41 protein-coding genes and 1 pseudogene are annotated in these 52,513 nt (G+C 44.1%); 21 read left to right on the top strand and 21 right to left on the bottom strand.

What is annotated here, in order from left to right:
• Nucleotides 1-195: 195 nt before the first annotated feature.
• The 5 genes from thrB to Q0386_RS03045 all read right to left on the bottom strand — a co-directional run bounded on the left by thrB (nucleotide 196) and on the right by Q0386_RS03045 (nucleotide 4,760).
• Nucleotides 196-1,080: a homoserine kinase gene (gene thrB / locus Q0386_RS03065; protein WP_299026916.1), complete on the bottom strand. Its 885-nt coding sequence runs from the start codon at nucleotides 1,078-1,080 to the stop codon at nucleotides 196-198.
• An 8-nt stretch (nucleotides 1,081-1,088) separates the two neighbouring features.
• Nucleotides 1,089-1,457 (bottom strand): glycoprotease, encoded by a 369-nt coding sequence (locus tag Q0386_RS03060; RefSeq protein WP_367272383.1) that lies wholly within the window; start codon nucleotides 1,455-1,457, stop codon nucleotides 1,089-1,091.
• Between the two features lie 83 nt (nucleotides 1,458-1,540).
• Nucleotides 1,541-2,425, bottom strand: coding sequence for a UDP-3-O-acyl-N-acetylglucosamine deacetylase (gene lpxC, locus Q0386_RS03055; RefSeq protein ID WP_299026910.1), 885 nt, complete (start codon nucleotides 2,423-2,425; stop codon nucleotides 1,541-1,543).
• A 63-nt stretch (nucleotides 2,426-2,488) separates the two neighbouring features.
• Nucleotides 2,489-3,856 carry a peptidoglycan DD-metalloendopeptidase family protein gene (locus tag Q0386_RS03050; protein WP_299026907.1) on the bottom strand — a complete coding sequence of 456 codons (1,368 nt, stop codon included), beginning with the start codon at nucleotides 3,854-3,856 and terminating at the stop codon, nucleotides 2,489-2,491.
• Nucleotides 3,857-3,929: 73 nt separating this feature from the next.
• Entirely contained in the window at nucleotides 3,930-4,760 is an 831-nt protein-coding gene (locus Q0386_RS03045) for a prephenate dehydrogenase (protein WP_299026905.1), read from the bottom strand.
• A gap of 80 nt (nucleotides 4,761-4,840) precedes the next feature.
• Between Q0386_RS03045 and bamA the strand changes: the two genes are divergently transcribed.
• A complete protein-coding gene (bamA, locus tag Q0386_RS03040; RefSeq protein ID WP_299026902.1) occupies nucleotides 4,841-7,111 on the top strand; it encodes an outer membrane protein assembly factor BamA in 2,271 nt (756 codons plus the stop codon).
• A 200-nt stretch (nucleotides 7,112-7,311) separates the two neighbouring features.
• On the opposite strand, the pseudogene Q0386_RS03035 reads toward bamA, so the two are convergent.
• From Q0386_RS03035 to Q0386_RS03025, 3 genes and pseudogenes are all read right to left on the bottom strand, one after another.
• Nucleotides 7,312-7,707: pseudogene (locus tag Q0386_RS03035) on the bottom strand (DUF3137 domain-containing protein); the annotation flags it as partial.
• Between the two features lie 12 nt (nucleotides 7,708-7,719).
• Nucleotides 7,720-8,280 carry a hypothetical protein gene (locus tag Q0386_RS03030; protein ID WP_299026899.1) on the bottom strand — a complete coding sequence of 187 codons (561 nt, stop codon included), beginning with the start codon at nucleotides 8,278-8,280 and terminating at the stop codon, nucleotides 7,720-7,722.
• A gap of 177 nt (nucleotides 8,281-8,457) precedes the next feature.
• The gene (locus tag Q0386_RS03025; RefSeq protein ID WP_298790031.1) at nucleotides 8,458-9,294 is read right to left on the bottom strand and encodes a peptidylprolyl isomerase; all 837 of its coding nucleotides are present in this window, start codon (nucleotides 9,292-9,294) and stop codon (nucleotides 8,458-8,460) included.
• A gap of 87 nt (nucleotides 9,295-9,381) precedes the next feature.
• Here Q0386_RS03025 and gltX point away from each other — a divergent pair, with 87 nt between their 5' ends.
• The 5 genes from gltX to Q0386_RS03000 all read left to right on the top strand — a co-directional run bounded on the left by gltX (nucleotide 9,382) and on the right by Q0386_RS03000 (nucleotide 13,669).
• Entirely contained in the window at nucleotides 9,382-10,773 is a 1,392-nt protein-coding gene (gene gltX / locus Q0386_RS03020) for a glutamate--tRNA ligase (RefSeq protein ID WP_299026895.1), read from the top strand.
• Nucleotides 10,770-12,023, top strand: a complete 1,254-nt coding sequence (locus Q0386_RS03015) for a malic enzyme-like NAD(P)-binding protein (protein WP_299026892.1) — start codon at nucleotides 10,770-10,772, stop codon at nucleotides 12,021-12,023. Before gltX ends, Q0386_RS03015 begins: the two co-directional genes overlap by 4 nt.
• Nucleotides 12,024-12,650, top strand: coding sequence for a uracil phosphoribosyltransferase (gene upp / locus Q0386_RS03010; RefSeq protein ID WP_299026888.1), 627 nt, complete (start codon nucleotides 12,024-12,026; stop codon nucleotides 12,648-12,650).
• Nucleotides 12,651-12,875: 225 nt separating this feature from the next.
• Nucleotides 12,876-13,406 (top strand): ribonuclease domain-containing protein, encoded by a 531-nt coding sequence (locus tag Q0386_RS03005; protein ID WP_299026885.1) that lies wholly within the window; start codon nucleotides 12,876-12,878, stop codon nucleotides 13,404-13,406.
• Nucleotides 13,403-13,669, top strand: coding sequence for a barstar family protein (locus tag Q0386_RS03000; RefSeq protein ID WP_298946483.1), 267 nt, complete (start codon nucleotides 13,403-13,405; stop codon nucleotides 13,667-13,669). Before Q0386_RS03005 ends, Q0386_RS03000 begins: the two co-directional genes overlap by 4 nt.
• A 1,132-nt stretch (nucleotides 13,670-14,801) precedes the next feature.
• Here the strand turns inward: Q0386_RS03000 and Q0386_RS02995 are convergent.
• The 9 genes from Q0386_RS02995 to Q0386_RS02955 all read right to left on the bottom strand — a co-directional run bounded on the left by Q0386_RS02995 (nucleotide 14,802) and on the right by Q0386_RS02955 (nucleotide 21,394).
• Nucleotides 14,802-16,133, bottom strand: a complete 1,332-nt coding sequence (locus tag Q0386_RS02995; RefSeq protein WP_299026882.1) for an acetyl-CoA carboxylase biotin carboxylase subunit — start codon at nucleotides 16,131-16,133, stop codon at nucleotides 14,802-14,804.
• Nucleotides 16,133-16,585: an acetyl-CoA carboxylase biotin carboxyl carrier protein gene (gene accB, locus Q0386_RS02990; protein WP_002948918.1), complete on the bottom strand. Its 453-nt coding sequence runs from the start codon at nucleotides 16,583-16,585 to the stop codon at nucleotides 16,133-16,135. The genes Q0386_RS02995 and accB overlap by 1 nt, the downstream gene beginning before the upstream one ends.
• Nucleotides 16,586-16,741: 156 nt before the next feature.
• Nucleotides 16,742-17,401 (bottom strand): molybdenum ABC transporter permease, encoded by a 660-nt coding sequence (locus Q0386_RS02985; RefSeq protein ID WP_299026879.1) that lies wholly within the window; start codon nucleotides 17,399-17,401, stop codon nucleotides 16,742-16,744.
• A gap of 110 nt (nucleotides 17,402-17,511) precedes the next feature.
• Nucleotides 17,512-18,213 carry a molybdate ABC transporter substrate-binding protein gene (gene modA, locus Q0386_RS02980; RefSeq protein WP_299026876.1) on the bottom strand — a complete coding sequence of 234 codons (702 nt, stop codon included), beginning with the start codon at nucleotides 18,211-18,213 and terminating at the stop codon, nucleotides 17,512-17,514.
• A 109-nt stretch (nucleotides 18,214-18,322) separates the two neighbouring features.
• Nucleotides 18,323-18,973: an energy-coupling factor ABC transporter ATP-binding protein gene (locus tag Q0386_RS02975; RefSeq protein ID WP_299026873.1), complete on the bottom strand. Its 651-nt coding sequence runs from the start codon at nucleotides 18,971-18,973 to the stop codon at nucleotides 18,323-18,325.
• Entirely contained in the window at nucleotides 18,970-19,617 is a 648-nt protein-coding gene (locus tag Q0386_RS02970) for a cobalt ABC transporter permease (RefSeq protein ID WP_299026870.1), read from the bottom strand. The genes Q0386_RS02975 and Q0386_RS02970 overlap by 4 nt, the downstream gene beginning before the upstream one ends.
• Nucleotides 19,614-20,066, bottom strand: coding sequence for a hypothetical protein (locus Q0386_RS02965; protein ID WP_299026867.1), 453 nt, complete (start codon nucleotides 20,064-20,066; stop codon nucleotides 19,614-19,616). The genes Q0386_RS02970 and Q0386_RS02965 overlap by 4 nt, the downstream gene beginning before the upstream one ends.
• Nucleotides 20,060-20,647, bottom strand: a complete 588-nt coding sequence (gene cbiM, locus Q0386_RS02960) for a cobalt transporter CbiM (RefSeq protein WP_299026864.1) — start codon at nucleotides 20,645-20,647, stop codon at nucleotides 20,060-20,062. The genes Q0386_RS02965 and cbiM overlap by 7 nt, the downstream gene beginning before the upstream one ends.
• Entirely contained in the window at nucleotides 20,648-21,394 is a 747-nt protein-coding gene (locus Q0386_RS02955; protein ID WP_299026860.1) for a DUF4198 domain-containing protein, read from the bottom strand.
• 364 nt (nucleotides 21,395-21,758) lie between these two features.
• Between Q0386_RS02955 and Q0386_RS02950 the strand changes: the two genes are divergently transcribed.
• Entirely contained in the window at nucleotides 21,759-22,274 is a 516-nt protein-coding gene (locus Q0386_RS02950) for a tetratricopeptide repeat protein (protein ID WP_299026857.1), read from the top strand.
• Between the two features lie 302 nt (nucleotides 22,275-22,576).
• Here the strand turns inward: Q0386_RS02950 and Q0386_RS02945 are convergent, their stop codons facing one another.
• On the bottom strand, nucleotides 22,577-25,885 hold the full coding sequence (locus Q0386_RS02945) for a S8 family serine peptidase (RefSeq protein WP_299026853.1): 3,309 nt from the start codon (nucleotides 25,883-25,885) through the stop codon (nucleotides 22,577-22,579).
• Nucleotides 25,886-26,078: 193 nt separating this feature from the next.
• Between Q0386_RS02945 and dcd the strand changes: the two genes are divergently transcribed.
• The 14 genes from dcd to Q0386_RS02875 all read left to right on the top strand — a co-directional run bounded on the left by dcd (nucleotide 26,079) and on the right by Q0386_RS02875 (nucleotide 42,066).
• The gene (gene dcd, locus Q0386_RS02940) at nucleotides 26,079-26,639 is read left to right on the top strand and encodes a dCTP deaminase (RefSeq protein WP_002948812.1); all 561 of its coding nucleotides are present in this window, start codon (nucleotides 26,079-26,081) and stop codon (nucleotides 26,637-26,639) included.
• Between the two features lie 176 nt (nucleotides 26,640-26,815).
• A complete protein-coding gene (pseB, locus tag Q0386_RS02935) occupies nucleotides 26,816-27,814 on the top strand; it encodes a UDP-N-acetylglucosamine 4,6-dehydratase (inverting) (protein ID WP_299026850.1) in 999 nt (332 codons plus the stop codon).
• A gap of 202 nt (nucleotides 27,815-28,016) precedes the next feature.
• The gene (gene pseC / locus Q0386_RS02930; protein WP_299026847.1) at nucleotides 28,017-29,147 is read left to right on the top strand and encodes a UDP-4-amino-4,6-dideoxy-N-acetyl-beta-L-altrosamine transaminase; all 1,131 of its coding nucleotides are present in this window, start codon (nucleotides 28,017-28,019) and stop codon (nucleotides 29,145-29,147) included.
• 13 nt (nucleotides 29,148-29,160) lie between these two features.
• Nucleotides 29,161-29,856, top strand: coding sequence for a pseudaminic acid cytidylyltransferase (gene pseF, locus Q0386_RS02925; protein ID WP_299026844.1), 696 nt, complete (start codon nucleotides 29,161-29,163; stop codon nucleotides 29,854-29,856).
• Nucleotides 29,857-29,862: 6 nt separating this feature from the next.
• The gene (locus Q0386_RS02920) at nucleotides 29,863-30,087 is read left to right on the top strand and encodes a hypothetical protein (protein ID WP_299026841.1); all 225 of its coding nucleotides are present in this window, start codon (nucleotides 29,863-29,865) and stop codon (nucleotides 30,085-30,087) included.
• Complete coding sequence (pseG, locus tag Q0386_RS02915) at nucleotides 30,077-30,937, top strand: UDP-2,4-diacetamido-2,4,6-trideoxy-beta-L-altropyranose hydrolase (protein ID WP_299026838.1); 861 nt, start codon at nucleotides 30,077-30,079, stop codon at nucleotides 30,935-30,937. Before Q0386_RS02920 ends, pseG begins: the two co-directional genes overlap by 11 nt.
• Nucleotides 30,922-31,398 carry a UDP-4-amino-4,6-dideoxy-N-acetyl-beta-L-altrosamine N-acetyltransferase gene (gene pseH / locus Q0386_RS02910; protein WP_299026835.1) on the top strand — a complete coding sequence of 159 codons (477 nt, stop codon included), beginning with the start codon at nucleotides 30,922-30,924 and terminating at the stop codon, nucleotides 31,396-31,398. Before pseG ends, pseH begins: the two co-directional genes overlap by 16 nt.
• An 8-nt stretch (nucleotides 31,399-31,406) precedes the next feature.
• Nucleotides 31,407-32,435, top strand: coding sequence for a pseudaminic acid synthase (gene pseI / locus Q0386_RS02905; RefSeq protein WP_299026832.1), 1,029 nt, complete (start codon nucleotides 31,407-31,409; stop codon nucleotides 32,433-32,435).
• Entirely contained in the window at nucleotides 32,435-34,504 is a 2,070-nt protein-coding gene (locus tag Q0386_RS02900; protein ID WP_299026829.1) for a 6-hydroxymethylpterin diphosphokinase MptE-like protein, read from the top strand. The genes pseI and Q0386_RS02900 overlap by 1 nt, the downstream gene beginning before the upstream one ends.
• Before the next feature lie 71 nt (nucleotides 34,505-34,575).
• Nucleotides 34,576-35,361 carry an ABC transporter permease gene (locus Q0386_RS02895; protein ID WP_299026827.1) on the top strand — a complete coding sequence of 262 codons (786 nt, stop codon included), beginning with the start codon at nucleotides 34,576-34,578 and terminating at the stop codon, nucleotides 35,359-35,361.
• Nucleotides 35,358-36,590, top strand: a complete 1,233-nt coding sequence (locus Q0386_RS02890) for an ABC transporter ATP-binding protein (RefSeq protein ID WP_299026824.1) — start codon at nucleotides 35,358-35,360, stop codon at nucleotides 36,588-36,590. The genes Q0386_RS02895 and Q0386_RS02890 overlap by 4 nt, the downstream gene beginning before the upstream one ends.
• Nucleotides 36,583-40,188, top strand: coding sequence for a glycosyltransferase (locus Q0386_RS02885; protein WP_299026822.1), 3,606 nt, complete (start codon nucleotides 36,583-36,585; stop codon nucleotides 40,186-40,188). Before Q0386_RS02890 ends, Q0386_RS02885 begins: the two co-directional genes overlap by 8 nt.
• Complete coding sequence (gene gmd, locus Q0386_RS02880; protein ID WP_299026820.1) at nucleotides 40,188-41,219, top strand: GDP-mannose 4,6-dehydratase; 1,032 nt, start codon at nucleotides 40,188-40,190, stop codon at nucleotides 41,217-41,219. Before Q0386_RS02885 ends, gmd begins: the two co-directional genes overlap by 1 nt.
• Nucleotides 41,209-42,066, top strand: coding sequence for an NAD-dependent epimerase/dehydratase family protein (locus Q0386_RS02875; RefSeq protein WP_299026817.1), 858 nt, complete (start codon nucleotides 41,209-41,211; stop codon nucleotides 42,064-42,066). Before gmd ends, Q0386_RS02875 begins: the two co-directional genes overlap by 11 nt.
• A 319-nt stretch (nucleotides 42,067-42,385) precedes the next feature.
• Here the strand turns inward: Q0386_RS02875 and Q0386_RS02870 are convergent, their stop codons facing one another.
• The 3 genes from Q0386_RS02870 to Q0386_RS02860 form a co-directional block, all read right to left on the bottom strand.
• Nucleotides 42,386-46,099, bottom strand: coding sequence for a surface layer protein SapB11 (locus Q0386_RS02870; protein ID WP_299026814.1), 3,714 nt, complete (start codon nucleotides 46,097-46,099; stop codon nucleotides 42,386-42,388).
• A 199-nt stretch (nucleotides 46,100-46,298) separates the two neighbouring features.
• Nucleotides 46,299-50,138, bottom strand: a complete 3,840-nt coding sequence (locus Q0386_RS02865; protein WP_299026811.1) for a hypothetical protein — start codon at nucleotides 50,136-50,138, stop codon at nucleotides 46,299-46,301.
• Nucleotides 50,139-50,354: 216 nt separating this feature from the next.
• Nucleotides 50,355-52,513: hypothetical protein (locus Q0386_RS02860; RefSeq protein WP_299026808.1), on the bottom strand; the 2,159-nt coding region annotated here is incomplete at its 5' end.

The raw sequence follows: 52,513 nt of genomic DNA, 5'->3' as shown, positions 1-52,513 counted from the left end.
AAAATTTTCTCGTCTTTTTTTAGACATTCCTCGCAAAGATAAAAGCTGCGTCCGTTTCCGTTTCCGAAAAATAGCGAGGAATTTATCAGTCTGTATCTACGCAAAATTTGCTGTTCAAAGCGCTTTTTGCAGACCACGCATGTCCTGATAGGAATAAATTTTTGAGCCATTATTATAACTTCTTTTAGCTTTTTTTTAGCTTTGTAGGATTTTTATCCCGTCGTTGTCGAAATTAAAAATTTCAACTCGAAAGCTCTTAAATTTATCTTGCAGTTTTTGTTTTAAATTTGCCGCATCGTCCGCGTAAACAATGTTTAAAAAGCTCGATCCGCTGCCTGAAAGCGTACTCAAAAGAGCGCCGTTTTCGTAGGCTATCTTGCGCACTTCAAAGAGCTCCGGCAGGTTTTGCATGCGGATTTGTTCGTGCATGCCGTCTTTTGCCGCGGTTCTCAAAAGCTCGTAATTTTCGCTAAAAAAGCAAGCCGTGAGAAATGCGGCATGAGAGAGGTTGCTAACGCACTCGCCCATCGTGAAATTTTTAGGTAGCTTGGCGCGAGATTCGTTCGTGCTCATCGGCTTATCCGGGATCACGACGACGGCTTTTATATCGGCGCTTAAAGGTTTTTTTAGAGATTTTACTTTGCCGTTTTCAACAACGGAGCTCACAAAACCGCCAAGCGTTGCCGGAGCGATGTTATCCGGGTGATTTTCGTAAACTAGAGCTTGGTTTAAAATCGCACTTTTATCCGCTTTAAATCCCGCTGCCGCGTAGGCTGCCGCGATGGCTGAAGTGATAACCGCAGAGGAGCTACCAAGGCCGCGAGAGAACGGAATTTGATTTGTAAAAATCATACGAAAAGTATCTTTTTTGCCTGTTAGTTTGACATAAATTTCATTGAAAATAGATAAAAAAATATTGTTTTTCTTAAGAAGCGCGTTGTCTTTGCCTTCGCCCAAAATGCTCACGGAGGCGAAATTTGCCCTTGTTATCTCGACTGTATTATGTAGCTCTAAGGCAAGACCCAAGGCGTCAAAACCCGGACCGATGTTTGCGCTAGTGGCGGGAACTAAAATTTGCAAAAAATCTCCTAAACGGCTTGAATAACGTAATTTGGTAGAGTATCTAAATTTAGATTTAAAACGGCTAAATTTTGCGGCAAGCCAAATTCGCCCGCTTGCGCTTTTTGTAGCTTGACGCCATCAGGAGTATTTACGAAGCTTAAATTTTTATTCGCCCGTATCGGTGCGCCGCCGTTTAGCTCAAAGCCGCTAACTGCGTAAAATTCGCATTCTTTTACTATACTAATCGTCTTTAAAACGACGTATGCGACCTTGACGCCCATGAAGCTACCAGGACCGTTTGCGTAGATGATTTTTTGTAGGTTAAATTTGCCGCTGTTTAAAATCTCGTCTATTATTTTTACGAGGGAGACGTCGGATTTTTCTTCGCTAGAAATTTGCTCTATAAGCTCGCCGTTTTCGTCATAAATGCCAACGATTAGCGGCGAGCTAAGAGCGATAACTAAAATTTGGATATTTTTTATGCAAATACCTTTTGGTACTCGCGCGCAAAATCGCCTTTTAGCGTGACGATTTCGTAGTTTTTATCGTCGCTTAGGATAGCTAGCGTTAGCTCGTGGTTTAGCTCGTGACTGCCCGCAAAGCTCGTATAATCAGCCATCAATGGCGCGCCCATCAGGCTTAGATCGCCGATCGCGTCTAAAATTTTATGACGAACGAATTCGTTTTCAAAGCGCAGACCTTCAGGATTTAAAATTTTATTATCATCGATGACTACGGCGTTATCTAGGCTACCGCCGAGGGCTAAATTTTGCGCTCTTAGCATCTGGACGTCTTTTAAAAATCCAAACGTCCTGGCGCGTGCGATCTCTTCGATGTAGGCTTGTTTACTAAACTCAAACACGTAGTTTTGCTCGCCGATTATCGGGTGGGCAAATTTGATCGTAAAGTTGAATTTCGGGTTATTTGACGGCGTTACTCTGGCGAATTTTCCATTTTTGTTTACTTCTACCGGGCGTTTGATTACGATTACTTTTTTATCCGCGTCAAGCTCCGCCGTGCCCGCTTCATCCAGCATCATGCAGTAGCTTATCGCCGAGCCGTCCATTACAGGCACCTCGTTGGCATCTAGGACTATGCGGATATTGTCAATGCCGTAGCCGTTTATCGCGCTAAGGAGGTGCTCGATCGTTGAGATGTAGCCCTCTTTGCCGCCGATAACGGTAGCCATTTGGGTGTTTATCACGTTTTTTGGCTCCGCTTTAAAGCTCACTCCGAGGTCTTTTCTATAAAATATTATTCCCGAATTTGCCCCGAGCGGTTCAAGCGTGATTTTTATCGGTTCGCCCTTATGAAGCCCGATACCTACGCCTTCTACGGTTGATTTTATGGTTGTTTGTTTCAAAATTTCGCCCTTATTTTTCTTATTCTTGCCATTATACAACAAATTTACAACAAAACGGCAAATTTATTCGACCATTTTTTTAGCCGCGCTTAAAACGCCCGTGACGTTATCCTTCATCCAGCCGTTATCCATCCACTCCTCCGGACGCACTTCTATGCCTTGAACTAGCATGCCAAAGTGCAAGTGATCGCCCATCGCTAGACCCGTAACGCCCGTGTTTGCGATGACGTCGCCCGCCTTGACCGAGTCGCCCGCTTTGACGTTTAGCGAGCTGCAGTGTCCGTAGAGCGAAAATAGCCCGAATCCGTGGTTTATCAGGATATTGCGCCCATAGATGCCGTTATCTGCTGCAAATTCGACCGTGCCGTCGTTGTTAGCGACGATGTCGGCTTTTTGCGTCGAGGCTAGGTCGATGCCCATGTGCCAGCTTTCGCTGACGTCTTTATCCTCAAAGGTATAATATCTGTGGTCGCCAAAGCTCGCTACCGCTTTACCGTTTTTTAGCGGATAAAATTTATTTATGCTAAAGTTTTCCGCAGCGTCTATCTCGACTTTTGCGGCGATTTGCGAGATTATTTTCTCATTTGCCTCGCGTAGATTTTCATTTACGAATTTCATCTTTTCCAGATTGCTCATGGCGTCGTAGTTTTTGGCGTATTGCTGCGCTAGTTCCGGGATTTTTTCGTTTAAAAATCTGTTTTGGCCGTCTAGTTTTATCTTTGAAGTGCGGTATTTTTTGTCTTGGTAGAAAAATCTTATCTTGCTTTTGGTTATATTTCCCGCCGCATCAAGCGCCACGACGTCGGCGCTAAACGAGCCTTGCTGCGCTGGCCAGGCGACTAAAGAAGCGTAGTAGCCGTCTTTTACGAATTTGCTCGGTATAAATTTCTTGCCGTAGTTCGTCTCGATATAGACCTCTTTTAGCATTTCATCAGTCGCCTTAAACACGACCGTCGCGCTACCGCCTTTAGTGATGGCGTATGAGTGGTTTAGGATGTTTACGTCGGGCTTTTTATTATCGACGGTGATTTTGACCTCTTTTTTTTGCGTGTTGCCGAGGAAAAATCCCCATTTGCTAGTATCGGTGGCCTCGATCACGATGTTGTAGATATCTTTTTGTGCGCCAAATCCGGTTTTGGGAAAGGTCAAATTTAAATCTACGATTTCAGACGGAGCTTCAAATTTTTGAGTTAGCAAATTTACGCTGCCTTTTTCGTCTACGAGTGAAATTTTAACTGATTTCACGCCGCCTTCGTCGGTGATTTTGATCGGTAGAGGCGAGGTTAGGTTCCAGTAAATTTGATCCGAGATGGCGATGTTCGGCGATTCGCGTTCAAATATTTTTGATGTAAATAAAAAAGCTATCGCCGCAACTAAAAGTAAAATAATAACGCCGAAAAATATCAAATTCGGATTGCCGCGTCTTCTCATAAAAATCTCCTAAATCTTAAAGAGACCGATTTTACTAAAAAGCGATAAATTTAAGGTAAATTTACCCTCGAATTTATAAAATTTCGCGTATTTTTCTAGCTTCTCCCATCCATTCTCGCAGCTCGTCCCACTTCTCGTTTTTGATTAAATTTTCGCATTCGTCAAGTTCTTTTTTGAAAAGGTCTATCGAATTTATCAAATTTTGCTTATTTTGTTTAAAGATATCCGTCCACATCACTGGCGAGCTTTTGGCGATCCTGATCATGCCGTTAAATCCCGTGCCGCTTAGCGCGATGATATTTTTTTTGTTTTCCTTTTTTAGTACGCTGCTAGCTAGCGAAAAGCTGATAGCGTGGGGTAGGTGAGAGATGACGCTGGCGTGGTGGTCGTGCTCTGCTGCGCTCATGAAGATAATCTTCATGCCCAGGTGCGAAAAGAGCTCGACTGAGCGCTTGACGTGCATCTCGCCGCTTTCTTTAAAGTCACAAATGGCTACTACGGCGTCTTTAAAAAGTCCGGAAAATGCGGCGGTCGGACCCGAGTACTCGGTACCCGCCATCGGGTGAGCTGGGATGAAATTTTGCCTGATGCTCTCGGGCACGGCTTCGATTATTTTTTGCTTGGTGCTACCAAGATCGACGATAGTCGTGTTTTCGCCGATGCCTTCAAATTCTTTGACGATTTTTATGATGCCTTCGACTGGGATGGCTAGAAATATCATATCGCACTTTTGCTTCATCTGCTCAAGAGTTAAAATTTCATGCACGAGACCGAGCTCAATCGCCTGTTTTTCGTGTTCTTTACTTAGATCCATGCCGCTAACGCAGCTGATTAGTTTTTCGTTTTTTAGGCTAAGACCTAGCGAGCCGCCGATGAGTCCTAGGCCTACGATACCGATTTTCATAAATTCGCCTTTTAAATTTATATTGTTTAAAAATAAAATGTGCTATTATACAGCCTTATCATCACTTTTAGGTTAAATCAATGAAAAAAAGCGTTTTTCTACTACTTTTGGGCGCAGTTTTGGCAAATGCCGAGCAGATAACTTCCATAAATTTTAAAGGTCTCGTGCATCTGTCTCCAGAAACTGCAAAGGAGATAATGGGGCTAAAAGTCGGAGACGAGCTAAGCGGCGATAGCACTGATAGGGCGATCGCAAAGCTGTTTAGACAGGGCTATTTCGACGATATCTACATCGAAAACAAGGGCGGCGACGTGACCGTAACGGTAAAAGAAAAACCTAGTATCGCTCGTATCGACATCAAAGGCGTAGTTACTAACGATAAAACCGCCATCGACGGACTAATCAACATCAAACAAGGCAATATGTACGACGAGTTAGCCATCGAGCGCGCGAAAGAGCGCATTAGGCAGTACTACGAGTCAAAAGGCTACTTCGACACGGTCATAGACGTAACTAAAGAGCCGGTGGCGGGCAATGAAAGCAGTCTTTTTGTCACGATGAACATAAACCGCGGCGAAAATATCATAATAGAAAACGTAAATTTAGTCGGCGCGAAGCTTTTTGATTATGGCGACGTAGAGCCTGTGGTGGCGAACAAAGAGCGCGAATTTATGGGCTGGATGTGGGGCAGAAACGACGGCAAGGTTAAGCTTTTTGAGCTACCAAACGATCCTGCGAGAATCCAAGATAAATACTACCAAAAAGGCTACCTAGACGCGACGGTTTCAAACCCGTATCTAAACGCCTACATGGATAACTACACGGCAGATCTCACCTACTACGTAACCGAGGGCGAGCAGTATAGGGTATCTAGCGTAGATATCGAGGCACCTGAGTTTTTAGAGCTTGATAAAGAGAAAATTTTAAAAGACTTTAGGCTAGAAAGCGGTGACGTGATGAACTCTGCTCGCCTAAGACAAGACATGAAAAAGCTCGACGATATGGTAGCGGATAAGGGTTATGCGTTTGTAAGGATAAATCCAAAAACCGAGAAAAACGTAGAAGACAAGACTGTGAGTATCGTCTACGAGGTTGTGCCTGACGAAAAAGTATATATAAGAAACGTTCAAATTTCAGGTAACGATAGAACCGTAGATAGAGTCGTTAGACGCGAACTATACCTCACGGAGGGAAATTTATATAGCAGAACCGACCTGCAAGACAGCAAGGACGCTCTAAAGCGAACGAGCTACTTTGATGAGGTTGAGATCGAGGAGCAGCGCGTCGGGGCAAACCAAGTCGATCTGCTCGTAAAAGTAAAAGAGGCCTCCACGGGCTCGATCAGCGGCGGTATCGGCTACGGTAGCTCGGACGGTTTGCTACTTAACGCGAGCGTGTCTGATACGAACGTATTTGGTAGCGGCTTGAAAGGCGTCATAAGCGTAGATAGGAGCGACAACGAGCTCTCCGGGCAGATAGGTCTAACCAACCCGCGCCTTTTTGACTCAGAGTACAGCCTTGGCGGTACTCTTTATGCTAACGACTATAGCTGGAATAACTACGACGAGAAATCATACGGTCTAAACGTCGTCGTAGGTAGAAAACTAACTAGAAATCTAAGCGCGTCTTTGGGTTACATCATAGAGCAAAGCCGTATCAGCGGGCTTAGCGATGTGCTAAAAACCGTCGGATACAAAGACGGCAAGAGCTTAAAAAGCTCGCTCATACCGTCTATCACCTATAACAGCACGGATGATTATTACCTGCCTCGCACGGGCATCATCGCAAGCACTAGCCTAGAGTTTGCGGGCGTGGGCGGCGATGAGAAATTTTTAAAGAGCAGAACGAATTTTAACTGGTATCAAGGTATCAGAGAGTGGGTGGATTACGACCTTATTTTCAGGTTTAAATCAAGCTTCGGCAAAATTTGGGATCGCGGCTGGGTGCCTATTAATGAGAGACTATATCTAGGTGGCATAAGAAATCTGCGCGGATTTGAGAGTAGAACCGTCTCGCCTAAAGTCAAAGTCGCCAGCGGCAGCTGGTACGAGACGGGCGGCGATACGTCGTTTAACAGCTCGGCAGAACTTAGCTTCCCGCTAATAGAACGCGTAAAGATGCGCGGATTGCTGTTTGTTGACTACGGTGTCATTCGCGGCAGGATCGCAAACGTAACGGCGCCGGGCATCGTGGATTATGTCGACGGACGTATCAGCAGATATAGTGCGGGCGCAGGTATCGAGTGGGTAACGCCTATGGGGCCGCTACAGCTAATCTTTGCCAAGCCGCTCAAAAAGCAAGACGGCGACGATACGAGTACGTTTGAATTTACTATCGGACAACGTTTCTAATATTACAATAAAACGGCGTTTTGTGTGGCAAGACGCCGTTTTTAACTTTCTATCCTATAAATACAGCCTTCGTTTTGATATAAATTTTCATCTAAATTTGCTAATAAAATTTTCAAATTTGAGCTTAATATAAATTTGCCGTACGGATTAAATTTGCCTGCAAAATCCCCAACCCCCTCCCTAAACCATAAAATTTACCTTTACTTAAAAATATCAAGGCGTAAATTTAACTCGTCTATTATGGGTAGAAGCTCCGAAATTTCCTTTTTTATCTGGACGGCGTCCTTGAGGCTAAGCGGTAGCGAAAAGAGCGTCGTCTCAAATTTGTTTTCCGCTCCGTTTAAAAATAGGTAAAATTTATCGTCCATAAACGCAGCGCTCACTCCCATGTCTCCTGCAAATTTTTTCTTTAGCTCGTACAAACGTCTCATAAAAGTAGGCGTCAAAAGATATCTCGCCTCGACCTTGTCGTCCGTAAAAACTCTAAATTCATCGTTAAAAAGAGTATCGTCCATCCACTCTTTTTCGCCTATAAATTTGGTATTTAGCGTGCGGCTCGCGACTATCGTTTGACTGCTAAATTTCTTGTAAAACTCGCAGACTAAAACCTAGCCGCTAAAGGCTTGGGCATTGCTATAGATTGTATAGAAAGCTGTAGCGACAAAAAGGACTGAGGCTATTTCCGGAGAGCAGCCGGTGCCGGCGACGATAGTTCCGCCCGGTATCCTTGTTGCTTCGCTTAAGCTAAATTTGACGCCATTATAAATACCGCTGATTTGATCTTCGGCGCGGAATTTATTTTGCGCATATATGCCTATCTTTTTAAATTCCTCACGGCTAATCCCTGCCGACGGTTCATAACTAAAAGCCTGGTTTATATCCGAAATAATGGTACGAATATAAACGTCTTTGTAAAATTCCTCGTAAACGCTTAATGGTTCAATTACATTAGACCAAGTTGTCACCCATGAGACGATAAAAATTGGAATATAACCGATGATGATAAATATTACGCCTAATTCGCTTCTAAAAATTTTTTCCGCTACGAAAATCCCGCTAAGCGGCAATATGGCTATAAAAAAGATCCCCAAAAATAGATACTTTACAAACGCACGTCTGCACTCTTTTTGCTTTTTGGCGGTTGCCTCTATCGCTTCATTTATGTTCAAATTTTGCCTCTTTTAAGGATTTTACGTTTGGAGCGAATTTTAGCGAAATTTACGCCGTGAAGGTGCGGGTTTGGGCGGGCGAGCAACTAAATTTAAAGAAAAATCGGTCAAATTTGACCGAAAATAAAAGAATTTAAGCCGAATCAAATCGGCTTAAATTTGCGCTCAAATTTGAGTTTATCGTAGATATTTGACGTTAGCTTTGGCGCGGAGTTTATTGAAGTATTCGCCGATGACGCGGTCTTGCTCGAGTTTATAAAGCGCGTTCATCGCTTCGTCTCTGACCTCGTCGAATTCAGGCATCGTTTGCCCCTTTTTAGACGCTACGTAAAACATCTCAAAGCCCTCGGGAGTCTGGAAAATCTGCGTGAAAGTGCCGTCCGGGGTCTGTTGAAATATCGTTCGTAGTTGAGGCGGAATCTGCTCGCTTTTTAGATCTAGCACGTCCATGTGCACGCTGTGGTTGGTGTTCATCGGAGAGCTGTGTCTAGCGGCCTCTAAAAGCTGCATCGAAGGTGCCACGTATCTAGTCACGCTCACGTCGGTAAAGTGCGCGAAAAGGTCGCGATTTTGCTCGAAATACGCCCTCGCGGCATTTTCAGAGATGTTAATTTTAGCATCGGCAAATATGCTTTGATATAGCTTTTCTTGTTTTATGCTTTTTGCGACGTCGTCTTTAAACTGCGCGTAGTCTCCGCCCTTTGATAGCACGGCCGAGCGCAGATCGGAGGCGCTCATACCGCTCTCGCTTGCGATCTTTTGCAACCTTTGATTTAGCTCGTAGTCGCTAGCTTCGATTTTTAGGTTTTTGATCTGCGCGGTTTCGAGCCTATCGCGGATCAGTAAATTTAGCGCGTTAGCTTCGCTTGTTTGCAGCTGCGCGGCGGCTTTGCGCACTTCGTTTACGGTGATGGGTTCGTTTTCGATGATGACGGCTATGCCGTTTGAGATCTGGCTCGCGTTAGCCATACAAAAACTGAGAAAAAACGCGGCGAATGAGATCTTTTTTAACATATAAAACCTTTGTTTAAGTCTAAAGTAAATATAATTTGAGCATTATAACATTTTAAATTTAAGCGCAAGCTATAAAGGTAAAATTTAATGCAAAATTCACAAATAGTAACTAGATTTGCCCCCTCTCCGACCGGATATTTGCATATCGGCGGACTAAGAACCGCGCTATACAACTATCTCTACGCGCGCAAAAACGGCGGGAAATTTCTGCTGCGCATCGAAGATACCGACCTAAAACGCAACTCCGAAGAAGCAACGCAAGCGATAAAAGAGGCCTTTGCCTGGTGCGGGCTAGATCACGACGGCGAGGTGACGTATCAGTCGCGTAGATTTGACGTGTATAAAGAGTACGTACAAAAACTGCTAGCCGAAGGCAAAGCCTATAAATGCTACATGAGCAAGGACGAGCTAGACGCTCTGCGTGCCGAACAAGAAGCGAGAAAAGAGAGGCCCAAATACGACAATCGCTACCGCGAATTTACAGGCACTCCGCCTGCGGGGGTCGAGCCTGTTATCCGTATCAAAGCGCCTCTAAGCGGCGAGATCGTGATCGACGACGGCATCAAAGGCGAGGTTAAATTTAGAGTTGAGGATATCCTGGATGATTTTATCATCGCGCGCTCCGACGGCACTCCGACGTATAACTTCACAGTCGTGATAGATGATGCGCTAATGGGCGTAACCGACGTCATCCGCGGCGACGATCATCTATCAAATACCCCAAAGCAAATCGTACTCTACGATGCGCTGGGCTTTAAAGCGCCGAAATTTTACCACGTCGCGATGATAAACGGCGAGGACGGCAGCAAACTGAGCAAACGCCATGGCGCGACCGACGTGATGGAGTATAAACGCATGGGCTATCTGCCTGAGGCTCTTTTAAATTTCCTCGTGCGCCTAGGCTGGAGCCACGGAAACGACGAAATTTTCGGCATGGATGATATGCTAAAGTACTTCGATCCGCACGATATAAACAAAAGCTCAAGCACCTATAACGCAAGCAAGCTAGAGTGGCTAAACGCCCACTACATCAAGACTTTGCCGTACGAGAGGCTAGCAAAAGAGATGCTTAGCTTTGACATAGATTTTAAGGCGATGCCAAAGGGCGAGGTGCTGTTAAATTCATTGCGCGAACGCTCAAAAACGCTAGTTGAAATGAGCCAGAGCGCAAGAACGATAATAAACGCTCCAAGCGCATACGACGAGAAAGCCTACGCTAAATTTATCACGCCCCAAAGCAGGGAAAATTTGGCTAAATTTGCCGAAATTTTGGATGGAAATTTGGACGCCAAGGGCTACGAGGAGACGACGGGTAAATTTTTAGAAGCAAACGGCTTAAAGCTAAAAGACCTAGCTCAGGCGCTTCGCGTCGCGCTAACTGGAAATAGCGTAAGCCCGGGGATATTTGAGGTGCTCGAGGTTTTGGGCGCGGACGAGACGAAAAAACGAATAAAAAATATTTTAAAGGAGAACAAATGACACACGTAACTAACGAAGAGGCGCTCGCGTATCACGAGGGCGGCAAGATAGAGATAAAAGTAAAAACCCCATGCGCGACGGCTAGAGACCTATCTATGGCGTATACGCCGGGCGTTGCGGTGCCTTGTAAAGAGATCGAGGCCGACAACGAACTAGCCTACAAATACACAAACAAAGCAAATTTAGTAGCCGTCATCACCGACGGTACGGCTGTGCTTGGTCTAGGCGACATCGGCGCGGTAGCGGGCAAGCCCGTGATGGAGGGTAAGGCGGTTTTGTTTAAAAAATTCGCAAACGTAGACGCCTTTGACATCGAGCTAGACGAGCATGATCCAGATAAGATTGTAGAGATCTGCAAAGCCTTAGCTCCGACTTTCGGCGGTATAAATTTAGAAGATATCCGCGCTCCGAAGTGCTTTGAGATCGAGCGCAAACTACAAGAAGCAGTCGATATCCCGGTCATGCACGACGATCAGCACGGCACGGCGATGATAACAAGCGCAGGCATAATAAACGCGATGGAGATTTCAGGCAAAGACATCTCAAAAATCAAAATCGTAGTTAGCGGCGCGGGCGCGGCTGGCATCGCATGCGCGAAGATGTACAAGGCTCTTGGCGCAAAACACATCGTGATGGTAGATAGCAAAGGCGTGATCCACAAAGGCCGCACCGATCTAACTCCGGAAAAGATCGAATTCGCCCTAGAAACCGCAGATAGAACGCTAGCTGACGCGATGAAGGGCGCTGATATGTTCCTAGGCCTTAGCAAGCCTGGCGTCGTAACCAAAGAAATGGTCGCGTCGATGAACGACGAGCCGATTATTTTTGCGCTTGCTAACCCGACTCCGGAAATCTTCCCTGAAGACGTCGCTAGCGTGCGAAACGACGTGATGATGGGTACCGGCCGTAGCGACTATCCAAACCAAGTAAATAACGTTCTTGGCTTTCCGTTTATATTCCGCGGCGCGCTAGACGTCAGGGCTAAAAAAATCACCGAAAATATGAAGATGGCTGCGGCGCGCGCGCTTGCAAATTTGGCTAAAGAGCCCGTGCCTGCGGAGGTTTGCGAGGCGTTTGGCGTAAAAGAGCTAAAATTCGGCAAAGACTACATCATACCAAAACCGTTTGACAATCGCGTGCTTTTAGCCGTGGCTCCTGCGGTCGCGCAGGCTGCGGTCGACGACGGCGTAGCTAGGGTGAAGGATTTTGATGTAAAAGCCTATACCGAAAAGCTAGCGAAGGGTCTGTAAATGAAAAACGTCAGGCTCATCTCTCACCCGCTCATCGAGCACAAACTAGCGATTTTAAGGGATAAAAACACCGAGCCGTTTCAGTTTAGGATGCTCGTGGACGAGATCAGCCACCTGATGATATTTGAGGCGACTAGGGATCTGGCGCTGCGCGACGTGAGCGTGCAGACTCCGGTCGCCCAGGCCCAGGCTAAAAAGCTCGCGACAAAGGTGATGATTTGCCCTATTTTGCGAGCGGCTCTAGGTATGCTTGATAGCGTATTTACGATCATTCCCGATGCTAGCGTGGGCTTTTTGGGTTTTCAGCGAAACGAAAAGACCGCGGAGGCGGAGTTTTTCTACGCTAAGCTACCTCGCGACGCCAAAAACCGTCTAGCCATCATCATCGATCCGATGTTTGCTACCGGCGGTACGGCTATCGACGCAGTTAAATTTTTACGCGAAAACGGTATAAAACAGATCAAATTTATCTCCATCATCGCCGCTCCAGAAGGGCTAAAGCGCTTTAGCGAAGTTTACCCCGATGTCGAGGTTTATACCGCCGCGATCGACGAGCGACTAAACGAGAAAAACTACATCATGCCGGGTCTTGGCGACGCGGGCGATAGGGTGTTTAATACGCTTTAAATTTGACGAACTCGGACGGCAAATTTAGCTTAATTGTGCCGTAAATTTGACCTAATTTGACTGCGATCTATGCGGTTAGATTCGGCTTTTGCCTAGTCAAATTTGACGCAAATTTACTCTCGTCTTTACGTCGCTAAGTTATCAAATTTGGATTTTGTCCGTACAAATTTGGCGTCAAATTTACCGCCGAAGCAAGCGCTTTAAATTTATTCCAAAAGGTCTTTTTTGAACAAACAACTACTTAGAAACGTCATCTTACCGCTGGCTGTTTTGCTGCTCACGGCGCTGTTTAAATTTGTCATTCCGGATAATTCGGCCGCCCCGAAACAAAATCAGCCGCAAAGCGAGTTTAGAGGCGGCGGCGCAGGCAAAAACATAGCTGCCACTCCTTCCGCAAATATCGTAAAAGACGGCATCTACACCTCAAAAGACGAGGTTGCGGCGTATATTTATAAATTCGGCGAGCTGCCGCGAAATTTCATCACCAAAAAAGAGGCGATCGCGCTCGGATGGGACGCTAAAAGCGGCAACCTATGGCAAGTCACGGACAAAAAAAGTATCGGCGGCGACCGCTTTTCAAACAGAGAAAAAAGGTTACCCGAAGCTAGCGGGCGCAAGTGGTTTGAGTGCGATATCGGATACCGCGGAGGGCGACGCGGAGCCGAGCGTATCGTGTTTTCTAGCGACGGGCTGATCTACTACACGCCCGATCATTATGAGAACTTTTATCTACTTTATGAGCGGAGACAGCAGTGAAAACTATAACTCTAAACGGAGCGAAAATGCGCGAGAAAACGGCGGCCTTTGAGTATCTAGCGCGAAAATTCGGCCTTGATCCCGATGTAAAAAACCTTGACGCGCTTTACGACGCTCTGGGCGAGATAAACGAACCAACGCAGATAAATCTAAAAAATCGCGCCGCTCTTAGCGCACTTGGCGACTACGCAGACGATCTAATCGCCGTTTTTACCGACCTTGCGGAGGAAAACGAGCGGGTAAAATTTGAGATTTTATCTTGATTTGGTTGCCGCTCGTGATACCGTAGCTGTGGATAAAATTTGATTTTAAACTCGTTTTTGTCCCTTAAGTAAAATCACCAAAAAATCAAGCCGAATTTTATCATCCCAAATTCGGCTTCAAATCCAAAAATTAGAGCTAAATTTTGATAACTAACGCGACTTTAAAAGCCATATCTAACGCCACCGCACACATTACCTTATTTGTTTGATGAGTAGATTTTGCCACGAAGGGTTGCGTGGATCTTATGCTCGGATGCTCTGCTGAGCCGACCCGCAGCCAATACCAAACCATTACGCGGTGCGATAAAAATAGCCAAAGAGAGAAAACCGTCGCCTAATGCCGATAAAACCATCTAGCGCCGAGCCTCGTCGCACCTTGTGTGCGCAGAAATACTGCGTGCATACAAAAAGCTCTTTAGGCAAGCGCGTGACGCTACACGGTTTAACAGTTAAGAAATCTGTATTTCAGCTGGCTATATTGGCATAGCAGGCGCACAAATGACCATGATGCAAAAAAGCGTGACAAAGTGCAGAGAAAATCAAAAAAGCGAGGCTAAATTTAAAAATGCGCCTTGGTTTAGACAAAAAGGCGCTAATTTTTATAGACCAAAATAGAAAGCCGGCGCTGTTTTCGTCGAGCAACAAGCAAAGTGCAAGGGCTTTTTGGGAGCGAAATTTACACTTGGTAACCCAAGCCCGCATAGCATCGTAGCGTAGCGAATTTTAAAATATATATCCGACGAATTCGATTTTAAATTTACGTTATTTTTAACCACGAAAAACTTATCCGCATTACTCGCCTAAAATCCAAAATACATTTCAAAAATCGACCATTTATGCCAATTTGAATATCACAAGCAAAGACGCAAGATTTGCGCGGTTTAAATGCGCAAATTTAAAAGATACTACCGCAAGCGAGGCAAACAAATGTAGTAATTTTATCGGAAGCAAACAAAACTTACGGACAAGTTTTAAAATGACACAAAAGACAAATGCCGCGGCTACTAATAAAATCACTCGTCAAAAAGCTTTGAGTAAAATTTTATCGCCATAGTAATAAATTTAAAGTTAGATCGCCTTGCTTACGGCCGATTAAAAGCCACAAGCAAGGCAAAAACGCCGCGCCGCAAATTTAGCGGCGGGAGAGGTAGTTGGTATCGTAGTTGTTGTCGATGAAGTCTTGGTTTTCCATCATCGCGATGTGAAAATCGCGCGTGGTCTTGATGCCGCCGATGATGAGCTGCTCAAGCGTGACCTTCATCTTTCGTATCGCGCGGTTGCGGTCGGTATCCCAGACGATGAGCTTGCCGATCATGCTGTCGTAGTACGGCGGGATCGAGTAGTCCTGATAGATGTGGCTATCCATGCGCACGTTTCGGCCGCCCGGGCAGACGTATTTGGTTATCTTGCCGGGACTTGGCGTAAATGTATTTGGATCCTCGGCCGTGATGCGGCACTCGATGGCGTGGCCTTTTAGCGTGATACTTTCTTGCGGCGGTAGCGCCTCGCCCTGGGCTACTTTCATCATTAGCTCGATGATGTCTAGGCCGCTCACCATCTCGCTCACGCAGTGTTCGACCTGCAGGCGCGTGTTCATCTCGATGAAGTAAAAATCCAAATTTTTATCGACCAAAAACTCAAACGTTCCTGCACCCTCGTAGCCGATCGCTTTTGCCGCGCGGATCGCCGTTTCGTGTAGTCTGGCACGCGTGTCGTCGTCTAGCAGGATCGCAGGGCTCTCCTCAATCAGTTTTTGGTGGCGACGCTGCATAGAGCAGTCGCGCTCGCCGATATGCAGGACGTTGCCGTGGCTGTCGCCGATGATCTGAACCTCGATGTGGCGCGGGTTTAGGATGTATTTTTCCATGTACATCGTTCCGTCGCCAAACGCGCTCATCGCCTCGCTCTCGGCCGACCAAAACGCCTTTTCGATATCCTCTTCGCGCTCGACCACGCGCATGCCGCGTCCGCCGCCGCCGGCTGCTGCTTTTAGGATGACCGGATAGCCGATTTTTTTAGCTAGCTCTTTGGCCGCTTTGGTGTCGGCTACCGCGCCGTCAGAGCCAGGGATCACGGGAACGCCCGCGCGCTGCATCACTTGCTTTGCTTTGCTTTTATCGCTCATCAGCGCCATCGCGGCCACGCTAGGACCGATAAATTTTAGCTTGTGGTGCGAGCAAATTTCGACAAAATTTTGATTTTCGCTGAGAAATCCGTAGCCCGGAAATATCGCGTCGGCTTCGCTGATCTCGGCCGCGCTGATGATAGCCGGGATATTTAGGTAGCTGTCGCTTGAGCGCTCCTTGCCGATGCAGATCGCCACGTCGGCGTATTTGACGTAGAGCGCGTCTTTATCGGCCGTGGAGTAGACCACGACGGCTTCTTTGCCCATTTCCTTTATCGTTCGCAAGGCTCGCAGCGCGATTTCGCCGCGATTTGCGATTAAAATTCTTTTTATTTCCATCAAATTTTCTCCACGCCAAATAGCGGCAAGCCAAACTCGACCGGCTGGCCGTCGGAAACGAGTAGCTCGGTGATCTGACAGTCAAATTCGGCCTCGATCTCGTTCATTATCTTCATAGCTTCTATGATGCCCACGACGTCGCCTTTTCTCACGCGTTGACCTACTTTGACAAACGGCGCCGCGCCAGGGCTTGGAGCAGCGTAGAAAGTACCGACCATAGGCGATTTTATGCTGTCTTTTGGAGAATTAGCAGGAGCTTTGACCTCCGAGCTTACCACGACGTTTACCGGAGTCGGAGTCGGGACGGGAGCCTGGATGACGGGCTTTGGCAGCTCGCAGCAGTCGGCGAATTTTTCAAGCTCGACCTCAAAATCCCCGCTTTTTATCTTTATGCGGTTCATATCCATGTCGTTAAAAAACTCGATCAGCTCTTTTATGTCTTCTTTTTTCATAGAAATTTCTCCTAAATAGTTAAAGTTCAAAACTTCTTATTGTAGCAAAAAAATAATGAATTTATACTCGCAAAGCCGTATTTTGTTTTACACTCGGGGTAAATTTAGGGCGCTCTCGGCTTTACGCGTTTAAAATAGCGAATTTGCGATGTTAGTCTATTTTTTAGCACGCTCGAGAAAATTTATAAACCCAAAAAGCACCAAGCTAAGCACAACCAAAATCACGCTTAAAACGAGCGCGCGACCGTTTTCGCCGTCGTAAACTGCGTTATAAATCGCTAGCGAAACGGTGTCGGTTTTGCCTACGATGTTGCCGCCTAGCATCAGCGTGATGCCAACCTCGCCAAGACCGCGAGCTAGAGCCAAAACGAGCGCCGAAACGACGCTTTTAAATACGTTTGGAATAAGAATAAAAACGGCGATCTCAAAGTGATTTTTACCTAGACTTTGACCCGCTTCGATTAGGCTTTTAGGCAGGCTTTCAAGCGCGCTTTGAACAGGCTTTACAAACAGCGGCAAGCCCGCCAAAAACGAAGCGATAACGAGGGCTGAAAAGCTAAAAACAATCTGTAAATTTAACGCCTTGCCGATCACGCCGTTTCGCCCCAAGACGTAAAGCAACAAAAATCCCGTAGCAATCGGCGGAAAAATGAGCGGAAACATCACGGCCGCTTCTAAGACGGCTTTAAATTTGCCGCGGTAAAACGCCAAAAAATAAGCCGCGCCAAGCCCTAAAAATAGGAGCAGTACGAAAGTAATGGCGAGCGTTTTGGCGCTTAAAAGTAGCGGATGGACGAGCCAGGCAAATTCCTGCAAATCTTTCCTTTTTTCGTTAAATTTTGCTTTTCGTTAGAGTTAAATTTAGCGAGCAAATTTTACGTCAAATTTGAAGGTAATTCGGCTGAGCCAAAAGCCCTCGATTTAAATTATTTTAGCCCGAATTTAGCGAAAATTTCCTTTGAGCGAGAAGTTTTTATCTCGTCTATAAATTTAGCGCACGCCTCGCTACCTTCGCACGCCGGAAGTTTGGCCGCCGAGATGAAAACCGGGCTATAAAGCGCCTCGTCGATATATATCACGCTACCAAACTCGCCCTCTCTAGCCACAGCCTCGGTTGAGTTGATAAAGCCAGCGTCCACTTCGCCGTTCGTGACGTAGGCGACTACTTGCGGTACGCCCGCGACCGGTAGCATCTTAGGCGCTAGATCGGCCTCAAGCCCCGAGTTTTTCAAAAACTCGGTAGTTCTAACGCCATAGATCGCTTTTTTGGCGTCTGGCATCGCGATTTTAGATAGATTTTTTAGCTCAGAGACGTCTTTTATCTGCTTGCCTTTTGGAGTTACCAGCACCAAAGCGCCCTTGCCGATGCGCTCATAGGCCTTTATGTCAAGGTCGGTTTTTTTCAAAAATGCCTCGTCGCCCACGATTGCGGCCATCTTGCCCTCTTTTGCCTGGATAGTGATTTGGCCTAAATTTGCAAACGCACCTTCGATCTGCACGCCGTCTTTTTTGAGATTTTCTATCACTTCGCTAACCGGTTTTTTGTATCCGCCGCCAGCTCCTACGAGCAAATTTTCGCTGCCAAAGGCAACCGCGGCCGCGATAGAAATAAGTAGTAATTTTTTCATAAAATTCTCCTTTGAAATAAAATTTATCAATTTTATGAAATATATCATTATACATTGATAAATTTTGCTGTTTTCGGAGCTTTTTTAAAGAAGTATAGATAAGGATATTTTATATCGACTCTAGTCCGTTTTTAGTTAGGCGGTACATCGCGCTCGCTACGTCGCTTATAAATTCCTTGTCGTGAGAGACGATTATCTGCGTGACGTCAAGGGATTTTAAGATAGCGGCTATCCTTCTTTGCATATCTGCATCAAGCGCGGTCGTAGGCTCATCAAGTAGTAAAATTTTAGGCCTAGCCACCAGTATCCCGGCTAGCGCTACGAGCTTTTTCTCGCCTCCCGAGAGGTTAAAAACGATCTCGTCTTTTAGATGCCAAATTTCAAGCTCACGTAAAATTTTCTCGGCTTTTGCACCGGCCGGCTCTTTGTCCTCGCCGCGGCCAAGTAGCGAAAACATCACGTCATCAAGTACGCTTGGGCAGATGAAACAATCATTGCTTTCCTGAAAAAGATAGCCCACATCGCAGCGAAACGGTTTGTACTCGTCTAAATTTGAAATTTTATGGTGAAAAAGCTCGATATGCCCGCCGCAAGGCGCTTTGAGTCCCGCCATTATCTCGAGCAAGGTGCTTTTACCGCAACCGTTTGGGCCTATGAGCGCGATTTTGTCTTTGTGCGTCGCGTTTAAATTTAGATTTTCAAAAAGCGTTCTTTCGCCTATTTTGGCGCAGATGTTTTTTAGGCTTATCGTGCAGCTCATATCAGGACTCCTAAACTAAAAATATAACAACACGCCGTTAAAGCGATTATAGCGGCGTCTTTCGCGCCTATTTTGAGACCTTTAGCTCCGTAAAGTTTGCCCTCAAATCCCCTACAAACAAAGGTTTTTTCAAGAACGCTCGCCTTATAAAATGCCTCTAAAAAAAGCATAGCGACTAAATTTGCGTAAATTTTGTAGGTAAAAAGCGAGGCTTTAGGCTCAAATCCTCGAACTTTTAAAGTCTTTTTTAGCCTTGTAAATATCGTTTTAAGATCGGCCGTAAATTTGGCGCTAAAATAAAAAATCGCCGTCAGCTTGTCGCCTAAATTTAGCGACGAAATCGCAAGCGCGATACTAAAATAATCGCTCCTATAAAAAGCCAGCCGCCCAAAAAGTATGATCAAATTCGACCTTACAAATATCAGCTTTGCAAGCGCGTATTCTCCGTAAAGAACGAGGCTTAAGACGACTAAGATTATAAAAATATTTAGTTTTAAAACGGATTTTAAAATTTCAAAAAGATTTTTAAAATTTAAAACCGCCAAAAAAAGCACTGGTGCGATGAAAACGGCGTCCGTAGCGCTTGAAAGCGAGACTTTGAAACTAAAAAAAGTAAAGCAAACGAGTAAAACGGATAGGTTCATTTGCCTCTTTTTGCTAGATAAATTCCGCCAAAAAACAGCCCGATTCCCAAAAATGCAAGGATAAATTTAAGCGCGTAAGCCTTAAAATCCTCCTCGCTCTCGTCAAATTTGACCTTTGAGACATCGCTTGACGCGTTATTTTCGGCGCTTTTTGGCTCTTCTTTGTGTGCGGTAAATTTTATCCTTTTTTCGTGCGCCAGTCCGCCGTCGATCAGGATTTCAAATTCATCTGCGGGGATTTTAACTCTAGCAAAGCCCTTTTCGTCGGTTTGCGCGCTTGCGACTCGGGCGCCGTCTTTTATGAAAGATACGGGGCAATTTTTACAAGGAGAATTACCGTAAAAGTAGCTTTTTATCTCGATAAATTCGCCCTCTTGCTTTGCAAAGCCTTTTAGCGAGTGCGCGTTTAGGATGCTTGCAAAAAGCATAATCAAAAATATTTTTAGCAAATCAAAAGATCCTTTTTGACCCTATAAATAAAAGAAAGCGCAAAAAGCGAGATGATCCCCTCAAGCGCCATGAGGGCTAAATTTGAAGTAAAAACAAGCGCGGCTACGGGGGCGAATTCTTTACCGTTTAAAACAAGCGTCAAGGAGAGCAAAACCGAAGAGCAAAGTATAGGCAAAAACCCTATCAAAAACCAGAAAAAGGGCCTGTATCGCTTAAAAGACAGCTTTAAAAGATACGGGCTAATAAGCGCGGGGGGGGCGATGATTAGCAAATTTACGCCAAGCGCGCTCAGGCCGCCGTAACCAAAAAGCAAAGCCTGAAAAAATAGCGCGATAAAAATAGCCAAGACCGCGTTTGCGCCCAAAAACGCTCCCGCAAGGCCGCTTAGCACGAGATGTATCGACGTGACGCCGATGGGCACGTGGATAAAAGACGACATAAAAAACATCGCGCTGACGGCCGCTACTTTGGGTATCTCGCTCGTTTTTAGCTTGTAAATCAAGCTTGAGACCAAAACTACGCAAATGACCGAGCAAGGCACGATGATTTCTGGTTTTAAAACGCCTTCGCTGATGTGCATTTATTTATACTCTTTTGTTTGCACCCAGATGACGGCTCCAAGCTCCACTGGATACTCTTTGCCCTCGTGTTTTATCTTTTGGTCGTCGTCTATCAGAGCGGCAAATCCCCACCAGCCCTCAAGCGGCATCGCAAAGCTAAATTCGCCCTGCTCGTTGGTGTTTACGACCTGAGTTACGTGCGCATCGGACGGAGCTTTTAGCCCTTTGGTATTGTAGTACTCTACCTCGACGGTTACGTTTTTAGCGGGTTTTCCTTTATAATAAACCACGCCTGAAAACAAATTTCCCTTATAAAGCCCGTACGGTCGCGTTAGCGGCACTATCTCGGCTTTTAACCCGGCCGGTTTATCCCAGCCCTCACCGTAGCCGTAGGCATCGACGACGGTTTTTGTTATATGCCTTATAAATTTATCCTCTGCAGGCTCGAAGTAAGGCTTTGGATCCATATAAAACTGATAAATGCCGGGCTCTTTTACGTCGTAGCTAGCCGTAAAATAGCTAAATTTATCCTCTTTTAGCTCTTTTAGGCCTTTTATCGCCTCTTTTTTGCCGTTTACGAAAACGCCCGCCTCGTTTGGAAGGGCTAGGTTCATCATATCGCCCTCAAAAGGATGGGTAAATTTGTAAGTAATCTGCAAATTTGCCTCTTTCTCGTCGTCCACGGTCGAATTTGACGGCACGACCATACCAAAATGCGCATAAGCGCTAACGCCCAAAAGCATAAGCGCCAAAGACTTGATTTTCATTTCTGCTCCTTTTGAAGGTATTTGTTAAATGAAATTGTACCCCCGCAAAGCTTATTATTTATTAAATTTTTGAGATAAATCATATTTAAAGTATAAGAAAAATATTTTGGTATTATTTACATCAGCATAAAATAATAAACAGGGTTTTTAAATTTATTCGGCAGAATTTAATGCCGATATAAGTGCCGGTAGGTTTCGATGAAAATCGCGTTCTTGTAGGCAAAACATAGCAAAGTAGCATTTAGATATGATACCGTCGCGGCTAAAATCCGCTTAGTTTATCTCGAGCCAAAATAATTAATAACAATCTAAGCCCAAAAAAGACAAAATACAATTTAAATATTTTATATATAAAGGAGTAGAGATGAAAAGAGTTTTTGTTTTACTCGTCATTTTGTTTTCTGTTGGATTTTCCAAAGATCTTACTGAATTGGGAAACGAAGCTTACGAGAAAGGCGACTACCAAAAAGCAGCTGAACTTTATCAAAAAGCTTGCGATGGGGGAGAGGCCAATGGTTGCTTAGGCTTAGGAGTTTTATATACAAACGGTCAAGGCGTAAGGCAAAATTACCAAAAAGCAGCTGAACTTTATCAAAAAGCTTGCGATGGGGGAGAGGCTAGGGGTTGCTTAAACTTAGGAATTTTATATAAAAACGGTCAAGGTATAAAACAAAATTACCAAAAAGCAGCTGAACTATATCAAAAAGCTTGTGATGGGGGAGAGGCTTTGGGCTGCAATAGTTTAGGAATTTTATACAAATATGGTCAAGGTGTAAGGCAGAATTTTTCTACCGCAAAAGAGTACTACGGCAAAGCCTGCGATTTAGGGCTTCAACTAGGGTGTGATAATTATAGGGAGCTAAACGAAAAAGGCTACTAGCATTACCCGCCCGGCTGATCCGCGTGCCGACGAACGCAACGTTAATTACTGCTTCCCCGGTAGCTTATTATGACCCATCTGGCTGCACTTGCAGCTTTTCAAGGCAAACTACTAGCGCGGCAAAGTAAGACAATAAGAGGTCTTATAGGTAACGACTCAATCCGCTTAATTTTCTAAGCCGCATTTTCGAGACGAATTTCTATCTCCAAAATGCGGCAAATTTGCAAAGTCAAATTTAAACCCGTAGCGAGCTAAGTAAATTTAGCTCGCTCTAGGCAAATTTAAGCTTTTAATCCAAAAGATTAAAACGCCCAACTAAATTTGGCGTTTATGCCGTTTGATTTTACGTTGCTGCCGTATGCTCCAACGTAGCTAAGGCCGACCCTAAAGTTTCTGGTAAATGCAGCCTCTATACCAAGCTCGGTAGTGGCTAGATCTTTTAGCTTTTCGCCCTCTAGTTTAGTTGCGCTAAGGCCTGTAACGTTCATATGAGCGCTTGGAGTTTTATCGCCTAGGAAGCGGTTGTAGGCTACATCGGCTTTTGCGACTAGGCCTACGCCGTCCATGGTAAATGCGATACTAGGTTTTACGCCCACGCTTGCTACTTGCAAATCTCTATCCTCGTTTCTGATCTGTACCAAAGAATTTGCCACATCGTCGTTTTTAAAGCGGACATAGGTTAGTCCCGCATAAGGCTCCAGACTAAAGCCGTTTTCATAGCTTAGCCCCGTATAGGCGATCTGGGCAAATGCGCTGATAGCGGACGCATCGGCGTCTTTATACTCATAAGCCAAAGGAGTGTATGAGTTAACGACTCTTTTTTCTTGATCAAATTTCGAGTAGATAGCGCCTAGGCTGATTTTGATAGGATCAAGTCCTATATCGCCGTAGATACCGGCATGCGCGTCTTTGCTTTTTACAGCTTTGCTATCACCTAGCTTGTGGTTTGTTTTGCCAAGCCCTACGAATACGCCTGCTTTTGAGCTATCACCCACTAGAAAATCGACGCCCACTAGATTTGTAAATGCGTTCGTGCCTAGTCTGCCGCCGGCGCTATTGTCAGAAGTCACCCTACTTGCGCTGCTAAGCAACCAAAGCTCGACTCCCGTGTCGATATCGGCTCTTTTAGCTCCGTTTTTGTTTTTAATAGAATTTGCTAGCATAAACGAGTCTATAGCGGAGTTGTTTTGCGCTTTAAAGTCTAGATCGTTTGAAAACGCGCCAAAGTATGCCGCCGCTACGCTATGAGTGGCTCCTAGCATGGACGAATAAATAGCGCTGCTAGGATTTGCCTCGACCAATCTAGCAAACGACTTCTCGGCGCTAGTAGAGGCTACCTCCTCCATGCTTTTGCCTTTTTGCAAAGAAAGAGCTAAATTTGAGCCGCTAACAGTTTCTTTAGTGGTTTTAAAGAACGCATAGCTATCTTCGACGTTAGCTAAATTTACGCCCGCAAAGTTTCCACTCGCATTTATGGTTTTCTTTAGAGTCGGATTCGCCACCAAATTTGCAAGCTCGGCGTTTGATAGCATAGCCGCTTTCAATAAAGAGCCCTCTTTAAATGTTAAATTTAGATTATGGGCGCCGTCGTTAACTATAAATGCGCCGCCCGCGTTTATAACGGCGTTAACTTGCGTAGCGTCGCTTGCCTTGGTCGTGCTCACGAAGCCGCTCGCGCTTGGAGTTTGATAGGTAAGAGCGTTTAAAACCTCAAACTCGCCGCCGTTATGGACGTTTATGCTTCTTGAAGAAGAGATTGATTGATTTAAGGCTGAGATTTTACCGCCGTATATATTTACCGCTCCGGTAAAGCTATTATCTCCGACAAGAGTCAAAGCGCCGTCTCCCCTTTTAGTTAGCGAGCCTTCATAGCCCTCCGTCGCTCTTGCAGCTCTAGCCTGCTCTCTCGCAGCTTCAAAGGTCATCTCGGCTTTTTCTTCCGCGCTCAAATTTGACTTGGCGTTAAGAGCCGCTTTTCTAGCCGCCCAAGCCGCAGCGTCGCTATCATCCTCGGTTTTTCTAAATTTGATGGCGACGTCTGAGATGTTATTTGTCCAGATATCGTTTTGATTCATCGTGACGTCGAAGTTTCCTAAGAACTGCCCAGGACCAAACATAGCCTTGCCAAGGTCTAGTATACCCCAACCCCAGACGTTACTAGGTACGCCCTCTCCGTCGCTACCCCAACGCTCTAGCATGCCGCCTGCACCGTGACCGGCTCTTAGCGTCCTTTGTCTAGCCGTAGTTAGCATCGTTTCTCTAATCTGAGGCATGCTCATATACGGATAGCGCTGCATTATGACGCCCAAGGCTCCGCTAACGTGAGGAGCGGCCATAGAAGTACCGCCCGATGATTTATATATAGCTTTGCCGTATGTTGCATTGTCGGTAAGCTCGACGTACGCGGAATAAATCTCTTCGGCCGGTGCGGCGATCGTCCACCACTTCGAGTGTCCGGCGAGGTTAAATTCCTGAATATCCGAGGACGCCTTATGTCCTCTTATGTATTCGTTAGAATCATTAGGATAGCCATCCGCGCCGGTTTGGCCTGTGACGTTGATCCAGTAGTCCTCGGCGTCCGGTCTAAAATAAGGCAATGCCGCGCGAGTGAAAGATTCGGCCATTAGGCTCCTATTTCCTGCCGTAAATACCTGGATAACCCCTCTTTTTACCGATACTTCGTAAGCCGCGTCCAAGAAGCTTTTTTCGCCGCTAGTTACGAATTGATAATAAGCCTTTTTGGCCTCGTTCATATCTTTTAAATTTATATGGTCTTTTGCTGCGGTAGTTTGATTGGCTACCGTCACATCGTAAAACTCAACATCGTATTCTGGTACGGCTCGCCAGCCATAAGTAGGCTTATATCCCAGTGCGCCCACAAAAGACGAATTTACGCGCCTATTAGAACCCCAGCTATTGTTTATCACCTTTGCGCCCGCGTCGGCCAAGGCAGTGTAGCCTTTTAAGAAATAGTTGTAGTCTTGGTTTGGTCCATACGTCATGTTGTCGTTGCCGCCGGTATTTGCGGAGTATAGTTGTGCGCCAAACGCCACGCCGTGCATGCCGCTACCGTCTCTACTAGCTGCCATCGTGCCGCCAACGTGGGTGCCGTGAGCGTCGTTTACGCCCCTTACCCAACTACCGTCGTCGCTAAAAGCTTCGCCTTTTTTAAACACGCCGTTGTCGTTTTTATTAAAATTTCGCTTGCCGTCTTTTACTGGCTGATTTTTATCTATCGGGCCGTTTCCTAGCGCAGCGTCAGGGTATCTCATGCCGTTTTTGCTATAGTTGCCGATAGTTTTTACGACATGAATCCTACCGTCTTGAAACTCGGGATGGCTCAAAAGTACGCCAGAGTCCATGACGCCGATCTTTGTTCCGCTACCGTTAAAGCCTAGAGCGTAAGCCGTGGAGGCGTTCATAGAGACTAGTCCCCAGTCTTTTTTATACTCCGCACTCTCCCAGCTAGAAGTATTTCCGGATACTCCGGCCTCGGTGTAAGCATAAGCTCCGCTTGCGGCTAGTAGCAAGCAGGTGAGCGCCGAAAGAGGCAAATTTGAGCCCTTGTTACTGCGTAAATTTGCAAATTTACGCGACGTGTTTGAATGCATTATATTCCTTTCGTTTAAGAGAATTTAAAATATGTTATTATACTTTGCTTTAATTTAAAGATTAATTATAAAAGATAAGAAAATTTACTAGTAAAATATTCAAACTTGATAAATTTTAGCGCAAAACGGCACTCAAATTTTACGTAAATTTAAATTATGTTATAATCGCTTAAATTTAAAATAAAGGTAAAAAATGGGGCTAAAATCTGACGCCTGGATACGCAAAATGTCACACGAAAAGGCTATGATAGTGCCGTTTGCCGAGGAGCAAGTCGGACGCGGCGTGGTTAGCTACGGAGTGTCCAGCTACGGCTACGATATCCGCGTGGGCGACGAGTTTAAAATCTTTACGAACATCGGCGGCACCGTGGTCGATCCAAAAAATTTCGATGAAAAAAACGTGGTGGACTTTAAAGGAGACGTGTGCATCGTCCCGCCAAACTCGTTTGCCCTAGCGCGCACTATCGAGTACTTTAACATGCCCGATAACGTACTAGCCATCTGCCTAGGCAAAAGCACCTACGCTCGCTGCGGCATCATCGTAAACGTCACGCCTTTTGAGCCCGGATTTAAGGGGCACATCACGATAGAAATTTCAAATACGACGCCGCTGCCGGCTAAAATTTACGCGAACGAAGGTATCGCGCAGGTACTGTTTATCGAGGGCGACGAGCCGTGCGAAGTGACGTATGCGGACAAAAAAGGAAAATATCAGGCGCAAGAAGGCATAACCCTGCCTAGGATTTTGAAGTAAAAGCAAAAATACCGCACCTAAACAAATTTAACGAGCTAAATTTTGAATCAAATTTAAGGCACGGTTTTTGCTCCGGCTGAATAAAATTTAAATAAACAGCGAATCTTTTTCGTCAGACGAGACAAATTTAAAATTTGCGACGTACGGCAAAAACGAGCCGCGAAAGGCAAAAATAAATGTTTAACGGAAAATCCATCCTCATCACCGGCGGCACCGGGTCATTCGGCAAGAAATACACCGAAATTTTACTCTCCAAATTTAAACCAAAAAGGCTAGTCATCTACTCTCGCGACGAGCTAAAACAATACGAGATGGCGCAGGTTTTTAAAGACCCCGCGATGCGATTTTTCATCGGCGACGTGCGCGACGAAAAGCGCCTGATGACCGCGATGAACGGCATCGACTACGTCATCCACGCGGCAGCTATGAAGCACGTACCTATCGCAGAATACAACCCGATGGAGTGCATAAAAACCAATATAGGTGGCGCGCAAAACGTCATCGACGCGGCGCTAGAGTGCGGCGTGAGCAAGGTCATCGCGCTCTCGACTGATAAGGCGTGCAATCCGGTAAATTTATACGGCGCGACCAAGCTTGCTAGCGATAAACTTTTTGTCGCGGCAAACAACATCGCGGGTAGCAAAAAGACGCGCTTTAGCGTCGTTCGCTACGGTAACGTCGTGGGCTCGCGCGGCTCGGTCGTGCCGCTGTTTAAGAGACTGATCGCAGAAGGCGTAAAAGAGCTACCGATCACGCACGCGGATATGACGCGCTTTTGGATCACGCTAGAACAAGGCGTAAATTTCGTACTTAAAAACTTCGAGCGTATGAAGGGCGGCGAAATTTTCATCCCTAAAATCCCATCGATGACGATGATAGAGCTTGCTCGCTCCATGGCGCCACATCTTGGCGTAAAAATAATCGGCATCCGCCCGGGCGAAAAGATGCACGAGGTCATGGTCGGCAAGGACGACGCGCACCTAACCTACGAGTTTGACGACCACTACGTGATCAGTCCGTCGATTAAATTTACGAGCAAGGACGACGACTTTAGCATAAACGCGCTGGGCGAAAAAGGGCATCTCGTGGAGGAAAATTTCGAGTACAGCTCTGATAAAAATAAAATTTGGCTAGATAAAGACGGACTTTTGGAGATGATTGAGGCGAGTAAATAAATTTGACTGAAATTTACAAAATTTGAGCCGAAATCTAAAATTTTATAAAAAAACGAGGCGAAGTATTTTTTGCTTAGACGAGGCAAAATCGAGTGAGACAAGGGAGTTACCATATAGGTAATGACCGCAGGCGAGCGAGATTTTAACGAAGTATAAGCAAAAAAGACGAGCCGCCAAAAAGACAAGCCGAAAAAGGACAAAAATGATACCCTACAGCAGACAACAAATCACCGACTCCGACATCGCCGTCGTCGTGAGCGCCCTAAAAGACGATATCCTAACGGGCGGCGACAAGGTCGGCGAATTTGAGCAGGCGATCGCAAAATACGTCGGCGTAAAGCACGTCGTAGCGATGAACTCGGCGACGTCGGCACTTCACGTCGCATATCTTGCGCTAGGCGTAAGAGAGGGCGACGAGGTGATAACTACGCCCATCACGTTTGCGGCGACGGCAAATGCGGCATTGATGGCTGGAGCTGAGGTTAAATTTGCGCCCGTCAAATTTGATGGAAATATCGACGAAAACGCGCTAACAAACCTCATCACGCCCAAAACCAAAGTCATAACGGCGGTTGATTTCGGCGGCAATCCAGTAAATTTAGACGCCATCTTAAAACTAGCCAAGCAGCGCGGCATAAAGGTGCTTGACGACGCTTCGCACGCGCTAGGCAGCTCTCAAGGCGGCGTAAAAGTCGGCGCAAAAGCGGACGTTAGCATTTTTAGCTTTCACCCCGTTAAGCCGCTAACGACCTTTGAGGGCGGCGCGTTAGCAACAAACGACGACGAGATAGCGCGCCTAGCACGCCTCTACCGCTCGCACGGCATAGCCAAAAAACGTCTCTGGGATAGCGACCAGACCGTGCTTGGCTACAACTACCGCTTGCCCGACGTCGCCTGCGCGCTAGGGCTAAATCAGCTAAAAAGACTAGACGAAACTATCGCGGCGCGCGAGAAAATCGCCAAATTTTACGACGAAAAATTTGAGAAAAACCCGTATTTTAGCACCGTGAGGCTACCCGGCGGCGTCGTTAGTTCGCGCCACCTATACCCTATCTTGCTCTTTCGCCAATTTTGGTGCGCCAAAGAGGACATCTTTGCCGCCCTTCACGAGCGCGGTATCGGCGTGCAGGTACACTACAAGCCGACTTATAAATTTAGCTTTTACCGAGAGCGCTACGGCGATATTTCGGTGCCTAGCGCCGAGGACTTTTACGCCGCCGAGCTTAGCATCCCGTGCCATCAGTGCATGAGTTTAGAGGACGCAAATTTCGTCGCAGACGCGCTTTTTGAGGTTTTAAAGAGCTTTGATACGCCGCAAGGCTGCAGGGTTTAGGGCGGTAAATTTAATGAGAGATAACCAAAATCGCGCCCTTTGCGTCATCCCGGCTCGCGGCGGCAGCAAGCGCATACCGCGCAAAAACGTTAAAGATTTTTTAGGCAAGCCGCTGATAGCTTACAGTATCGAGGCGGCGCTAAATTCGGGCGTTTTTGAGCGCGTCATAGTGAGCACCGACGACGCCGATATAGCGGACGTCGCAGTCAAATTCGGCGCTCAAGTTCCGTTTATGAGGGACGCTGCGCTGAGCGACGACTACGCCACGAGCAGCGACGCCGTAGCGGACGCGGCGAGAAGGCTAGGCGGCGGATACTCTCATGTCTGTTGCCTTTACGCGACCGCGCCCCTCATCACGGGAGAAATTTTACGCGAAGCTTACGGCAAATTTGAGGAAGCCGGGTGTGAGTTTTTATTTTCAGCGACCGCGTTTAGCTTCCCCATCCAACGCGCGATCAGACTAGAGCAAAACGGCGCCGTAAATATGTTTTATTCGCAGTTTGCGCTCACTCGCTCGCAAGATCTAGAGCGAGCTTATCACGACGCAGGCGCGTTTTATTTCGGCAGGCGCGAGGCGTGGCTGGAGAAAAAACCGATCTTTGCGCCGCACTCAAGGGCATTTTTGCTGCCGCGAAATTTGGTCTGCGACATCGACACGCCCGAGGATTTCGAGTTTGCGCAGAAGCTTTACGAGATAAATTACCGCTGAGGAAAAATGCAAAAAGATTACATAAAAGCCAAAATATCGGTAGCTAGAACGCTCATGCAGATCTTTGCGGTTGCGGGGATCTTGCACATCTTTTATCTGGCGGCCAGCTATCGCGGGCTAAACGAGGTTCAGATCCTGTTTTTCGCCGCGGCCGGTGCCGTTTACCTCATCGCTGCCGTATGTTTGACGCTTAGGATTTTAAATTTAGCGGAAAAACTCGATGAATTTTGACAAAATCTCAAACCTAAAAACCCTCATCCGCGCCGATAGTGGCTCGAAAATCGGGCACGGACACGTTAGACGCGACCTTATCTTGGCGCAAAATTTTAAAGACGTTAGCTTTGCTTGTATTGATCTGCCGGGTAGCCTAGCGAGCGAGATACCCTACCCCGTTTTTACGCTAAAAAGCGCGGATGTAAATGAGCTGGTAAATTTGATAAAAGAGCATAAATTTGAGCTTCTGGTGATCGATCATTACGGCATTAGCGCGGCGGACGAAAAGCTAATCAAAGAGCAAACGAGCGTCCAAATTTTAAGCTTTGACGACAACTACAAAGAGCACTTTTGTGACTACTTGCTAAACGTAAATATCTACGCCCAGCCCCAAAAATACGCAAATCTAGTGCCGAAAGGCTGCGAGCTAATATTTTCGCCGCTAGTTAGGAGCGAGTTTTATGGCGAAGCAAAAATCAAACGCGAGAAAAAATTTAATTACCTCATCGTGCTAGGTGGCACTGACGCGCTAAATTTAACGGCTAAAATCGCCTCAAATTTGCTCGCTAAAAACAAAAAAGTGGCCGTCATTACGACGAGCGCGAACGTAAATTTATCAAATTTGCAAATTTTAGCGGATAGCGAGCCAAATTTTAGCCTTTTTATAAACTCAAACGAGGTCGCGCGACTGATGAACGAGAGCGAAATTTTGGTGATTTCGGCCAGCTCGCTCGTAAACGAAGCGCTGGTTTTGGGCGCTAAATTTAAAGCCGTGCGCGTCGCGGACAATCAAAACGAGATGGCGCAGTGGCTAGCGGCAAACAGGCGCGAGATCTACGAGTCGGACGAGATATGCTTGAACTTATAAATTTTACCGACCTAACGGACGAGCAAATTTTGATGATTTTGCGCTGGCGAAACGACGAGCGAGTCGCAAAATATATGAAAAACAAAAGCGTGAGCGAGCAAGAACACAGAAAATTTATCGCAAATTTGAAAAACGACGAAACGAAAAGATATTTTTTAGTAAAAGAGGATAGCGACTACATCGGCGTGATCGATTTCGTAGGTATCGCGGCGGACTCGTGCGAATTTGGCATTTACGCAAATCCAGAGCTAAAAGGCAAAGGCAAAATCCTAATGCAAACAATCGTAGAATACGCCGCCAAAACGCTTAAAGTCGGCGAACTAAAATCATGCGCCTACAACGAAAACGAAAAAGCGATCACGCTATACCGAAAATTCGGCTTTGAAATTTACGGGCGCGACGAGCGAATGAGCTATATGTCGTTATCTTTACGCAAACTTGATATAATGGCTAAAAGTTAGGAAAATTTATGAAAATAGCAAATTTCGACACGGACGAAAAGGTATTTATCATCGCCGAGCTCTCGGCAAATCACTCTGGCAGCCTGCAAACGGCGCTTGACACGATAAAAGCCGCCAAGCGCGCGGGCGCGGATGCTATAAAGCTGCAAACATACACTCCTGATAGCCTCACGCTAGATTCGCGCGACGAGGACTTCATGATAAAAGGCGGGCTGTGGGACGGGGCAAATTTATACGAGCTATACGGGAAAGCTCTGACGCCGCGAGAGTGGCACGAGCGGCTTTTTGCAGCGGCGCGGGACGAAGGACTCATCTGCTTTTCTAGCCCGTTTTGCAACGACGATGCGGACTTTTTAGAGAAATTTGACCCGCCCGCTTACAAGATAGCGAGCTTTGAGGTTACGGACTATGATTTCGTGCGGTACGTCGCGCTTAAGGGCAAACCGATCATCATCTCCACCGGCATCGCAACCGAGCAAGAAATCGCCGACGTCGTGCAAATTTGCAAAGATGCGGGAAACGAGCGGATCGCGCTTTTAAAATGCACGTCTAGCTACCCTGCTCCGCTTGATGGGATGAATCTACGCACGATCGCCGATATGAAACGCAAATTTGGCGTAGAGGTCGGCTTTTCAGACCATACGCTAGGTATCGTAGCGCCAGTTGTCGCCGTGAGTCTGGGCGCTCGCGTCATAGAAAAGCACTTTATCCTAGATAAAAGCGTTCGCAGCGTCGATGAGGCCTTTAGCCTGGACGAGCGGGAATTTTGCGAAATGGTAAAAGCCGTGCGAGACGCCGAAGCGCTGCTTGGCAAAGTAAACTACGAACTAGACAACAAGGCCGTGCAAAATCGCCGCTTTTCCAGATCGCTTTACGCCTGCGCGGATATCAAAGAGGGCGAAATCTTTAGCGAAAAAAACGTAAAAAGCGTACGCCCGGGATACGGCCTGCACCCTAAATTTTTACCGGGGCTACTGGGTAAAAAAGCAAAAAGAGATATAAAATTTAGCGAGAGAATCACAAGGGAGGATATATAATGGCTAAGAAAAAAGAGGACGAGTACCTAAAACTAAATAGCTTGCAAAAAAAGGGCGCGCCCGAGAATCAAACAAGTAGCAAAGGCGATAAAAATATCGATGAAACCGTCACAAATATTGCAAATCCTATTTTCAAAAAAAATCTTCAAGCGCTTTTTCAACAGGACGAAATTTTGGCCGCGCGCCTTTGGGGCATGAAAGAGACCGAAAAATACGACGTTTTTATAGGAAAAGATCCGATAGATATAAACATCATCGATAATAAAACCCTAAAATACGTCTACGAAAGCCCAGCTAAAGATGTTCTACGCATCCTAGAGTCGACCGAAAAAGAGTATAAAAGATATCCTATTATGTACTTTTACGGTCTTGGCAACGGTATTTTTTATAAAGCCTTGCTAAAAAACGAAACGCATCAAAAAGTCATAGTCGTAGAGCCCGAGATAGAGATTATTTATATAGCATTAAATTTAATCGACTTATCGGATGAACTGATTAGCGAAAGGCTAGTTTTATTTTTCTCAGAATTTGCGACATACTCGCAGTTTTATTTTGCGGTATCGAGCCAACTTTTCTCTTCATACGCAAAAACTTATAACCTACACATCCACACGCCGTTTTATGAAAATTTCCATGAAGATATCGTGAGAATAAACAAAGACTTCACCAAGGCTATATCCCAAATGGTCGTCGCTCACGGCAATAGCATAGACGATACTCTAATAGGTATAAAACACCACATAGAGCATATTCCGGAGATGGTTACAAACTATTGCTATACGGATCTGATCAAAAAAAGACACGGACTCATGGATACGGCAATCATCGTATCCACCGGACCGAGCCTAGATAAGCAGCTAGAAACTCTTAAAAAATTTGCGCCGTATTTTACCGTTATCAGCCTTGACGCGTCGTATCCTATTTTATTAAAGCACGGTATAAAACCGGACTACGTAACCTCAATCGAGCGCGTAGAGGCTACGTCCAGCTTTTTTAAAAACAAAAATAAAAAAATAGACGAAGATATTTACTTTATAGTAGCGTCGCTAACGCATAAACAAACGGTAGATAATATTTTACCGCGCCGCCTAACTCTTACGATGAGGCCGCAACAAAGCGAAATGGCGTTTAATATGCCAAAATACGGCTATCTCGGCATCGGCCACTCTACGGCAAACCAGGCTTATCAGTTAGCTTACACCCTCGGACATAAAAATATTATTTTAATAGGTCAAGATTTAGCCTTTGCCCCGGACGGCAAATCTCACGCCAGCGGGCATGCATTTGCTCAGGCTGATGAGTACCTATACGTAGAAGCTTACGGCGGAGAAGGCGAAGTAAGAACGACCTATATATGGGACAAATTTAAAAATCAGTTTGAAAAAGATATAGAGCAGGCTAAAAACGAGCAAATCACTACCTATAACTGCACGGAAGGCGGCGCCAGAATACAAGGAAGCACCGAAAGACCGTTTTTGGAAACCGCAGAAGAGCTTAGCAAAGATAAAAAAGTAAAAAAACTACCGCACATAGAAAAAAACAGCGAAAAAACGGCAAACAAAGACCTGCTCAAAGCCTACAAATTTATCGTAAAAAAAGTACAAACTCAAAATAAAGTAAAACAAAGAATAGAAAAAACATTCCTAGAACTAGTTCCCAAGATCGATAAGATAATGAAGATCAAAGATGAAGGCAAAGTGGACGAAAGCCTATTTGATCCGCTAGTAAAAATTATCGACAAAATAGATAAGCTAAAAAATTACATTAGCGGACAAAATCTAAAAAAATATATAGAAAATGTCTTGCAAATCGCCGTATATCATCAAGAACTAGAGCTAGCCAAAATTTCGGTCGCACCCAGCGATACTAAAATGGAAAAAGTAAACAAGCTACTCGAATGGGCCGAGATGCACAAATACTGGATGTTTTCGGCTGCAGGCGGCATAAATGCGGATATGGAAGTAACCAAAAAAGCGTCCGAAAATTTAGTCAAAGAGCTAAAGAAGCGAGGACTAATAGAAACAAGCGAAATCGGAGAGGTGAAAGAGGAATTTAAGCTAAGCATTTAAATTTCGATTTTTCTTTATTTTTAGCCTTTATTTGCTAAAATCACGCAAATTTAACTAAATCGGACGAAAGATTGTTTTCAAATATTTATACGTATAGGTTTTTTATCGTAAATTCGGTCAAAAACGAGTTTATAACCAAATTCGCAAAAAGCAAGCTGGGCGTAGCGTGGGCGATACTCCACCCGCTAGCCCAGGTGCTCATCTACGCGACCATACTCTCCTCGGTACTCTCAGCCAAGCTGCCTGGCATCGATAGCAAATACGCCTACGCGATCTACCTAATGAGCGGGATGCTTTGCTGGATGCTTTTTAGCGAGATTTTTTCGCGCTGCATCGGTATTTTTACCGACAATGCCAACATAATCAAAAAAATGTCCTTCCCTAAAATCGTCCTTCCGGCTACCGTAGTTTTAAGCTCGGCGATAAACAATCTTATTTTATTCGCCGCAATAGCAGTCGTATTTGCGTTTTTGGGGCATTTTGCGGGCGTAAATTTGATCTTTTTGCCGATCTTTTCCCTCGTTACGGTGATGCTAGCCGTCGGATTTGGGCTGTTTTTCGGCGTGATAAACGTCTTTATGCGCGACGTAGGCCAGATCATCGCCATCGTATTGCAGTTTTTATTTTGGCTAACGCCCATCGTTTATATGACGAGCATTTTACCGTCAAATTTGCAAGAGCTAATCTACATAAATCCGCTTGTGGGCGTAGTTAGCGGCTATCACGATATTTTGATTTACGACAAGATACCCGATTTTTCGCTTTTGATTTATCCGGCCTTTATCGGCGCGGCAAGCCTTGGGGCTGCGTTTTTCGTTTATAAACGAGCCGAAGAAGAGATGGCGGACGTTTTATGATTTTATCGGTTCAAAATATCTGTAAAACTTACTTGGATTACGAGAGCAACTTTAAGCGATTTGCCTCGTGGTTTAGCAAAAATAAAAAAAATAAAGAAGAAAAAAACGTAAAAACCGTACTAAAAGACGTAAGCTTTGATGTGGGAGCCGGCGAAGTAGTCGGACTAATCGGTCAAAACGGAGCGGGCAAGAGCACCCTTTTAAAAATCATCTCGCGCACGCTAAAGCCCTCAAGCGGCCGCGTAACGAGCGGGGCTAAAATTTCGTCCATCTTGGAGCTAGGCATGGGCTTTCACGGCGACCTAACGGGTAGGCAGAATGCCTATCAGTCCTGCTCTCTCATGGGCTACTCAAAAGAGCAGATCGACGAAATAATAACCTACATCGAAGACTTTGCCGAAATAGGCGAGTATTTTGATTATCCAGTGCGAATTTACAGTAGCGGCATGCAGATGCGCCTTGCTTTTTCGGTCGTCACGGCAAATCGCCCCGATATACTTATCATCGACGAGGCGCTATCGGTCGGCGATGTGTATTTCCAGCATAAAAGCTTTGATAAGATAAAAGAATTTAAAAGCCTAGGCACGACGCTCATCATCGTTTCGCACGATAGCGGTGCGATAAAATCGATCTGCGACCGAGTAATCTTGCTAGAAAAAGGGCAAATTTTAAAAGACGGAGAGCCTGAAGCCGTACTTGATTATTACAACGCCCTAATCTCAAAAAAACAAGACGTGCAAATCTCGCAAATAACCCTGCAAAACGGCAAAATCGCAACCATATCGGGCAACAAAAAAGCCTGCATAAAAAACGTGGAAATTTTAGACGCCGCAGGCAAAAAGATACAAAATTTGGAAGTCGGCAAAAAAATCAAGCTAAAAGTAACGGTGCAAGCAAACGAAAATTTGCCCTCGCTAGTGCTAGGCTATCAGATCAAAAATCGCTTCTCGCAGGTCGTCTACGGCACCAACACTTACCACCTAAAACAAGCTTTAAAAAATCTCAAAAAAGGCGAGGAGTACGACTTTAGTTTTGAATTTGACGCAAATTTGGGCGTCGGGTCGTTTTCTGTAACGATAGCGCTGCACGATAGCGACAACCATCTGCAAAACAACTACGAATGGCGCGACAACGCGATCATTTTTAACGTCGTAAATTTTAGCAAGCCCGATTTCGTCGGCCTTGCGTATCTTGAACCGAGTTTGGAAATAAAGAGAATAAATGGATAAATTTTATAAAAGTTTCGAGGATAAATTTAGGGGAGACAAGAGCGAGATCAAAAAACGCCTGCTTGCTTATGAGCCGTTTTTGCAAATTTTAAAGCAACAAGACGAAAAGCCGGCGGCGGTCGATCTGGGCTGCGGCAGAGGCGAGTGGCTTGAAATTTTAAAGCAAAACGGCTTTGCCGCGCGCGGTTGCGACGTTAGCGACGAGATGATAAAAGAGTGCGAGAAAAACGATCTTGAAGCCAAAGAACAAGGAGCGATAGAATTTTTAGGCCAGTTGCAGGATTCGAGCCTATCGCTCGTTAGCGCCTTTCAGCTTGTGGAGCACATGGAGTTTAGCGAGCTTTGCAAGCTAATAAAGCAAGCGCGCCGAGTTCTCAAAGACGGCGGTATCTTGCTACTAGAAACGCCTAACCCAGAAAATTTACGCGTCGCTACGCTAACTTTCTATCTAGACGTTACGCACGTTAAGCCTATCCCACCGATGCTGCTTGAGTATCTGTGCGAATTTGAAGGCTTTAGCGATACTTTTATGATGAGGCTCAACTCAAATTTGAGCTTTAGCGAGGATTTGCAAAATCAAAACGTCACATTAAGAGACGTTTTAAGCAGCGTCGGGCTTGATTACGCAGTTTTGGGGCTTAAAAACGGCGACGAAAAAACGCGCGAAGCATTTTTAAACGCGGCTAAAAGCGGCTATAGTTTTGAAGAGTTAGCCGATAGATTCGACGTAGCGGCGTTTGAAAATAAAACTCAGATGCTTGAGCTAAAAAACGACGTCTGGAAGGAGTCTTTGGAGACAAAAGAGGCTCTTTGGAAAAGCTCGCTTGAGCTGTTGGAAAGCAAAAATCAAATCGCAAATTTGCAAAACGAAAATGCGCACCTACACGAAGATTTAGAAAATCTACTGGGCAAATATCTCGCGCTAAACCACAAAGTCTACGTCCTAGAAAACGAGGCTCCCGTTATCAAAAACGATATCGAGCATCTTAAAATTTTCGTCGCCAAATTTAAAAAAGTCGCAAAGCCGCTTATTTGGGTATATAAGTTTTTGAGATTTTGTAAAAATTTAGCTAAAGAAAATCTCAAAAAAGCGCTTAAATTCGGTATAAATTTGACGGAGAGAGCGGCAAATAGCCATCCTAAATTTAAGAAAAACCTCAAGATATTTTTAAACAAATTTCCGGCTCTTAGAGCGAGAATCTTTAGCCTAAAAGGTCAGGTTAGAGACGATATCTACGTCTCGCAAGAGGGGGTTTTTGAGCCGAGCGTTTTTGCTTTAAGGCACTCAAGAGAGTACGAGCGAAATTTGGAGCTAAAAAACCTTAAATTTAACGAAAACTTTAGCGAGCTAACCGTCATCGGCAGCATCAGCGGACACTATAGTTTAGCCTCGATAAACAGAAACATCGTATTTAGGCTGCTCGGTAAGGTAAAAAACGTCTTTGTGATCTGCTATCACGAGAACTATTTCGATAAAATCGAAGACATCGCGATAACCAAAGACGAGTACGAAACGCTAAGAAGCATAGTGCCCGATAAAAACGCGCACCCAAAAAGAAGCGACGACAAGGTCGCGATCTACCACCACTACCCGCTGATAGAAGACGTTAGGGAGGGTTACGGCTTTGAGATCGCGGTATTTTTCTGGGAGGAGTCGCGCATCCCGCCTAGGACGATAGAAATTTTAAACTCCAAGTATAAAGGCATTTTAGTTTCGACCTTTTTCATCAAAAAAATTCTCATCGACAACGGTTGCTATACGCCCGTAAAAGTAGCCGACATCCCGCTAAAAATGCCGCCCGAGCCAAGCGTTTTGCAAGAAAATAGCGAACAAAAGCGCGAGATAAAGCTTTTTCACATCTCGTCGTGCCTACCTAGAAAGGGTGCCGACGTGCTACTGCGAGCCTTTAACGAAGCCTGCAAAAAAGCTAAATTCGAGCTAAGCCTAACGATAAAAAGCTTCCCTAATCCGCACAACAGCGTAACCGAGCAAATCGAGCTTTTAGTCGATAAAAAATACCGAAGCAAAATCCGCGTGATACTAAACGAAGATCTAACCGCGCTTGACGTGGCAAATCTCTACGAGCAGTGCGATATCGTCGTGCTACCGACGCGCGGCGAGGGGCTAAATATGCCGGCAATCGAAGGCGTACACTATAAAAAGCCGGTTATCTCCACCGACTATAGCGGCCAGTGCGAGTTTTTGGATGGCAGCTGCGAGTTTATCGGATACAAATTTGCACCGGCCGTTACGCATTTTAATCTAAATTATTCATTTTGGGCGGAGCCTAGCGTCAAGGATCTAAGCGAAAAGATCCTCAAAGTAGCCGAGCAAATTTTACAAAACCGTGCGCCAAACATAGAACCGCTAAAACAGAAGGTAGATGAAATGATGTTTGGCGAGAAAAATGCGCTAAATTTCATCTCGAGCATCTCGCATCTAAAATCCTTTAAAAACAAGCCCGTAGAGCTAAAAATAGCCTACTTTTCGACATATAACGCCGTTTGCGGCATAGCCGAATACTCAAAATACCTAACGGACGAGCTTGCGCGGGCGGGCGCAGATTCGCAAATTTACACTTGGAGCGAGCAAAAGCGCGCCGATGGGTCAAATTTAACCCAAGAAAACGACAATATAAAAGTCTTTGAAATAGAGCGCGAAAAACTACTATCGGGGCTTGAGACGGATGCGAATATAATTTGGCTACAACATCATTTTACCTTTTTCGAGATAGACGAAAAGCTAAAATCAGACGTCCTTGCTCTAAAATCTCAGGGAAAAATTTGCTTTATCACGCTTCATAGTACGAAGCAAATCCTAAACTACCCGCGCCAAACTCAGCAAAACTGGCACGACACGCTTTACGAATTCGACCGAGTATTCGTCCATAGTACCGACGATCTAAATACGCTTAGGCTGCTTGGACTTATCGATAATGTCACGCTAGTACCGCATGGAACGCAAAATTTAACGAGTACTCAAATCAAATGCAAAGAAGCGGACGGCAAATTTATTGTAGGATTTTTAGGACTGCTATTTGCGCATAAAAACCTACCTGTGCTACTAGAAGCTTTTGCGAAATTCAGTCAAAATATAGACGCAAAACTAGTCATAATCAGTCCGGTCGCAAGCGCGGACGGCGAGGCGGAACTACAAAGATGCCGTAAGCTTTGCGAAAAGCTAAATTTGAGTGAAAAAATAGAGTGGCATACGAGCTTTTTACCGATAGAAACTGTAAACGAAAAACTAAGTTGTTGCGATGCGATCGTATTGCCGTACGGACAGACCGATGAGGGTAGTAGCGCAGCAGCCAGAGTCTCTCTAAGTCTTTGTAAAAACGTTATAGTTACGCCGTCAAGAATCTTTAGCGAGATGCAAAATATCACGATAGCGGCGGACGGTTTTAGCGACGAGGATATCCTAGAACAACTCGAAAAAGTAAAAAATAATGAAATAGATGGTAAAATTTATGATAAGCGCATAAAATGGCTAGAAGAAAATAGCTGGCAAAACATCGCCGCTCTTTATTTAAGAATCTTTAAAGCCATAAATACTGATCATAATTTTATGCGACATTTAAAAAACGGAGAAGAATAATGAAAAAAGCTATAATCACGGGCGTCGGAGGCCAAGACGGCGCGTATCTGGCTAGATATCTGATCGATCTGGGATATGAGATCTACGGTGGTTACAGACGAGCGGTGAGCCCGAATTTTTGGAGATTAAACGAGCTAGGTCTTTTAAACGAGCCGAATTTTCATCTAGTCGAGTTTGAGCTAACCGATCCGTTTAATATCCTAAGCGTCGTCAATGAAATAAGACCCGAGGAAATCTACAACCTAGCCGCCCAAAGCTTTGTAGGCGTTAGTTTTAAAGAGCCTTTTCACACTGCAAACGCTACTGGCATCGGCGCGCTAAATATACTAGAAGCAATCAAAGCGGTAGATAAAAGTATCAAATTTTACCAAGCTAGCACATCAGAGATGTTCGGCAAAGTCCAAGCCGTCCCGCAAAGCGAAACGACGCCGTTTTATCCGCGTTCGCCTTACGGAGTGGCAAAGCTTTATGCACACTTTATCACGGTAAACTATCAAGAAAGCTACGATATTTTCGCCTCAAGCGGCATTTTATTTAACCACGAAAGTCCACTAAGAGGACTTGAGTTCGTCACGAGAAAAATCACGAATACGGCCGCAAAAATCGCCCTAAAAAAGGCTAAAACTTTGGAGCTAGGCAACCTAGACGCAAAGCGTGACTGGGGCTACGCTAAAGAATACGTCGAAGGCATGCACGCGATGTTACAAGCGCCAACTCCGGATACCTTCGTGCTCGCTACCGGCGTAACGACCACGGTTAGGGATTTTGTGAAGCTTAGCTTTGAAGCGCTAGATGTCGGAATAAAATTTGAGGGCGAAGGCATAAACGAAGTCGGGCTAAACGATAAGGGCGACGTAATCGTAAAGATAAATCCGGCATTTTTTAGACCCGCGGAGGTCGATCTACTAATAGGCGACGCCTCAAAAGCCAAGCAAAAGCTCGGTTGGAGCGCAAAGACTGATCTAAAGGGACTTTGCGATATGATGATAAAAGCCGATCTAAGACGCATCGAGGCGGGATTTGAGTTCTAAGCGAGTTTTTATCACGGGGATTGAGGGTTTTACGGGTCGCTATCTGGAGCGATACCTTTGTGCGCTCGGCTACGAGGTCTCAGGCGGCGCCCTGAGACCTAGCGCGCCTAATCATACGCGCCTTGATCTGCTTGATAAAGACAGCATAAAAGCCGCCCTTAGCGTTAAATTTGACTACATCATCCACCTGGCGGCTGTATCTTTTGCCATGGCCGATCCCGCCGAGATAAAAAACGCAAATAAAATCGGTACCATAAATTTGCTAGAGGCGCTAGGTTCCGTTAAATTTGAAAAGGCGATCTTTGCAAGCTCAGCTAGCGTCTATGGCGGAGGAGATATGCCCATGTGTGAAAACTCTGCGCTAAATCCGCAAAGCATATATGCCGAAAGTAAAATTTTTATGGAGGAGCAGATAGCTAAAAGCGGACTGCCTTTTATCATCGCGCGCCCATTTAACTACACAGGTACTGGACAAAGCGAAAATTTCCTCATACCAAAAATAGTACGACATTTTAAAGATAGAGCTCATACAATAAAACTTGGAAATTTGACGCCAAAGCGCGAATATAACGACATAAACGACGTCGTGAGAATATACGAGCAACTACTAAAACTCGAAGCTAACGATGAAATTTTTAACATTGGCTCTGGTAAGGCTTATAGTATTGAGCAAATTTTACAAATTTTACGCTGCCTAAGCGGACACGATATAGCTGTGCAAAGCGATCCCCGATTTGTCAGAGCAAACGATCCCGCCCTACTCGTCTGCGATACGGCAAAGCTGCTAAGCTACGACATAGCTCCTTGCGACGGAGATATAAATAATCTACTATATTCTATGCTTTAGATCTTAATATACTTTGGTGCCATTTACCAAAATCTGACATTACAATTATTCTATCTATTTTTATATAAAAACCTTGAGCGACTTGATTTTAGACATTAAGATATCAAAGTTGGCTCATAGACGGCCAAAATTGCAAATTTTGACTACTTTTTTATGCCAGTTTTAGCTTGGAGATCTATACTAAAGTCATAAACTTGATACTAAATAGAAAAATGCGAAATCGCAAACATTATATATCACTAAAAATTGATTTTTATATAAAATTAAATTTGCAAAAAAGAGGTTCGGCAGGTAAAAACCTGCCGAAAAGAAGGAGAAATCAGAATGCGTTAATAGTAACTTCACCAGCATTAACTGTTGTGTTAAGGTTGGCAATATTTACGCCCGATAGCTTAACGATAGTGTCGCCTGCGCCAAAGTCAGTATCGCCACCAGTAGCATTGTACACCAAATACGTATCATTTAGATACGAATAAGCATATATCTTACCGGCTTGGTTGTTAGGACCATCAAAGAATCCGCCAAGTTTAGCTGCAAGAGCAAAGTTATCTTGCGCGTTTCCGTTGGCATTTAGAGTTACTTTTTCTATAGCAGTGGTACCGCCGGCAAATTTGATCTTATCGCCTACATTGATCTTATCTATTGTCACAAGTCTAGTGTGAGACTCGTTGGCACTATCAAAACCTGCACCTATAACCGAAGTACTAACATCGAATGTATCATTGCCCGAACCGCTTTTGATGGTTATATTTTGACCTTTTGGATCTGCGTCGGCATGACCTGGGGTTAGGAAAGTTCCAGTTTTAATGGTATTCTCGCCCTCGCCTGCATCGATTGAAATTTTTGCAGCTTTTTGACCACCCGCTAGAGTAATAGTATCGTCTCCGTCGGTAGCTTTTATGTCCTCTATAACTTTACTTGCAGTATTTGTTATGGTACCTTTCTCTACATTTTTTAAGCCGCTAAAGTCAATTTTTGTTAGCTTTTCAGCATTGGTATCGTCAAACGTGTACTCGTCGGTAGCGTCTGTACCCATATCGCCCGAGATAGTAGCTGTTTTTAGATCATTACCGTCAACTCTTTCAGAACCATTAACAAGCGAGAATTTTGTAGCAGCAGTTACAACCAACTTATCAGCCTGAGCAGACGTAGTAATATTGGCAACGAAATCTTTTGAATTAATATCTTGCTTCATAGTGATTTTAACATCTGTTGAAAGTGGAGTTTGAGTAGAACCCTTATAGACTACAGTATCTGCTACGATACTGGCAAACTTATTTGCACCTATAGTTTTACTTAGGTCTACCGTTACGCTATCAGCACTTACGGGTCCTGTGTTGCCAAGATCAACGATGCCCTTTGTGTTTCCAGCGTCGATGTTTATACTCGTGCTTTCTTTTACTTTTATCTTGCCATCTATAACGGCAGCGCTTTTTAGATCTAGAGTACCGACTTTAACGTCTTTTAATACGTCTTTTAGCGTAATATTTACGTTTTTGACGTAGTTGCCGTTTATATCTCCTATCCCGACCGCGCTAGTCTCGTTTTGGCCCTTGATATTAGTTAAGCTGATATTTACGTTCTCTGCTTTTATATTCGCGATAGATACTTTGCCTGTTACGTCTTTAGCTGTAAAGTTTACGTCATTTTTAACGTCTATGCCGTTACCACTACTTATTTCGACATTAAACCTAGAATCACTAATATCAAATGTAGCGCCACTATTCTTAGATTTGATTTCGTCTGCTATTTTGACGTTACCGATCTTATTAGCTACGAAAGTTATCTCGCCGCCTACATCAAATTTATTTACTTCGATATCGTTTGTGACATTTTTAAAATTAAAATTTGCACCGGCATTTGTCGTCTTTTTCGTAGTTACGTCTCCTACCTTTAAGGCCGTTACGTGGCTTGAGCCTTGATAAACGGTAACAAGATCATTTACGTTTAGTTTTACGCCGTTTTCAGAATCTATCGAGCCAAGATTGTGAAGCTCGACTAGGCTTGCTACAGGCATATTAGCTAGCCCTTTTACGTTGATCTCAGATATGTATTTTAGTCCATTGTTCAAAACGTCAAGAGCACCCAAGGTAGCTATGTTTAGCGTTTTCACTCTCGCGTCCTCGTGGATATCGAAAGTAAATTTCTTAGGATTGTTATTGGTTAGATTTATGGTCTTCAACTCATGAATATTTCTTAGAGAAAGGCCTGAATTTTCAACCATATTTACATTCACGTTGATTGTAGTAGCCTTTGGCGCCTCAATAACGCTGGCTGCATTATCAGTAAGGTTACCATTTACAGTTTTAACCGATTTATCTAAATTTACAGTAAGATTTTTGGACTCAGAAACCCTTACTTTACCGATTAAATCTTGAGGCGTAGTCACGTTATCTATCGCATAATTTATAGTGTCAACAAATTTGTCGTTTATATGCAGTATACCGTGGCCGTTTCCTGCACTGGCCGCTTTTGCATCCACTTTGTCTGTTAAATTTACAGTCGTTATACTAGAACTTGTAACAACTAACGTTTGATCAAGCTGGCCCACTTTTAGGCTCTTAACATCAGTTTGTCCAGTCAAGTCTAGAGCGCTCACGTTATCATTTTTATCAAAGATTTCGATATTATCAACGCCTTTTAATTTAATTTGCTTTAATGCGTCCACTTTTTCTATCTGAAGAGTATCATTGCCGGCACCCATGTCTATAGAAACAGAGTTGGACTCAAGTTTTCCTACTTTTATCGTATCATTGCCGTTACCGCTTTTGATACTAGTGTAGTGAGCAGACTCGGTTAAATCAGCCGTCAAATTTCCAATAAGCGCCGATGCATCAAGGCTATTGACAAAGTCTTTAAATGGAGCATCTGGGTTTTTATCTTTGGTGGATATAGTTAAATCCGCCTCGCCTTTTACCGTGATAAATTTATTTTCCACCTCTTTTATATAACTAGCGTTTTCTCTAGTCGTAATGTTTAAAGTCTCGATACCGTTAAATTTGACCTTAAGAGAGTTTTTGTGGCTGTCGGCTTCCGTATCTGGAGTAACCCTGCCCACATTGTTTAGGATTAAATTTTGCGCGTCATTATTGCCTTTTACTAGATCAGTGTTATAGGCGATACCAACTTCGGTTGAATCTTTTTGATCTATTACCGTTAGATCGACTATATTAGATAGATTTGTTACTCTAACGCCGTTTGCACCATGAGTAGACACGGACTGCAAGCCCTCTACCTTATCTGCATTAAATACTCTTTGGCTATTTGAAGTATTGACTAAATTTAGTCCCTCAATATTTTTAGCATATCCGGTTGTAAAGCCAGTGAAACTATCGTCGATTTTAACATTCAACATATCATTGCCGGCCCCGCCGTCTATCTTGTCTTCAACGCCAAGGGTATTTTTATCAGCAAATGAGCTAACGACCGCGCTATATATATCCACGCCTGCACTTCCGGTTAGTGTTTCAGCCGTGTTGTTTAGCGTATGCACGGTAGCATTTGCCAAGGCATCGATTTTAGCCTTCTGTTCATCCAAATTTGTAGCCGTGGTCGTTCTAATAATTTCTTGGAATATTCCATAATCATAGTTGCCTGAACTATCGGTTTGAATGTTTGGTATTTTTTCAGCCATGTAAGCAGATATAGCAGTCTTGTTTTCAAAAATCTTAGCCGCCACAGGATCTGCCGCTTTTGCGATGTCGGAAGTTGCAACTTCAAATAATTTAACTAGAGTTTCGCCTCTACTGTGACCTAGCTGAAGGTGCAAAACCCACGAATCGATACCGTTTGGATCTTGAGTATAGTCTTTGCCCAGGATGTTTTTATATATTGTTTCGATGTAGCCTCTATCGCTATCTATCGTATTTCCATAGTATGCCAAAGCCGCAGGGGACTCTAGCATTAGCTGGGCTAGCTGAGCTTGGGTTTTATTGGCTCCCGCCGCCACCCATGCGTTAAAGCCCGCGCCTTCAGGGGCACGATTAAATAACGCTACGTAAAGCTGTGCAACTTGTGCTTGTGTTACTGCCATTAAGGACTCCTTTTTAGTGTGTTTCTTGAGTTTTTGGGTATCTTTACAGAATACTATTGCTAATTATAGCATAAAAATACCGGAAAAGAGAAAATGGATAGATAAATTTAAAAATTCAAATGAAGAAAAAGTGTAAAAATTTTATAAAGATTAACCTGCAGTTAAATTTAACTGCAGGTTATACTGCATTAAAGCCGGCTTAGATCGTGAATGTTCCGCTATCCAAGAACGGATTTAGGTCTTCGATATTTTGGCCCGCTAGTTTTACTAGATTATCGCTAGCCGTAAGAGCCGAACTTCCACCATCAGTATCTTTTACTAAGTATGTATCATTTTTATAAGTAAATGCCCATACCTTATTAGCTACAGTAGCAGCAGCATCGGTCAACACTTTATTTACAGCATCTTTTAGTGTATCTTCCGCATTTAGATCCGTAGCTGTATATTTAGCCCACTCGCTTACAGTACCTAGCTCGATCTTGTCGCCTTTTTCGATATTGACTAGAGATACGTATTTGCTGGCATTTGCATCAGTTACTGCGGCATCTAACTTAAATGTATCTACTCCTCTACCGCCGTCGATAGTGACCACGTTAGGTTTTTCCGTAGTGCCTGCAACTGTTATCGCACCGACAGTGATCTCATCTTTACCGTCCGTTGCTACCAAGCTTAGAGATTTCTTGTTTACGGTCATTATGGTCGTTAAATCGATAATGCCGTGCTCAACGCCTTTTAGTCCACTCAAATTTACTGTTTTTAGATTATTCGAAGCGACCAGATCAAGAGTATATTTATCTTCGCCGTCGCCTAGGGTTCCGGTTACCGTAAATGTTTTAGCATCCGCAGTTGATTTAAACACAAATTCATCTTGTCCAACAGAGCCGGTTACATCTATCTTCGAGTCTACGTTTATCTTATCTTTTGAAGCCGCCTCTAAGGTTACAGCTGCACTGGCTGTTATAGCAGAGCTTTTATAAACGATCTCACCACCCTTGATATTTCCTATGGTGTTAGCTTGTAGAGATTTGCTTAGATCTACCGTTACCTTTGAGTCTGCGCCGGTGTCGATATTGCCTATGTTTACTATGCCTTCTGTTACACCAGAGGTAATGTTTACCGCACTCTTATGAATGTCATAGAAATTTGGTGACTCTTTTATAGTTATAGCACCTACATTTAACTCTTTTGCTAGTTTATCGGCTGTTACTGTATATGTAGTGCCTTCGTTTTGGTCGCCATTGCCAAAAGTACCTACGGTCACGGAATCTTTTACATTAGTAAATTTAAGCGTAGCGGTAGAGTCTATCTGGGTTCCGCTGATGTTGCCGATATTAATCTTATCGCCCAAATTTTTAAAGTCGCCGTTTAGCGAATTTAGATTTGAGATGTTGCCTATAGTTACGGCATCTTTGATGCCATCTAGCGATAGATTGGCCTCATGAGCTTTACCGTTGGTAGGGGTTGCCATTAGATCAATATCTACTACTTTAAAAGTTTTTTCTACATTTTTCGCTACGATTTTTATTTCGCTAGCCTCTATACCAGTACTACCGACGGTTACGCTATCTTTCATATTCAAGAAATTTAGCAATATTGCGGATTTTTCCTTTGAATTCGAGATATCTCCCAAATCAAATGCCTTTTTGATATTTCTATAGTCGCCGTCAAGAGAGCTTAGGTTTACGATGTTTCCTATATCTACTCCTCCTTCGACGTCAAATATAGCCATTCTCACGTTATCGGTACTCTCTGTAGCGATAGTATCGGCATCCATATTGCCTATAGTTAGGTCTTTTGCTAAAGTTTTGGCGATTATTACAGTATTACCTGATTTTATATTGCCAATAGTTGCATTGTCTCTAATATCTTCTAAATTTACGTTAAATCTAGCGTTTATTTGGGTATTTGTTGTTACGTTACCTACCTTTAGAACGCCAAGCTGTTTGGCTGTCAAATTTATGCCGTGAAGCGAGCTGTTGTGGCCCAAGTTGCCCAAAATAACATCAGAGTCAGTTGTATCGTCAGATTTGATAATACCTTGAAGACTGATTTCGGAGATATTTCTCAAATGAGCCTCGTTGCTTGTGTTCAAATCTTTTATGTTAAAGCTAGAAGCAGTTTTTACGTTTAATGTGGCTAGTTTATCAAGTGCTTGGAGTGTATTGTTTACTCGTAGTTCAAAATCCTTACCTTCATTTACATAGTTAATAGTCTCGAGAGATGCTGTATCGATTAGTCTAAAGCTATCGACGCTATACTTGGTCTCGTCTGCTGATTTTTCTATGTTCATGTTTAGAGTCTTTAAGCTCGTAGCCTCCAAAGACTGCTCACCGCCGCCCAAGTCGCTCACATTTGAGTATTTGTCTATGTTCATAGTAAGCTTGGTAGCGCTATTGGCAACTATTTGCTTTGTAGTCGCAAAATTTGGCACACGGTAAGTACTCAAGTCGCGATCGGTGAAATTTATAGTATCTAAAGTAGCCGTAGTTACGTTTACCCTTGTAGCTTCCACAAAATCCGTATCAATGTTTAAAGTAGTGATAGCTGAATTTGTAACATTTATAGTATTATTATTCTCTACGACCGTTACAGACTTCACGTCTTGGGCATTAGCTAGGTCTATAGTGCCATTGTTGTCCTTCACAAATGTTACGTTTTCTACGTTGCTTGAGTTTAATCTTCTAGTTCCAGACAGGTCCTCAAACTCTATGCTATCATCGTTAGCGCCACCGTCTATGACTAGATCAGGATTCGCTCCAGCTATACCGTTAAATTTAAATAGATCCTTACCGCTACCGCCTTTTACGCTTTTTAGCTGAGTAGACGTTTTTAGTCCGGCTGTCAAATTTCCGGTAAAGCCTGAAGCATCCAAGCTCTCCACGTCCGTACCGGTGTTAATGTCTAAATTTACATTTCCTTTCACGGTTATGTTTTTATTATTTACATCTTTGATATAGCTCTCTTGGGTTCTTGTGGTGATGTTTAGATTTTCAATACCGTCAAATTTAACGCCTACGTGATTTTTATAGTAATTGTAAGCAGGGTTTGAAACTAGATCGTCCGTTTTATTACCTACGTTTTCTAGTACTAGCTCTTGAGAGTCATTTGAGCCGGCAACGGTGCTTGGGTTGTACACTATCGCTATCTCGCCTCTTTTGATATCGTTGGCAGACAAGGTTACGATTTTTGCTTCATTTGTTAGTCTTGAAGCATAGTCGCCTATCATAACCACATTTTGAACATCTTCCATGTTGTTCATATTGAAATATCTAACAGCATTTGAAGTGTTTGTAATTTCAAGATTTTCGATATTTTTAACACTACCGGTAGTTAGGCCTGTAAAGTTAGTATCAAGTGATACTTTCAACGTATCGTTACCGCCTTGACCGTCAAGCTTGTCTGCTGCCTGGAAAGTATTTTTACCCATAAAGCCGCTTACAACGGTTTCAAAAATATTGTCGCTATTATTACCTTTGATATCGTCTACGTTTGTAGTAAAATTTACTTTTACGGCGTCATCAACTAGTCTTTTTTGGTGAGCTAGGTTGTTGGCGTTTGTTTCGCTGATGATTTGCTTGAATAGAGTATAGTTATAGTTGCCTTCTTCGTCTTTATCTACGTTGCCTATTCTTTGAGAAACGTATTCAGATATAGCTATCTTGTTTTCAAATACTTTAGCAGCTACAGGGTCTGCGGCTCTTGCTATATCAGACTGCGCTACTTCAAATAATTTAACTAGCGTTTCGCCTCTGGTGTGGCCTAGTTGTAGGTGAAGAACCCATGAGTCTATACCGTTTGGATCCTGAGTATAGTCTTTGCCTAAGATGTTTTTATAAATCATCTCTACAAAATCTCTATCATTGTCGATAGCGCCGTTAAAATACGTTTTTACTGCAGGGGCTTGAAGCATAGTGTCGGCAACTTGCGCCATAGTTTTGTTGACGCCGTCGGCCATCCAGTTTCTAAGGCCTTCTCCTTCTGCCGCACGATTAAATAACGCTACGTAAAGCTGTGCAACTTGTGCTTGTGTTACTGCCATTAAGGACTCCTTTTTAGTGTGTTTCTTGAGTTTTTGGGTATCTTTACAGAATACTATTGCTAATTATAGCATAAAAAAATTAAAAGGAATAAAATTTGTTTAAGTATTTTAAAAAAGTTTTAGAGAGAAGCGACTTCTATTTATAAAATAATAGATCAAAGATATCAAATTTTGAATAAAAATTCGGCGATATTAAAACCGCCGAATTTTTGCTTTTTAAAAATTAGTATTTGTTACGGTTAGCATGCCCGAATCCAAGGATGCATCAAACCTATCAAAATGCGACAATCCTGCGAGTTTAACAAGATTATCGTTAGCATTTAATGCACTGCTATTACCATCGCTATCGTTTACCAAATAGGTGTCGTTTTTATATACGAAAGCCCAAACTTTATTTGCAACATTAGCATTGCTATGGGTCAACACTTTATTTGCAGCAGCCGATAGGCTAACTTCACTATCTAGATCTGTAGCGGTATATTTTTCAAAAGCAGCAGTTGCTCCTAGCTTAATCTTATCACCCCTGTTGATATCGGTGATAGTTGTGTATTTGCTAGCAGTAGCATCAGTTTTTACAGCAGACAAGTCAAACGTGTCGTTGCCGGCTCCGCCGCTGATTTCAAATTTCTTATTAGCAGTTAGGGCTGCAGTACCGTCAAATACAAAATCGTCATCGCCAGTACCTAGGCTTACTTTAATATCCTTGGTTTGAGTAGCGTAAAACACCACCTTATCGTTGCCTGCACCGCCCTCTACAGTTTTTAAGCCAGTAGAATATATATTCATTTGGGTTGCAGTAGTTGCGCCTTTGATTGCAGTTAGATCCGTGCTTGCTACTGATGTAGTTAGCTCAACTTTTCCGCTACCGTTTGTGTAGCCACTTAGATCAATAGATTTTAATGCAGTTAAATTAGACGCGTCTACTCGCAAATCTGAATTTTGACCAGCGCTTTTCAAGCTAGAAGGGTTGGTTATACTACCTTTTATAGTCATGGTCTCTATGACAGAGTTACCACCAACTGCATTTATAGTTCCTTTAACGTTAGTTAAATTTGCCACAAAATCCTTCGCCGTGGTATCCACAGGTGTTTGAAGAGTAATTGCAAATTGGCTTACATCATCGCCTGCGTATCCATTTATAGTTAGATTGTTTTGGACATTTACAGTTGTGACACCGGTTATTGGCGCAGTTACGTTTGAAACTTCCATAGTTACGTTTTTACCGCTTACGAACCCAAAAGATGCCGTTTCTAGGTATGTATTTGTTCCAGTATTGATCATTACGTCGCCATCGGTTGCAGTTGCACTTTGTACGCTCAATGATTTTAGGTTATTTACGTTTAAATTTACGCTCACGCCTCTTACATTCCCAAACGTTGCCGTAGCGTCATTGTCGTTAGTGGTAACATCAATATTTACTTTACCGAAATTTTTAACGCCGGTAGAGTTATCGTCAGCAGTTACTGCGCCTACACTTAAATTTTCCTGGCCGACAAATTTGAGAGTTACGTTTTTGGCTGCCGATTTCACATTGCCAACTTGAACACTAGCATCCTGTATATTTGTATTAGTTGTAATATTTACTTCGCCTCTGTGATCCTTATTGTTTACGGTATCTAAAAGTCCTTCGGCATTTACATTGCCTATAGTTACGGATTTTTGGTTAGATACAGTCACATTGATATCTTTTGCATTGGCAGTCAAATTTCCATATGTTAAAACAGCATCTGTTATACCATAAGCTGCATTTGCATTTACCGTCAGACCTTTTGTTGTTCCGATTACACCCTGGATATTAGTAGTGCTTTGTGCAACTGTAGCTGTAGTCTTAATAGTGGCCGAGCCGGCAACCTGTATATCATTAGTAGTTTCGCCAAGCTTCAAACTCTTATATCCGCTAGCAGTTACATTCAGGTCTTTGTTTGCTTTCAAAAAGTTTCTAACAAATACTTCACCGTCCGTTACGCTACTATCTGAGGTATGATTGATGGTTACGTTTCTGCCTATAGTATAAGCATTGCTATTGGCGCCATAGGTAGCTCTAGAGCCCTCCTGTGTAAAGTGCGTTGTTAAATTTACATCGCCTGCAGCATTAATAGAAGTTACATCCAATGTTTTTTGTCCGTTAGCATTTATGGTTACATTATTAACCTGATATGTGTTAGTTGGGGTATTATTATCAAGAAGGCCGATAAATCCGTACGTTACCGTAGAGTCCTCTTTATCCGTAGTAGATATTAGGCTTACGTCTCTAGTGGTATATATTTTATCGTTTGCGGCTACGCTTAAATTCTTTAATCCTTCGGCTTTTAAAGAAATGTCTTGAACGCCTTGAAGAGGAACCGGAAGATAGGTCTTATCGCCTACTGCTCTAA

This window comes from uncultured Campylobacter sp. (assembly GCF_938045625.1).
Classification (GTDB): Bacteria; Campylobacterota; Campylobacteria; order Campylobacterales; family Campylobacteraceae; genus Campylobacter_A.
The sequence above is the reverse complement of the archived record's forward strand: the minus strand, read 5'-3'. Positions and strand labels throughout refer to the sequence as shown.

What these genes read in the sequence shown, in the direction of transcription:
- Q0386_RS03050 (WP_299026907.1), bottom strand. Translation starts at nt 3,856, where the DNA reads ATGAGAAGACGCGGCAATCCGAATTTGATATTTTTCGGCGTTATTATT.
- Q0386_RS03045 (WP_299026905.1), bottom strand. Translation starts at nt 4,760, where the DNA reads ATGAAAATCGGTATCGTAGGCCTAGGACTCATCGGCGGCTCGCTAGGT.
- bamA (WP_299026902.1), top strand. Translation starts at nt 4,841, where the DNA reads ATGAAAAAAAGCGTTTTTCTACTACTTTTGGGCGCAGTTTTGGCAAAT.
- Q0386_RS03025 (WP_298790031.1), bottom strand. Translation starts at nt 9,294, where the DNA reads ATGTTAAAAAAGATCTCATTCGCCGCGTTTTTTCTCAGTTTTTGTATG.
- gltX (WP_299026895.1), top strand. Translation starts at nt 9,382, where the DNA reads ATGCAAAATTCACAAATAGTAACTAGATTTGCCCCCTCTCCGACCGGA.
- Q0386_RS03015 (WP_299026892.1), top strand. Translation starts at nt 10,770, where the DNA reads ATGACACACGTAACTAACGAAGAGGCGCTCGCGTATCACGAGGGCGGC.
- upp (WP_299026888.1), top strand. Translation starts at nt 12,024, where the DNA reads ATGAAAAACGTCAGGCTCATCTCTCACCCGCTCATCGAGCACAAACTA.
- Q0386_RS02995 (WP_299026882.1), bottom strand. Translation starts at nt 16,133, where the DNA reads ATGGAAATAAAAAGAATTTTAATCGCAAATCGCGGCGAAATCGCGCTG.
- accB (WP_002948918.1), bottom strand. Translation starts at nt 16,585, where the DNA reads ATGAAAAAAGAAGACATAAAAGAGCTGATCGAGTTTTTTAACGACATG.
- modA (WP_299026876.1), bottom strand. Translation starts at nt 18,213, where the DNA reads ATGAAAAAATTACTACTTATTTCTATCGCGGCCGCGGTTGCCTTTGGC.
- Q0386_RS02975 (WP_299026873.1), bottom strand. Translation starts at nt 18,973, where the DNA reads ATGAGCTGCACGATAAGCCTAAAAAACATCTGCGCCAAAATAGGCGAA.
- Q0386_RS02970 (WP_299026870.1), bottom strand. Translation starts at nt 19,617, where the DNA reads ATGAACCTATCCGTTTTACTCGTTTGCTTTACTTTTTTTAGTTTCAAA.
- cbiM (WP_299026864.1), bottom strand. Translation starts at nt 20,647, where the DNA reads ATGCACATCAGCGAAGGCGTTTTAAAACCAGAAATCATCGTGCCTTGC.
- Q0386_RS02955 (WP_299026860.1), bottom strand. Translation starts at nt 21,394, where the DNA reads ATGAAAATCAAGTCTTTGGCGCTTATGCTTTTGGGCGTTAGCGCTTAT.
- Q0386_RS02950 (WP_299026857.1), top strand. Translation starts at nt 21,759, where the DNA reads ATGAAAAGAGTTTTTGTTTTACTCGTCATTTTGTTTTCTGTTGGATTT.
- Q0386_RS02945 (WP_299026853.1), bottom strand. Translation starts at nt 25,885, where the DNA reads ATGCATTCAAACACGTCGCGTAAATTTGCAAATTTACGCAGTAACAAG.
- dcd (WP_002948812.1), top strand. Translation starts at nt 26,079, where the DNA reads ATGGGGCTAAAATCTGACGCCTGGATACGCAAAATGTCACACGAAAAG.
- pseB (WP_299026850.1), top strand. Translation starts at nt 26,816, where the DNA reads ATGTTTAACGGAAAATCCATCCTCATCACCGGCGGCACCGGGTCATTC.
- pseC (WP_299026847.1), top strand. Translation starts at nt 28,017, where the DNA reads ATGATACCCTACAGCAGACAACAAATCACCGACTCCGACATCGCCGTC.
- pseF (WP_299026844.1), top strand. Translation starts at nt 29,161, where the DNA reads ATGAGAGATAACCAAAATCGCGCCCTTTGCGTCATCCCGGCTCGCGGC.
- Q0386_RS02920 (WP_299026841.1), top strand. Translation starts at nt 29,863, where the DNA reads ATGCAAAAAGATTACATAAAAGCCAAAATATCGGTAGCTAGAACGCTC.
- pseG (WP_299026838.1), top strand. Translation starts at nt 30,077, where the DNA reads ATGAATTTTGACAAAATCTCAAACCTAAAAACCCTCATCCGCGCCGAT.
- pseH (WP_299026835.1), top strand. Translation starts at nt 30,922, where the DNA reads ATGCTTGAACTTATAAATTTTACCGACCTAACGGACGAGCAAATTTTG.
- pseI (WP_299026832.1), top strand. Translation starts at nt 31,407, where the DNA reads ATGAAAATAGCAAATTTCGACACGGACGAAAAGGTATTTATCATCGCC.
- Q0386_RS02900 (WP_299026829.1), top strand. Translation starts at nt 32,435, where the DNA reads ATGGCTAAGAAAAAAGAGGACGAGTACCTAAAACTAAATAGCTTGCAA.
- Q0386_RS02890 (WP_299026824.1), top strand. Translation starts at nt 35,358, where the DNA reads ATGATTTTATCGGTTCAAAATATCTGTAAAACTTACTTGGATTACGAG.
- Q0386_RS02885 (WP_299026822.1), top strand. Translation starts at nt 36,583, where the DNA reads ATGGATAAATTTTATAAAAGTTTCGAGGATAAATTTAGGGGAGACAAG.
- gmd (WP_299026820.1), top strand. Translation starts at nt 40,188, where the DNA reads ATGAAAAAAGCTATAATCACGGGCGTCGGAGGCCAAGACGGCGCGTAT.
- Q0386_RS02870 (WP_299026814.1), bottom strand. Translation starts at nt 46,099, where the DNA reads ATGGCAGTAACACAAGCACAAGTTGCACAGCTTTACGTAGCGTTATTT.
- Q0386_RS02865 (WP_299026811.1), bottom strand. Translation starts at nt 50,138, where the DNA reads ATGGCAGTAACACAAGCACAAGTTGCACAGCTTTACGTAGCGTTATTT.